Annotated in this window: 45 protein-coding genes (2 of these 45 only partly in view); 25 read left to right on the top strand and 20 right to left on the bottom strand. The window is 46.7% G+C overall.

The window, feature by feature from the left end; genetic code table 11:
• Positions 1-726 carry the final stretch of an Ig-like domain-containing protein gene (locus tag MARGE09_RS07705; RefSeq protein ID WP_236986755.1) on the top strand. The gene continues 1,047 nt to the left of window position 1, outside the view, so only the last 726 of its 1,773 coding nucleotides appear in the window; its start codon lies beyond the left edge, outside the window; the stop codon is at positions 724-726.
• Positions 727-794: 68 nt separating this feature from the next.
• Here MARGE09_RS07705 and MARGE09_RS07700 read toward each other — a convergent pair whose 3' ends face one another.
• The gene (locus MARGE09_RS07700) at positions 795-1,712 is read right to left on the bottom strand and encodes a metal ABC transporter solute-binding protein, Zn/Mn family (RefSeq protein WP_236986754.1); all 918 of its coding nucleotides are present in this window, start codon (positions 1,710-1,712) and stop codon (positions 795-797) included.
• A gap of 92 nt (positions 1,713-1,804) precedes the next feature.
• On the opposite strand from MARGE09_RS07700, the gene znuC reads away from it, so the two are divergent.
• From znuC to MARGE09_RS07685, 3 genes are all read left to right on the top strand, one after another.
• The gene (znuC, locus tag MARGE09_RS07695) at positions 1,805-2,614 is read left to right on the top strand and encodes a zinc ABC transporter ATP-binding protein ZnuC (RefSeq protein WP_236986753.1); all 810 of its coding nucleotides are present in this window, start codon (positions 1,805-1,807) and stop codon (positions 2,612-2,614) included.
• A 9-nt stretch (positions 2,615-2,623) separates the two neighbouring features.
• Entirely contained in the window at positions 2,624-3,403 is a 780-nt protein-coding gene (locus tag MARGE09_RS07690) for an iron chelate uptake ABC transporter family permease subunit (protein ID WP_236986752.1), read from the top strand.
• A gap of 262 nt (positions 3,404-3,665) precedes the next feature.
• Entirely contained in the window at positions 3,666-4,529 is an 864-nt protein-coding gene (locus MARGE09_RS07685; protein ID WP_236986751.1) for a hypothetical protein, read from the top strand.
• 17 nt (positions 4,530-4,546) lie between these two features.
• On the opposite strand, the gene MARGE09_RS07680 is transcribed toward MARGE09_RS07685, so the two are convergent.
• Together MARGE09_RS07680 and MARGE09_RS07675 are read right to left on the bottom strand one after the other, a co-directional pair.
• Positions 4,547-5,425 carry an aldo/keto reductase gene (locus tag MARGE09_RS07680; protein WP_236986750.1) on the bottom strand — a complete coding sequence of 293 codons (879 nt, stop codon included), beginning with the start codon at positions 5,423-5,425 and terminating at the stop codon, positions 4,547-4,549.
• A 79-nt stretch (positions 5,426-5,504) separates the two neighbouring features.
• Positions 5,505-6,674, bottom strand: a complete 1,170-nt coding sequence (locus MARGE09_RS07675) for a c-type cytochrome (RefSeq protein ID WP_236986749.1) — start codon at positions 6,672-6,674, stop codon at positions 5,505-5,507.
• A gap of 287 nt (positions 6,675-6,961) precedes the next feature.
• Here MARGE09_RS07675 and MARGE09_RS07670 point away from each other — a divergent pair, with 287 nt between their 5' ends.
• Positions 6,962-7,627, top strand: a complete 666-nt coding sequence (locus MARGE09_RS07670) for a hypothetical protein (protein ID WP_236986748.1) — start codon at positions 6,962-6,964, stop codon at positions 7,625-7,627.
• A gap of 86 nt (positions 7,628-7,713) precedes the next feature.
• Here MARGE09_RS07670 and phoU read toward each other — a convergent pair whose 3' ends face one another.
• The 5 genes from phoU to MARGE09_RS07645 form a co-directional block, all read right to left on the bottom strand.
• Entirely contained in the window at positions 7,714-8,451 is a 738-nt protein-coding gene (gene phoU / locus MARGE09_RS07665; RefSeq protein WP_236986747.1) for a phosphate signaling complex protein PhoU, read from the bottom strand.
• A gap of 131 nt (positions 8,452-8,582) precedes the next feature.
• Positions 8,583-9,410, bottom strand: coding sequence for a phosphate ABC transporter ATP-binding protein PstB (gene pstB / locus MARGE09_RS07660; protein WP_236987339.1), 828 nt, complete (start codon positions 9,408-9,410; stop codon positions 8,583-8,585).
• Positions 9,411-9,610: 200 nt separating this feature from the next.
• The gene (gene pstA, locus MARGE09_RS07655; RefSeq protein ID WP_236986746.1) at positions 9,611-10,894 is read right to left on the bottom strand and encodes a phosphate ABC transporter permease PstA; all 1,284 of its coding nucleotides are present in this window, start codon (positions 10,892-10,894) and stop codon (positions 9,611-9,613) included.
• Positions 10,887-12,287, bottom strand: a complete 1,401-nt coding sequence (gene pstC, locus MARGE09_RS07650) for a phosphate ABC transporter permease subunit PstC (protein ID WP_236986745.1) — start codon at positions 12,285-12,287, stop codon at positions 10,887-10,889. The genes pstA and pstC overlap by 8 nt, the downstream gene beginning before the upstream one ends.
• A 157-nt stretch (positions 12,288-12,444) precedes the next feature.
• On the bottom strand, positions 12,445-13,485 hold the full coding sequence (locus tag MARGE09_RS07645; protein ID WP_420828089.1) for a substrate-binding domain-containing protein: 1,041 nt from the start codon (positions 13,483-13,485) through the stop codon (positions 12,445-12,447).
• Positions 13,486-13,668: 183 nt separating this feature from the next.
• On the opposite strand from MARGE09_RS07645, the gene MARGE09_RS07640 reads away from it, so the two are divergent.
• The 3 genes from MARGE09_RS07640 to MARGE09_RS07630 all read left to right on the top strand — a co-directional run bounded on the left by MARGE09_RS07640 (position 13,669) and on the right by MARGE09_RS07630 (position 16,063).
• Positions 13,669-14,235 carry a TRAP transporter small permease subunit gene (locus MARGE09_RS07640; RefSeq protein WP_236986744.1) on the top strand — a complete coding sequence of 189 codons (567 nt, stop codon included), beginning with the start codon at positions 13,669-13,671 and terminating at the stop codon, positions 14,233-14,235.
• Positions 14,228-15,598: a TRAP transporter large permease gene (locus MARGE09_RS07635; RefSeq protein WP_236986743.1), complete on the top strand. Its 1,371-nt coding sequence runs from the start codon at positions 14,228-14,230 to the stop codon at positions 15,596-15,598. The genes MARGE09_RS07640 and MARGE09_RS07635 overlap by 8 nt, the downstream gene beginning before the upstream one ends.
• 63 nt (positions 15,599-15,661) lie before the next feature.
• On the top strand, positions 15,662-16,063 hold the full coding sequence (locus MARGE09_RS07630; RefSeq protein ID WP_236986742.1) for an acyl-CoA thioesterase: 402 nt from the start codon (positions 15,662-15,664) through the stop codon (positions 16,061-16,063).
• A gap of 209 nt (positions 16,064-16,272) precedes the next feature.
• Here MARGE09_RS07630 and MARGE09_RS07625 read toward each other — a convergent pair whose 3' ends face one another.
• Positions 16,273-17,214 (bottom strand): LysR family transcriptional regulator, encoded by a 942-nt coding sequence (locus tag MARGE09_RS07625; RefSeq protein WP_236986741.1) that lies wholly within the window; start codon positions 17,212-17,214, stop codon positions 16,273-16,275.
• Positions 17,215-18,710: 1,496 nt separating this feature from the next.
• Positions 18,711-20,741, bottom strand: a complete 2,031-nt coding sequence (locus tag MARGE09_RS07620; RefSeq protein ID WP_236986740.1) for a bifunctional 2',3'-cyclic-nucleotide 2'-phosphodiesterase/3'-nucleotidase — start codon at positions 20,739-20,741, stop codon at positions 18,711-18,713.
• 150 nt (positions 20,742-20,891) lie between these two features.
• Here MARGE09_RS07620 and MARGE09_RS07615 point away from each other — a divergent pair, with 150 nt between their 5' ends.
• The 4 genes from MARGE09_RS07615 (at position 20,892) to MARGE09_RS07600 (ending at position 28,784) form a co-directional block, all read left to right on the top strand.
• The gene (locus MARGE09_RS07615; RefSeq protein WP_236986739.1) at positions 20,892-23,318 is read left to right on the top strand and encodes a DNA polymerase II; all 2,427 of its coding nucleotides are present in this window, start codon (positions 20,892-20,894) and stop codon (positions 23,316-23,318) included.
• 653 nt (positions 23,319-23,971) lie between these two features.
• Entirely contained in the window at positions 23,972-25,702 is a 1,731-nt protein-coding gene (locus tag MARGE09_RS07610; protein ID WP_236986738.1) for a GAF domain-containing serine/threonine-protein kinase, read from the top strand.
• A gap of 57 nt (positions 25,703-25,759) precedes the next feature.
• Positions 25,760-27,535, top strand: a complete 1,776-nt coding sequence (locus MARGE09_RS07605) for a flavin monoamine oxidase family protein (RefSeq protein ID WP_236986737.1) — start codon at positions 25,760-25,762, stop codon at positions 27,533-27,535.
• A gap of 289 nt (positions 27,536-27,824) precedes the next feature.
• On the top strand, positions 27,825-28,784 hold the full coding sequence (locus MARGE09_RS07600; RefSeq protein WP_236986736.1) for an FHA domain-containing protein: 960 nt from the start codon (positions 27,825-27,827) through the stop codon (positions 28,782-28,784).
• Between the two features lie 334 nt (positions 28,785-29,118).
• Here MARGE09_RS07600 and MARGE09_RS07595 read toward each other — a convergent pair whose 3' ends face one another.
• The 4 genes from MARGE09_RS07595 to MARGE09_RS07580 form a co-directional block, all read right to left on the bottom strand.
• Positions 29,119-29,547 carry a hypothetical protein gene (locus MARGE09_RS07595; RefSeq protein WP_236986735.1) on the bottom strand — a complete coding sequence of 143 codons (429 nt, stop codon included), beginning with the start codon at positions 29,545-29,547 and terminating at the stop codon, positions 29,119-29,121.
• A 6-nt stretch (positions 29,548-29,553) separates the two neighbouring features.
• Positions 29,554-30,393 carry a M90 family metallopeptidase gene (locus MARGE09_RS07590; protein WP_236986734.1) on the bottom strand — a complete coding sequence of 280 codons (840 nt, stop codon included), beginning with the start codon at positions 30,391-30,393 and terminating at the stop codon, positions 29,554-29,556.
• Positions 30,394-30,552: 159 nt separating this feature from the next.
• Positions 30,553-31,689: an endo-1,4-beta-xylanase gene (locus tag MARGE09_RS07585; RefSeq protein ID WP_236986733.1), complete on the bottom strand. Its 1,137-nt coding sequence runs from the start codon at positions 31,687-31,689 to the stop codon at positions 30,553-30,555.
• A gap of 378 nt (positions 31,690-32,067) precedes the next feature.
• Positions 32,068-34,713 (bottom strand): trypsin-like serine protease, encoded by a 2,646-nt coding sequence (locus MARGE09_RS07580; RefSeq protein ID WP_236986732.1) that lies wholly within the window; start codon positions 34,711-34,713, stop codon positions 32,068-32,070.
• Between the two features lie 319 nt (positions 34,714-35,032).
• On the opposite strand from MARGE09_RS07580, the gene MARGE09_RS07575 reads away from it, so the two are divergent.
• From MARGE09_RS07575 to MARGE09_RS07555, 5 genes are all read left to right on the top strand, one after another.
• Positions 35,033-38,902 carry a hybrid sensor histidine kinase/response regulator gene (locus tag MARGE09_RS07575; protein ID WP_236986731.1) on the top strand — a complete coding sequence of 1,290 codons (3,870 nt, stop codon included), beginning with the start codon at positions 35,033-35,035 and terminating at the stop codon, positions 38,900-38,902.
• A gap of 110 nt (positions 38,903-39,012) precedes the next feature.
• A complete protein-coding gene (locus MARGE09_RS07570) occupies positions 39,013-39,549 on the top strand; it encodes a GbsR/MarR family transcriptional regulator (RefSeq protein WP_236986730.1) in 537 nt (178 codons plus the stop codon).
• A 44-nt stretch (positions 39,550-39,593) separates the two neighbouring features.
• Complete coding sequence (locus tag MARGE09_RS07565; RefSeq protein ID WP_236986729.1) at positions 39,594-40,970, top strand: cytochrome ubiquinol oxidase subunit I; 1,377 nt, start codon at positions 39,594-39,596, stop codon at positions 40,968-40,970.
• Complete coding sequence (locus tag MARGE09_RS07560; RefSeq protein ID WP_236986728.1) at positions 40,970-41,965, top strand: cytochrome d ubiquinol oxidase subunit II; 996 nt, start codon at positions 40,970-40,972, stop codon at positions 41,963-41,965. The genes MARGE09_RS07565 and MARGE09_RS07560 overlap by 1 nt, the downstream gene beginning before the upstream one ends.
• Before the next feature lie 96 nt (positions 41,966-42,061).
• Positions 42,062-42,736, top strand: a complete 675-nt coding sequence (locus tag MARGE09_RS07555; protein WP_236986727.1) for an OmpW/AlkL family protein — start codon at positions 42,062-42,064, stop codon at positions 42,734-42,736.
• 227 nt (positions 42,737-42,963) lie between these two features.
• Here MARGE09_RS07555 and MARGE09_RS07550 read toward each other — a convergent pair whose 3' ends face one another.
• Positions 42,964-43,896 carry an MBL fold metallo-hydrolase gene (locus MARGE09_RS07550; RefSeq protein WP_236986726.1) on the bottom strand — a complete coding sequence of 311 codons (933 nt, stop codon included), beginning with the start codon at positions 43,894-43,896 and terminating at the stop codon, positions 42,964-42,966.
• A 324-nt stretch (positions 43,897-44,220) separates the two neighbouring features.
• Between MARGE09_RS07550 and MARGE09_RS07545 the strand changes: the two genes are divergently transcribed.
• Positions 44,221-45,591, top strand: coding sequence for a phospholipase effector Tle1 domain-containing protein (locus MARGE09_RS07545; protein ID WP_236987337.1), 1,371 nt, complete (start codon positions 44,221-44,223; stop codon positions 45,589-45,591).
• A gap of 50 nt (positions 45,592-45,641) precedes the next feature.
• On the opposite strand, the gene gloA2 is transcribed toward MARGE09_RS07545, so the two are convergent.
• Positions 45,642-46,025: an SMU1112c/YaeR family gloxylase I-like metalloprotein gene (gene gloA2, locus MARGE09_RS07540; RefSeq protein ID WP_236986725.1), complete on the bottom strand. Its 384-nt coding sequence runs from the start codon at positions 46,023-46,025 to the stop codon at positions 45,642-45,644.
• 319 nt (positions 46,026-46,344) lie between these two features.
• Between gloA2 and MARGE09_RS07535 the strand changes: the two genes are divergently transcribed.
• Positions 46,345-47,505 (top strand): hypothetical protein, encoded by a 1,161-nt coding sequence (locus MARGE09_RS07535; RefSeq protein WP_236986724.1) that lies wholly within the window; start codon positions 46,345-46,347, stop codon positions 47,503-47,505.
• A 22-nt stretch (positions 47,506-47,527) separates the two neighbouring features.
• Here the strand turns inward: MARGE09_RS07535 and MARGE09_RS07530 are convergent, their stop codons facing one another.
• Positions 47,528-48,118, bottom strand: coding sequence for an NUDIX hydrolase (locus MARGE09_RS07530; protein ID WP_236986723.1), 591 nt, complete (start codon positions 48,116-48,118; stop codon positions 47,528-47,530).
• 320 nt (positions 48,119-48,438) lie between these two features.
• On the opposite strand from MARGE09_RS07530, the gene MARGE09_RS07525 reads away from it, so the two are divergent.
• Positions 48,439-48,858 carry a DUF3135 domain-containing protein gene (locus MARGE09_RS07525; protein ID WP_236986722.1) on the top strand — a complete coding sequence of 140 codons (420 nt, stop codon included), beginning with the start codon at positions 48,439-48,441 and terminating at the stop codon, positions 48,856-48,858.
• 3 nt (positions 48,859-48,861) lie between these two features.
• Here MARGE09_RS07525 and MARGE09_RS07520 read toward each other — a convergent pair whose 3' ends face one another.
• A complete protein-coding gene (locus tag MARGE09_RS07520; RefSeq protein WP_236986721.1) occupies positions 48,862-49,176 on the bottom strand; it encodes a YqfO family protein in 315 nt (104 codons plus the stop codon).
• A gap of 96 nt (positions 49,177-49,272) precedes the next feature.
• Between MARGE09_RS07520 and MARGE09_RS07515 the strand changes: the two genes are divergently transcribed.
• From MARGE09_RS07515 to MARGE09_RS07495, 5 genes are all read left to right on the top strand, one after another.
• Positions 49,273-50,136 carry a 6-pyruvoyl trahydropterin synthase family protein gene (locus MARGE09_RS07515; RefSeq protein WP_236986720.1) on the top strand — a complete coding sequence of 288 codons (864 nt, stop codon included), beginning with the start codon at positions 49,273-49,275 and terminating at the stop codon, positions 50,134-50,136.
• A gap of 147 nt (positions 50,137-50,283) precedes the next feature.
• Positions 50,284-51,144, top strand: coding sequence for a hypothetical protein (locus MARGE09_RS07510; protein ID WP_236986719.1), 861 nt, complete (start codon positions 50,284-50,286; stop codon positions 51,142-51,144).
• 914 nt (positions 51,145-52,058) lie between these two features.
• A complete protein-coding gene (locus tag MARGE09_RS07505; RefSeq protein ID WP_236986718.1) occupies positions 52,059-52,577 on the top strand; it encodes a DUF1697 domain-containing protein in 519 nt (172 codons plus the stop codon).
• Positions 52,578-52,965: 388 nt separating this feature from the next.
• A complete protein-coding gene (locus MARGE09_RS07500; RefSeq protein ID WP_236986717.1) occupies positions 52,966-53,373 on the top strand; it encodes a UPF0158 family protein in 408 nt (135 codons plus the stop codon).
• A gap of 553 nt (positions 53,374-53,926) precedes the next feature.
• The gene (locus MARGE09_RS07495) at positions 53,927-54,451 is read left to right on the top strand and encodes a flavodoxin family protein (RefSeq protein ID WP_236986716.1); all 525 of its coding nucleotides are present in this window, start codon (positions 53,927-53,929) and stop codon (positions 54,449-54,451) included.
• Positions 54,452-54,579: 128 nt separating this feature from the next.
• Here the strand turns inward: MARGE09_RS07495 and MARGE09_RS07490 are convergent, their stop codons facing one another.
• Complete coding sequence (locus MARGE09_RS07490) at positions 54,580-56,409, bottom strand: SadB/YajI family lipoprotein (RefSeq protein WP_236986715.1); 1,830 nt, start codon at positions 56,407-56,409, stop codon at positions 54,580-54,582.
• A gap of 370 nt (positions 56,410-56,779) precedes the next feature.
• Positions 56,780-57,671, bottom strand: partial view of a PEP/pyruvate-binding domain-containing protein gene (locus MARGE09_RS07485; protein ID WP_236986714.1) — the final stretch only. It continues 2,117 nt past the right edge of the window; 892 of the gene's 3,009 nt are visible here — the last part of the coding sequence; its start codon lies off the right edge, out of view; its stop codon occupies positions 56,780-56,782.

Here is a 57,671-nt window from a genome sequence, read left to right as displayed (position 1 = left end):
AGTGGCTCGTGCTTTGTAACCTTTAGCCCCAACGGCTTACAACCGGCTAACGGCAAGATCCAAATTTTTGCCGCCATTAAGGGCGGTGAGGGGTTTATCGACAATAACGGCAACAAAATTTTTGACGACGGTGATACTTTTACGCCCGAGATTCACGAGATGGGCGAGCCCTACTCCGACAATAACAATAACGGGCAGTACGACCTAGGCGAACACTTTGCCGATACCAATAACGACGGTTCAAGAACCGAGGGTAACAACCTGTGGAGCGGACCAAACTGCAAACACAGCACCCTGTGCGATAGCAGCGACGACTTCATCGACCTTGGCGTACAAATGATGCTAATTCTCAGTGATGGTCGCTCCCCCACACTGTGCAACCCCGGTGACTTTGCAGCAGCAAGCTTTAACGTAACGTCGGAAGGAAACCTTAGCCTGGGCGGGCTATACCTATCGGATGGGAATGCCAATGCCAGCAGCGATTCCATCGCCTGCCCGCTCGGTAACCCTTTGCCGGTAGGCACAGCCATAACGTTTAAGGCCGGCAACGGCAAAATTATTGGTAACGCCAGCTGGACGATTGTAGATACTTACCTTCCAACAGGCCCTTATAATGTCACTTATAAAGCCCCCGAGGCGACCGGCCTTGATGTGCTCACACTAGAAATAACACCACCCTTATCACCCACTTATTTTTATCAATGGGACATCAACGTTGTGCTCTAACGCGGAGTTATTGGCGATTCACCTAGAACCGTAATTAAGCGTCAATAAGATGCTTAGACTTTGATGCTTCAACTGCGGTTTCTAGGGTTAAAGCAATGCTTAAAGCCAGTGGTTAATGATTGCAGCAATGTGGTAATAGAGGTGATCTCAGGAGCACGGCCTAAGGGGTCTACCTCTACGGCCGGCACGCCTAGTACCTTCGCAAGCTTAACACCGGAATGATCACCAGGCTCCACCACTAAACAGCTCGCCTCCGCTAAAGACTTTTGTAGCTCGTACATGCGGCGGGCAGATAGCTGCTCTTCGGGTAAACGCGTCGCTGCCGCCAACTGATTCAGGCCAAAAGCGCCTACAAAATGTGCGTAGCCATCATGGCTTACGGCAAAGGGGACGTTTTTAAAAGCGTCAAGCTCGCGCTGAATCGCTTGTTCTCGCTGGGCCAATTCGCGTAATGCGCTGGCTAGCCGTTGATCCAATACATTTCTATTTAAAGGCTCGATTAGGGTTAACTCAACGGTAATGGCCTTAAGCGCCTGAGCAATGTTGTGTGGGTCAAGCCATAGGTGTAAGTCGGCCGGTGATTTCGCTGGCCAATTTAACCCCTCTAACGAACCAAGCTCTAACTGGGCACCGCGCCGCTGCTGCATTGGCTTTGCTAAGAAGCGTTCAAAGCCGGCACCTAGCCAAAGCACTAGGCTGGCATCGTCTAAGCGCTGCCTATCGGCAATAGTCATCGCTAGGGCATGGGGGTTGGCATTCGGTGGCAATAGCGTTACCACCGTGAAATCTTCACCGGCAATGCTTTGCGCCAATAGCGCTAAAGGCTTAATGGTGGCCACTACCGTTGGCTTTGGCGCAAACGGGTTAAGCGCCTTATCACTTCCAGCATTAGCCAAGCCCGCTACAGCCATTAACAAACCCAGCAAAGCTGCACTAGCGCGCAGCTGGCGTCTGGCCCAACAAATTCTAATGGTTATACAACCCATTTTTACTTTCACCTATTACTGCGCCGGCAAGGCGCGCATATCAAAATGTTGTAGTGTATCATTTGGCGCTTTCAAATTTAGCTGATTGCACCATGCTTGCGACAAATCACCCTCTTTCACACAGTGCACAAAGCCCGTTAATACAGCTTAATAATATTAATTTGAGCTTTAACGGCAACCCAATTTTGCAGGGTATCAACCTGAACCTGAACAAAGGCGAAATTGTGACTGTGATTGGCCCCAATGGCGCAGGCAAAAGCTCACTTGTCAGTATTATTGTTGGCCTGCAAACCCCCACCAGTGGCGACATCCAGCGCAAGGCTAAACTGCGCATTGGCTACATGCCGCAAAAACTGACTATAGACCCGCAGCTACCGCTCACAACCCAGCGCTTTTTATCCCTTTGCGGCAAAAGTGCCGCATTAAAAACCGCCGTGCAGCGGCTAGATATTGAATGCCTCCTAGAAACACCGGTGCAAAAATTGTCTGGCGGCGAAATGCAGCGCGTACTGCTTGCCCGCGCATTAATGAGCAAACCCGAACTGCTGGTACTAGACGAGCCAGCACAAGGCGTTGACGTAGCCGGCCAAGCCGAGCTTTATCACCTATTGGGCCAGCTGCGCGACGAACTAGGCTGTTGTGTTCTGATGGTTTCTCACGACTTGCACATTGTTATGGCGCAAACTGACCAAGTTTTGTGCTTAAACAAACATGTTTGCTGCCATGGCGCCCCCGAAAGCGTTAGCCAGCACCCCGAATACCTGCAGCTTTTTGGTAAAAAAGCGGCAGAAGATATCGCAATTTATACCCACAATCACGATCACCAACACGATATTCACGGCGATGTAGTCGAGCCAGGCCAGCACAACTGCCAACACGACCACTCCATTCACAAACACTAGCTCACACCTATGCCAGATTTCTTAATTAATGCACTGCTCGCTGCATTTGCGATTGCCGCCGTTGCAGGCCCGCTAGGCTCCTTTGTTGTTTGGCAAAGGTTGGCTTACTTTGGCGACACGCTAGCCCACGGCGCATTGCTTGGTGTGGCTTTAGGTTTATTTGCCAGCATCAACGTCACCCTCGCTATAGTTTTGTGCTGCATGACACTGGCCGGTTTACTTTTTTTACTGCAACAAAAACCCAGCCTTGGCGACGATGCCCTGCTAGGGCTACTGTCCCACTCGGCCTTGGCCGCCGGTTTAGTGAGCGTTAGCTTAATGGGAAGCTCGGTCGATTTATTTGCGTATTTGTTTGGTGATTTACTCACAACCAGCCGCAACGACGCCTACTTGATTATCGCCGTTTGCGGTGCCGTACTAGGTCTAATTACGGTCTTTTGGCGCAAGCTATTGCTGATGGTCATTGACGCAGATATCGCCAAAGTCGAGGGAATTCCCGTTAATCTTATGCGCATACTTTTGCTTATGGCCATTGCTATAGTGGTGGCGTTTGCTATGCGTGTAGTTGGGGTACTACTGATAACAGCCATGCTTATCGTACCAGCTGCCGCAAGCCGGCGCCTTACAACATCGCCCGAAGCCATGGCCGCAGGCGCGGCCATAATTGGCGCGGGTGCTGTTGCGGCAGGCATGTGGGCTTCGTTCTATTACAACACCCCCGCCGGGCCAAGCATTGTACTGGCCGCTAGTGGCTTATTTTTGCTCACACTGTTAAAACGGCGACAATAATAGGCTTCCCAGTAATTGTTAGCTATGGGGTAGTTGTGAGCTGGCACCTACCCCACAAAAACAAACGACAAACCGGTCACAAAATAACAGCTCAACTGCGACTAGCACTCACATTGGCAGCCTATTCGTCATACACTCAAAGAACAAACTAAGGGACTAGACCTACCCACGCGCGACATCGCCAGAAGCCCGGGTTGTAGCAGGTAAAAATAATAACAATTGGTATTTGAAAAAATGCCGAATACTCGTCTTTGATGTACCTATGTTTGTATCCAAATTATTAGTTACCGCTTTGGCCTGCCTTATGTTTGCAGGGTGTACCCAGCTCGTTCACGTCCCCCACTCTAAAGTGGCTAACGGCAACGTTGTAAACGCTGGCATTAACACTCAAGTATTAATTCAACCACCGGTAGTACCCCATCAACAGCAGTATGAAGAAACGGGGCTTTTTGTGGTGGGCTTACTCAATAGCTGGCAAGTAGACTTCAATAAAACTCTGCCGGACGCCGTGCAAAACGTAATATCGCAAACCTATCGTAGCGCTGTTGTAGGCAATAGCTGCGACCAATGCGGCTTAATTGTGCGACCTAAAATCACCCAAATCGATATTGAAAAGCTCTCGATGCAAGCCAGCGTAGAAGTACAGCTGGACATCCTAGATGCCAACGGCCACAAAATTACAACACTGCAAAGCGGCGGGCGATCTTCATTTTTAAGTGCTTCACGCTTGGGTACTGGTGTGGCCGGTTACTTTATTCCCCTACTCGGTACCGCCGTTGGCTCGCACGTGGTGCAAGAAACCGTAAAGGAAGCCTTGGACGAGGCGCTTGCCGATATGTCGGAGCAGGTGGAATACCAAGCCAATAGCGGGCTGCTAGCACGCACATGGCTACCGAAGAATTATCACCGCAATAAACAACACGGCAATCACGAATACACCGCCGAGCAAGTGGCTAAAGCTGCTGGCTGCAACATGACGAGCGATGCCATCATGTTAGAGCAGCAAAAATACTTCCAAGAAATTTACACCGCCCACTGCTGGGGCAAGCCCACATTCACTATTGCTTGCGAATATGGGCGCTGTGAATTAGCCGAAGATGGCAAACTAGCACAAGGGCACAACTAACCGTTAACAGCAAACAACTAAGGCACAGATGCGCCGTTGCTTGCCTCCCAAATGCGGTACCACTGCTCACGTGTTAGCTTAATGTCTAACGCTTTAACAGCATCGGCCACGCGCGCGATTTTGCTGGTACCTAGTATTGGGTAAGGGTTGCAAGGCAAGGCTAACAACCAGGCATACACGACAGCCTCTATAGAATCAGCGCCAAGCTCTTGAGCTACCCCTTGCAGCGCCGCAACAACGGCTTTATCGCGCTCGCTTTCTGGCGAGAATAAACGCCCACCGGCTAAGCACGACCACAACATTGGCCGCATACCTAAACGCTGAGCCTGATCAAACGTGCCATCGCTCAAGGCTGCCATATTCAGCGGGGAAAACTCCACTTGATTGGTCACTAAAGCATCAGGCAATGCTGACTGCAACGCTTCGACCTGAGCGGGGGTAAAGTTAGACACGCCAAAGTGCAGCACCTTGCCATCCGCGTTTAATTGCGCAAAAGTCTCGGCAACTTCGCTGATATCCATTAAAAAGTCGGGACGGTGCAACAATAACAAATCGATGCGATCAGTCTGCAAGTCACGCAGCGAAGCCTCAACCGATTGCATCGTGTAAGCCTTGCTGAAGTCATAGTGATTAACCCCTTGCGCGCCAAGCTCGCCAAAACCCATAGGCCGTATACCGCACTTGGTAATAATTTGAATTTGATCACGAACGCTGGGTTTTAACGCCATCGCCTCACCAAAAGGCGCTTCGCTGCGGTACACCATTGCATGATCCATGCTGGTAACGCCTAACTCGACAGCCTGTTCAACAAAAGCGAGGATTTGCTGTGGGCTATACCCCCAATGCTTTAAGCGCCAAAAACCCAATACCAGTGGTGAAAGAGATAAGCTCGACATAGTGAATCCTATAAAATGAAAAAAGGCAGCGAATGCTGCCTTTAATTACAAGGAAGGTAAAGGTATTAACGATTTGGGTTTATGGTGAAGTGCCGCCGTCATTGGTTAGCGTATAACCTAGGAAGCTCACCCAGATGTAATCAGTTAACTGCATGGCGCAATCCCCAGCGGGCGTGCACGCTGGCATAGCCGTACCCGAAACCCCATCTCGAATAATAGCCATCATATCGTCATAGCTACCGGTAAAATCCGTAAGCGATCGCGGTGAAATACCCACCGCTGTACCATCTGCACCATGGCAAGCCGAGCAAATATTGTCACTTGCGCCATCATAAAGCGCTTTACCGGCCGCAACTCGAGCGTCAATCTCATCTTGAGTAGGCCCCGAAGGTGCAGAAGAGGAACTCGCAGAAGAAGAACTAGCAGCACTACTCGAAGTATTAGGTAACACAAAATCACCGGTTTCAGCTGTCCAGCTACGCATATAGGCCGCTACATCTTCTGCACACTGGCTTTCGCAAGTTGTTGAAGCACCAAGTGGCATCTCGTCGTGGGTAATATCAAAAAGGGTATCGTAGCGAATATTATCGTAGACATAATATTCTAAGTTATTGTGGATTGGCGTGTTGGCCAAGTTATAAGGCGGTGACAACTCGCCGTTATAGCCCCCATACTCCCCATGACAATCAGCGCACGTCTTCTCGGTATATAAGTCCATGCCGCGGCTTACACTCTGCGCATCTAACTCACCATCAAGCGACGCTGTGTAATTGCGTACATTGCGGTCGGCAGGAGCAATAGTTTCGCTGCTGCTACTTGTACCACTACTTGAACTCGCACCGGTAGAGCTAGAGCTTGCAGCAAACTGCTCTGTCCACATCTTGTAAAAGTGGTGCTGGATGTTTTCTTGGCAGGAAAAGTTACACGCTGTTTTATCCTGCGGTGGCATTTCGTTTACAGAACGGTTCGCAAGCTTGTCGTTGTCGATTGCGGCGGGCGTTGCATAAACGCGGTGCAATATAGCCGTAGAACCGGCCACACCGGTTGTTAGTCCATCTTCGCCGTGGCAGGCAACGCAATTGGCTTGATACTCGGCAGCCCCAGCCTCGGCTTTTTGCGCATCAAAAGGAATATTCTCTAAAGGTGGTGTCGGCGCGCTCGCGGTTACAGCGATATCTTCCCCGCAGCCAGAGACAAATATTGCCGAAGCTAACAACGCACTAGCGGTCATTAAACGTTTTAAAACCATATTCACTCCGGGAGTCTGAATTCTGTCATTTTCTACCCGTGTCGAAGGGTAAACATTAAGTAAGTATAGCGATCTATTCTAGCCAGATCTAACGAACAATGGGGCAACAACATCACAAATGCATGGTTTCTCGTGATCAGTAGCAGTATGTCGCCGCCCTACTCATCAGAACCGAAAGCAATGCATTCGTTGCACCGGCATCACATTAAATAAGGCGATAGCCGGTATAATCCATAAATGATGGATTTGTTTGCCACATTCTTTGCGCTTGAGCTATGTTTAAAAGCATGACCACAACTAATACACTTCATATCCGGCAACTGATTGCCGAGGCCTCTCAGCAAGACGCAAAAGACAATTGCCTTGTACGGTTCGCTGCTGCTCAGCTACCGCACCTTCACCACACCATAAAAATACCGGGCGATGCGCCAGAAGCTGCATTAGCCCAGTTCATCACACAGTACATTGAGCACGTCCCCGATTTTTTAGAAGCGCTTACCGCATTAATGCAAGAGGCCGAAATTTACGAGCAAGGCCAAGCGTTCATGACCATTGCCGAAGATTTTTTTATTTCGCCGCCGGAGCTTGTCAACGGACATACGGGCCTAGTCGCCTTATTGGATGAGGCCTATCTATCACATCGCATGATTGAGGAAGTGAACGACCGCATTCAACTGGCCTGCGGCACGCCCTTATCGCCCATGGATATGAGCCTATCCAACATTGTTGTACACGCCCTGCTGGGTGAGGAATTTGCCAATCAACTCGACTTAGCCGTTCACTACGCAATCGAGGCATTGTTCTATCAAGGCGGCGCACTTAGCTCGCCAAATTGCTCTCGTTACTTAAATGAACACAAGGACAACCGGTGGGCTGATGTTTTGCAAAAATGGCCCTGCTTGGCGGGAGATGCCAGCATATCGCTGGATGTAGAAGGTTGGTTTGGCGGCTAGAGGCTAGCAATCAAAGGCAAAACGCTAACAAGCGGCATAAAAAAAGGCTTCACAAGGAAGCCTTTTTTTATGCCGTGTAATTACCACTACGAAGGCTTATGGCCATGTTCTTCAAGCTGGGCCTCGATTTCACCCACACTCGTGTGGCGCACATCCATAGCGTGCACCAAGTATATGACGTGCTCGGCGATATTGCGCGCGTGGTCACCAATGCGCTCTAACGAGCGCAAAGCCCAAATGATATTCATCACCCGCGTAATCGAGCGCGGATCTTCCATCATGTAGGTCATTAGTTCACGCATGGCCGAGCCGTAATCACGATCGACCAAGGTGTCTCCTTTAACCACTTTCATGGCCGTTTGAACGTCGTAGCGAGCAAAAGCATCTAACGCTTGATTCACTAAGGCTTGTACGCTGTTGGCGATGTGGCGCAACTCAACGAATCCGCGCGGTGAAATGGCGCCACCAGCATCGTTTAATGCAATGGCCATGCGGGCAATTTTATCGGCCTCGTCACCCATGCGCTCTAGATCGCGGTTGGCTTTTGTCACCATTAATACTAAGCGTAAATCAGAGGCCGCAGGCTGGCGGCGCGCCAGTACTAGGGTGCACTCTTCATCTAGCGAGACCTCAAGGCTGTCGATATCTTCCTCAGTGCGCAGTACTTTTTCAGCAAGCCCACTATCGGCTGTTTCAATAGCGCGAACAGCATCAGCTACCTGCTCTTCAACCAAGCCACCCATTTCCAATAAATGCTCGCGCAGGTGCTCTAAATCAGCATTGAACTGACGGGAGATGTGCTGATCGATTTGAAGGTTTTCCATGCTTGTACTACCTGAATAACGTGATGAAATGTGTGATTTTAGTAAATGTTACGACTAGCCCACCAGCATCGCATGCGCGCCAACTATTTTTCAATAGCAAGGATGCATGCGACGAATATTTTGGCAGCACATTAACCAAAACGGCCGGTAATATACGATTCCGTAAGTTCGTGGTCAGGGTTGGTGAAAACCTTTTCGGTTTCGTTAACCTCGATTAAGCGCCCTAAGTGAAAGTAAGCGGTACGATTTGATACTCGGGCAGCCTGCTGCATCGAGTGGGTAACAATCGCAATGGTAAAGTTTTGGCTTAGCTCAGCAATAAGCTCTTCAATTTTTGCCGTAGCGATAGGGTCAAGTGCCGAACAAGGCTCGTCCATCAAGATAACTTCTGGGCTAACGGCAATGGTGCGCGCGATACACAAGCGCTGCTGCTGCCCGCCCGATAACCCAGTGCCTGGCGAGGCCAAACGATCTTTAACCTCCTCCCATAAGCCCGCGCGGCGCAAGCTGGATTCTACAATTTCGTCCAGATCGGTGCGGCGGTTAACCAAGCCGTGAATACGAGGGCCATAAGCGACGTTATCGTAAATTGATTTAGGAAACGGATTAGGCTTCTGGAATACCATGCCCACACGTGCGCGCAGCGGTACTACATCTAACTTGCTATCGTAAATATCCATACCATCAAGCTGAATGCTGCCACTAACACGGCAGATATCGATGGTATCGTTCATGCGATTCATGCAACGCAAAAACGTTGATTTACCGCAACCTGAAGGGCCAATCAACGCCACCACTTGGTTTTCGGCAATATCCAAGTTTACATCGTAAACCGCTTGTTTTTGATCGTAATGCACACAAACGTCACGCATGGAAAGCTTTGCATTATCGGCCAGCGGCTTACCGACTGTTTTGGTCACGCTTTCGGCAATTTCAGAGGGCGATCTATTGGATTTCATTGCACTAGTATCTTTAGAAGTTGTTGGTTTAATCGTTTGCTGCGAGCGAGCAGAAGCCTCTTGCGCGGCATTTGCTTGAGGTTTAATACGTGTTGGCTCGATAACGGTTTCTTGCATCTTATTACACCTTTATGACAAGAAGCACCCCTATCGACCAAAAGAGTTATTGGCCGATGGGTGCCGGTTAATTAAGCGCGCTCTTACCAGCGACGCTCTAAGCGTTTACGCAGCAATACCGCAAGGGCATTCATAAACATAAGGAACATGAGTAGCACCATAATCGCCGCCGATGTCTTTTCAACAAAGGCACGCTCTGGGCTATCGGACCACAAAAATATTTGCACCGGCATTACGGTAGCTGGGTCTGTGACGGAGCCTGGTATATCCATAATAAACGCCACCATACCAATCATTAACAGCGGCGCCGTCTCGCCCAACGCCTGCGCCATACCAATAATGGCGCCGGTCAGCATGCCTGGCATCGCCAAAGGCAATACGTGGTGCAAAATCATCTGCATTTTTGACGCGCCAATACCTAAGGCTGCTTCGCGGATGCTCGGTGGCACAGCCTTAATGGCCGCGCGGCTCGAAATGATAATGGTTGGCAGTGTCATTAAGGTTAATACCATGCCGCCTACCAAGGGGATAGAGCGCGGCATTTCAAACACATTAATGAATATTGCCAAACCCAGCAGGCCAAAAATAATCGAAGGCACGGCCGCCAGGTTATTAATATTCACTTCAACAAAGTCAGTTAAACGGTTGCTGGGGGCGTATTCTTCTAGATAAATCGCGGCCGCCACTCCCACAGGGAATGACAATGCTAAAGTCACCAGCAGTGTTAATAAACTGCCCAATACCGCCCCGCGAATACCGGCCATTTCTGGCTCGCTGGAATCACCGTCGGTAAAAAAGCGCGTATTGAAAACGGTTTTAATATCGCCGCTATCCACAAAGCTTTGAACCCACTTAAGCTGTTGCTCTGTCATGCGCTCGGCATAAGGCTCGCCAGATAAGCTCTTGTAGTAGGTATCGATATCATCATCGGCCAATACCCATAAGCGCTGTGTGCTATTAAGTAAGTCTGGGTCGGTCGCGAGTAAATCCCGCAACTGATAATTAGCCCCCACGCTCACCATACTGTAAAGCGCACGCTTTTCACGTCGATTCGTCACATCAGGAAAACGCTTTTTTAGCGCAGCTTTAATAAGACCAGAGTAATTACCCGCTAATATTTCATCAGGGTTTGTGGCGTCGTAAACTTCGAGCGTATCGGCATCGAACTCGATTTCCAACGCCATTTCTGTTTGCCGAAAGCCGCCCATGCCGCCGCCGAATATTTCGACAAACAACACCAGTAACGCGCCCAAGCCAAATGAAATAGAAGCAATACCAAAAGCTTTAAATCGCTTTTCTGCCGCATAACGCTTGGCTAAGCTCTTTTGGACTAATTCTGCTTGTTTTGTAGATGATGGCTTAGTCATATTGCTCTCGATACTTCCTAACAATGTGCAGGGCAAGGTAATTTAAGCTGAGGGTGACCACAAATAGCATCAAACCCAAAGCAAAAGCCGCGAGTGTTTTCGGGCTATCAAATTCTTGGTCGCCAACTAATAGCGTCACAATTTGCACGGTAACAGTGGTTACAGAATCTAGCGGGTTAAGCGTGAGGTTAGCAGCCAAACCTGCAGCCATTACCACAATCATGGTTTCACCAATAGCGCGCGAAGCCGCTAACAATACGCCACCGACAATACCCGGTAACGCGGCGGGAATAACAACTTGTTTAATGACCTCGGACTTGGTCGACCCTAAGCCCAAAGCGCCATCGCGCAAAGATTGCGGTACAGCATTAATCACGTCATCCGATAGCGACGAGACAAAAGGAATAATCATCACGCCCATCACAAGGCCAGCGGCCAGCGCACTTTCAGAGCTAATAATTAACCATTGATCCAAGCCCAAATCGAAGCCTAAATCGCGAATGAACGGGGCCACGGTTAACGCCGCAAAAAAACCATAAACCACGGTAGGGATACCCGCCAAAACCTCAAGCATAGGCTTGATAATATCGCGGGTGCGCGCACCGGCGTATTCGGATAAGAAGATGGCCGACATCAAACCGCAAGGTACGGCAATAATCATGGCAATGGCTGCAATCAATAGCGTGCCGGTGAATAGCGGAATAGCACCAAAGCTACCCGAGCTACCCTGCTGGTCGTCGCGAATAGCCATTTGCGGGCTCCACTCCAATCCGAACAAGAACTCTGTAATAGGTACTTGGGTAAAAAAGCGGATAGACTCAAACAGCACAGAAGCCACAATGCCGACAGTAGTTAAAATCGCCAAGCTTGAACACAAAAAGAGGAAGTTTCTAAAGACCTTCTCTACCTTAAAGCGCGCCTTAAGCTGAGGCTGGATTTGGCTCCATACAAAAATAGATCCCACCAAGGCACACACGAGAATAACCCCCGTCATGGCCCACCGGCTGGTAGCCTGTAAAGACTGTAAACGCTCTGCCGCAACGAACATGTAGTCTGGGGCATCGTCAGCACCCGCGGACAACGCAGCAATATTTTGAATTTGGTTAAGCAGTAAGCCTACGTTATCGCCGGCTTGCGCTATCGCCTCTTCCGGCAAAGATGAAAGCACCGCATTGCGAATGATAAGATCATCAAAGATCATCCACACGCCCAGCACCGCAAAGCACGGGATCGCGCACCAAAGGGCCGTAAGCGTGCCGTAATAAAACGGCAATGAGTTTAAAAAACGTATGCCGCCAACATTTTGTGATATTGCGACAGAGCGCGAGCGCCCAGCCAGAAAGGCTAAAGAGCCCAACACAAAAATAGCAATAACAAGTACTGATGGTTCCACGATAGCTACCTAACTCAGATACAAAAAAATAGCCCACAAGGCTTATGGGCTATTTTCAATGGTTTTCATGTCGTCTTGATGACAGTGACACTGGCTAATCACACGCTGTTAATTGGTGCTGCCAATTTGGGGCGCAAGATTAGCACAACACGGCATCTTAAAGCGAAAGTGATTCCAACTTCTTAACACTGGCGCCCACTTTAGCGCGCTCTTTGGCTGATAGCGGAATCAAGCCTTTATCGGTTAAGTAACCTTCGTCACCCCAAGCGCGATCGTTAGTGAACTCAGCTAAGAATTCCTGGATGCCAGGGATAACGCCTACGTGCGCTGCCTTTACGTAAAAGTACAATGGACGCGAAACGATGTAGCTGCCATCAGAAATACTTTCGAACGTAGGTGCATGACCGCCCACTTTAGCTGCATGTACTTTGTCTGCGTTTTGATCAAGGAAGCTAAAGCCAAAAATACCGAGCGCCTTTGGGCTTTCGCTGAGCTTACGCACAATCAAGTTGTCGTTTTCGCCCGCTTCAACATAGGCGCCATCTTCACGAATACCATGACACAAAGCTTTGTATTTGCTTTTGTCGGTGCCTTTCATGGCTTTAATCCATGGGAAGGTTTTACAACCGCCTTCCATCGCTAGCTCAACAAAGGCATCGCGGGTACCAGAAGTAGGCGGTGGGCCTAACACTTCAATTTTTGTAGCTGGCAACGCAGGATTTACGTCTTTCCATGTTACATAGGGGTTATCAACTAAGGTTTCTGTGCCCTTGGGGTCTGGAACCTTCTTCGCTAGCGCTAGGAATATATCCTTAAGCTCTAGAGTCATAGGCTTGGCCTTAACTGAGTTGGCAATGACGATGCCGTCATAACCAATCAAGACTTCAACGATGTCTTTCACACCATTTTTTTGGCAGTCTTCAAACTCACTCGACTTAATGCGACGAGAAGCATTGGAAACATCAGGAGTGCTTATGCCCACACCTTTACAAAACTCTTTAAAGCCGCCGCCAGTACCGGTAGGCTCGATTTTAGGCGCTTTGAAATTTGTTTTACGACCGAAACGCTCAGCAACAACTTTTGAAAATGGAAAAACTGTCGATGAACCCACAACCATGATGTGGTCACGGTTTGCGAACGCTTGTGGCGCCAATGAAAAGCTTGCAACGCACGCCGCTGCCATCAGTAATTTTTTCACAATAAACCCTCGTTAATGTTGAATGAACCGCACTTGCGGCCGCACACTTGTTTAAGATGGCGCCATCCTAATCGCGAATTATTACAGTTTTGTTTCAATTTTATGGAAACTTGCTTAAGTGTGATCTCTGGGCAATTAAAGTTATAAGGCTATAATGCTCACCCCTAACTTGGGTATAAGGCAATGATGCTTCTTTTCGAGCGCTACCAAACGCTAGCTGCTATTGGCACCAGCATTAATCAATCTATCGGCCGCTCTGTCGCTTGGCTCACCTTAGCTATGGTGGTACTTATGGCAGGTATCGTCATAATACGCGGCCTACTAAACGCCAATTCTGTTGCCGCTCAAGAACTTGTGACTTACTTGCACGCAACAGTGATTATGCTTGCCAGCGCATATACGTTGGCAGAACAAGGGCATGTGCGGGTTGATATTTTTTATCGCCGCTGCAGCCGAAAATACCAAGCCTGGGTCGACCTTGTAGGCAATATCGCGTTTTTACTACCTTTTGCGCTTGTGACCGCACTTGTAAGTTGGGGTTTCGTAACCAGCGCATGGGCCATTCAAGAAACCTCCGCTGACGCAGGCGGCTTGCCCGCCGTTTTTTTGTTGAAATCGCTTTTAGTGGTTAACGGCGCCTTACTCGCCTTACAGGCCATCGCCGACTCATTCAGGCAATTGGCCACCCTTGGCCAGCTTGAGCTAGAAGGCGCAGTGACAGACAGCCCAGAGGCGCAGCAACATGATTGAGTGGATCCCCTTCTTATTGTTTTTGTGTGTATGTGCCGCCTTAATGCTGGGCTACCCGGTGGCCTTTACCCTAGCAGGCGTAAGCCTGTGGTTTGCAGGCATCGGCATTATTAGCGGCCACTTCAACCCACAAGATTTATTGTACATTTCAGAGCGCCTATTTGGCGTTTACAGCAAAAATACCCTTGTTGCCGTACCCCTATTCATTTTTATGGGCGTTATGCTAGAGCGCACAAAACTTGCCGAAGAATTGCTCGAAAATATGGCGCAAGCCTGTGGCCGACTGCCGGCAGGGCTAGGCATTTCGGTAGTTTTGGTGGGCACACTGCTAGCAGCAAGTACCGGTATTGTGGGCGCTACGGTTGTCACTATGGGACTGATGTCGCTGCCAACTATGCTTAAGCAAGGTTACTGCCCAAAACTTGCCACCGGCACCATTTGCGCAACCGGCACTTTGGGCCAAATTATCCCGCCCTCTATCGCATTAGTCTTACTAGGCGATATTTTATCCAACGCTTACCAGCAAGCCCAGCTACAGCAAGGCATATTCAATGCAGCCCCTGTTTCTGTTGGCGACCTGTTTATGGGCGCGGTTGTACCTGGCTTTATTTTGGTGCTGCTCTACCTCATTTACTTACTGGCCACCGGCGTTTTTAAAGGTGCAACAGCGCCTAGAGTAGAATGCGAAAGCAAAGCAAAAAGCCAGCTTTGGCTCAGCATTTTGCCACCAGTCATGCTTATTGTGTTGGTTCTTGGCTCAATCATCAGCGGCCTTGCAACCCCAACAGAGGCCGCGGCCGTAGGTGCCCTTGCGGCCACACTACTGGCACTGGCTAAAAAGCAGTTATCGCTAGGTATCCTTAAAGGCGTTATGCAAACCACCACTAAAATTACCTGTATGGTCTTTACCATCTTGCTTGGGGCGTCTATTTTTTCGCTGGTATTTATTGGTTACGGCGGCAAAGAGCTTATAGAGCAGTTTTTCGCTACCCTGCCTGGCGGCGTTTTTAGCGCGATGCTAATCGTCATGGTCGTAATTTTTTTACTTGGCTTTATTCTAGATTTCATCGAAATCACCTTTGTCGTGGTACCGCTAGTAGGCCCCGCACTATTGATGATGGGCGTAGACCCGATATGGCTTGGCATAATGATTGCGCTTAACTTGCAAACATCCTTTTTAACACCACCATTTGGCTTTGCCCTGTTTTACTTGCGAGGAGTAGCTCCTAAAAGCGTTAAAACCAGCGATATTTACCGTGGCGTTGCACCGTTTATTGGCATTCAAGTTTTACTAATGACTATATTGGCGCTAAAACCAGAGCTAGTGACTTGGCTACCCGATGCCATAAGCGCAGCTCGATAAAAACAAACCACAGTAATATTCAATCAACAGAAATATCAGGCATTTATTTCTAAGGATTACATAATGATAGATAGCGACGAAGATCCAACTCCATCAGGAGAACTTGCACTACAAACCCTCACCCGCCCCCAAGATACCAACTCCAACGGCGATATTTTTGGCGGCTGGTTAATGGGACAGATGGATCTTGCCGGTGCAATTACCGCTCGCGAGTTAGCCCGCGGGCCAGTAACTACCGTTGCTGTTGGCGCGATGGTTTTTTTAAGCCCAATTAAAGTCGGCGCTATTGTTAGCTGCTATTGTGAAGTAGCTGAAGTTGGCCGCTCGTCCATTCGCATTAATATCGAGGTATGGACAAAACATTACACCGACAACGCGCCACAAAAAGTAACCGATGCCGAATTTGTATTTGTCGCCATCGATAAAGATGGCCGCACGAGAACAGTGCCAAGCCCCGCCAGCTAATACCCCCCCCAAGCTCGCATTTTTCAAAGAACAGCAGCATTACGCCAACAGCTCACAACGCAATCAAAAATACCACCGCTTTCAAGCGATGGTATTTTTGATTGCGCGTCCAAATAAATTGCCCTACACACATGGGCTAACTCGAGTTTAAGGATGCTTTGGCAACTCGAACAGTAATTACTACTAATAGATATCTACCTTAAGCTGCCTTATCCCGCACTAGCAACAGCAGGAACGCCTCTTGGTAAGAAAACAGGATATAACTCGGAGGAAGACCAAAGGCGATTTGCCTCTGACAAGGCCACTAAATAATCAACAAACTTCCTAATGTATTCGGGCATATAACGATCTTGCATAAATACGAGATTAACTGAAGTGCGATCGCTGGCCTCAACCTGTAATAACTGCAAACTTCCCTGCCCTAGCTCCTCGGAACACAAGTGCAGCGGCAATCTTGCGACACCCAGGCCAGCCAGAATTGAGTTCTTGGCTAGCATTACATCACTGACAGAAATTGCACCGCACTTATCTTGCATGCGACCAATCTTGCGATCGAACTCTCCGCCTATAGCAATTAAAGATGGTTTAACGAACGCTGGGCTCGGGCCGCTAATGTAACGTTTCTCAATATAGTCCGCTGAAGCAATATAACCGTACTCAATAGTACCAATATTTCGCGACACCAAACGGCAATCGTCCATATCACCTAAACGAAAAAGTAAATCATAACCATCGTCAACGGAAAATTGGTTTTTGTCTGAGACGGTGACCTCGACGCTAACATCAGGGTGTTTATCCATAAATTGCTTGATGACTCGACTAGTCGCCGTTGAGTTAAGCTCTGGTGGTATGCACAACTTAATAGTGCCATGCGAATCCGTTTTGTATTGCTGTACTTGCGTATTAGCCGTATCTATAAGGTTGATTATCTGAGACGCTAATTGAAAGTACTCTTCTCCTGCAGGCGTCAATTGAAAACACCGAGTGTTTCTAACAATTAGAGTAACTTCTAACGCCTCTTCTAGCTCTGCCAACTTTCGACTAAACGTTGGTTTACTACTATTTAATTGCCGACTTGCCGCTGTAATACTTTTTAACTTGGCAACCCAATAGAAAATATAAATTCCATTAAGATTAATACTGCAGCCCATTTTCTCCCCCTGACCTACTTTGCGCACCAAGCTAACAACGCTTGACCCGATCCCATTTAAATAAAAAATCCATCAGCGCATGCATAATGGCTTCCAGCCCGTCATCGGTTGACGCTATCAATTCACCAACTTGCACTTGCTTTCCTTTACCTCAGCCACACAATACCGACTACCGTTCAAGAGCAGGCATTAAAAAATTACCGCGCCCAATTATTTAACATGACAACTATGACACCCTTCACCACAACAAGACATCAAATATTACAAAGTTCTAGTCTCAAAATAATATTGGAGACAAAAAATTAACTCGTTAATCACTAAAGCCTTATCGGACGCAAATACTTTAGGCGTTTCTTTATGAATCAGCATTTAATGTTGTTCAAGTATTAAGCAAGCCTATTATATCTTCGCTTAAGCTTCTGCATAAGCAATGAATAAAGGCCATAGACGGCCGGTATTATTACCCAAATTACTCGCCATTGAAATTACACCTCATTACATCTTCAACGGTGAATTTAGCGTGGAACTAGAACATTTTTCAGCTAGATTATCGCGCAAATATTTAACAGAATTTCGGGTAATATTACCCATTTCTCTAGTTTCTTCAGCACTACAAACTCACCTAAAATGGCGCGTCGAAACAGAAGACCCATGTAAAGATGCTTACCTTCAGAGGGACTGAATTAGGAGCGCACTAATTTTGGGCACGAACCCCTATAGGTACTTAACACATAAATAATAGTTTATTGAGCGTATTGAGCTTGCTCGCCGCACTAAGCGCGAGCACACGTTTTGCTGGCGCCCACCGCGATACGTAATATTCGCAAAAAAGTAAACGGCGAAGCAGTAACAAGCTGAAACCAACGCATGGTTGAGCCTGTTAAAGCCTAGCTATCGTAGGGCCGCTAAGCTTTAGTCTTAGTGGCGTTTGTGGCGAAGAGCACGCAAGCCCAATTACCGCAGATACCGGCTGCGCGCCTCTAGTTTAGTCCCGGGCGGGCTTTAAACGCTGTGGTTATTTTTGATCAGGTGAACCCTCCACCTTCGCAAGGCGCGGGTGGCTTTTAGCGTTTGGTGGAGCGTCAGCCAATGTTTTTTTGCAGATCGATGCGCGCGCATTAACGGTACACGCGACATGTGATTTTGCCTACAGGCATAGTCAGAAACGAGCAATATCAACCGCTCTATTTTACATTTGGTATTACACCCAGAGAGCCATGTTTGTTCACACTGTAGCGAAACAAACGCTTGGGCCGCTTTATTACATCTCCTGCAATGTCTAATAAAGAGCATCCATGCCCCATGCGTGATCTGCATTTCCCTTGTCCATGGGGGTTACTACACATTTTTGCTACACGCCATGCACACCAAAGGAATACGCATCTTTTTGACTCTCAACTGCGGTTTCTAGAATAAAAAAAGCCCGCCTTAGCTATCAGGGCGGGCTTTTTATTGTTCAGCTTTCCATCACTAAAACTGCGTGAGCCTGCTGCCGATTAGTCATCAAAATTGATGCGATAAACACCAAAGCCTTCATCATTTTGACTAACGTATTCTATAGCCGCATTACTTGCGGCAAAGCTTCTAGCGGCATCACCAGCACTCCCCCAAAATAACGCACTGGTACCTGGCAAGGCAACAAAGCGCCAATTTTTATCTGCTGAAGGGTCAAATCCACTTTCGGGGTTTTGCTGAGTTTTTACAACTAAATAGTCGGCAACAGCTTGTCGGTTTTCATCAGGAGCATCGATTACGATTTTATCCGCAGTAATACCCGGGAAATTACCGCCACCTGATGCACGATAATTATTAGACGCAACCAAAAACATTTGTTCATCAGCAACGGGTTGCCCTTGGTAATGTAAATTTTTAATACGCTGACTATCGGCATTGGCAAGCTCACCCGCCACGCTGTACTTTGGTGGCACAGACAAATCTAACTGGTAAGTTACGCCATCGATCACATCAAAATTATAACTCGGGAAATCTTCGTTAATTAATGGCTGATCCACACCGCCAATAGTCAGTGCATTAAACTGCCCAGCAGACATTTCTAGCCACTCTTTAACTTGGGCTCCGCTTAGCATTAGTACCTTTAGTGTATTAGGGTAAATATAAAGGTCAGCAACATTACCGTAAGCAACGTCACCTGCCGCCAAATTAGTGTAATCATCCGGGCCGCCTCGGCCAGCTCGAAAAGGTGCCCCTACAGATAAAATCGGCAGACCATCGTAATCTGTGCCCTTAACAATATTCTCGACATACCATTTCTGCGCATCCGTTACGATTTGAATCGAAGGGTCATCTTGCACAAGTGCAAAAAAACTATTAATGGGCGCCGTTATTTTTGCAAAAGGCTGACTTACCCAATCGGCAACAATTGTATGATCATCAGCAACTGCTTCAACAATTCCAGGGTGCGAATCCACTAGAGATGTTATCGAACGGTCTTCATTTGTTGATGATATGGGTAGCAATACAGATTGGCTATCTTTAACGCGCCACCCTGTTGGAGCTGCATATTCTAAACTCAGGTCAATATAACCGAGGTATTTACCCCAATAGCCCGGCATTACAGCAGCTACACCTCGAATAGTCCCTTTAATATTATCGACGGCCTCAAGCCCTTCATATCCGGCATCGCCAGGAAAGTTGCGATGAGCATGCCCAAACATAATGGCATCGATACCATCAACTCCCGCGAGATAATAACTTGCGTTTTCGTCTAAGCCTTTTGCAGTTGCCGTCACTAAGCCCGAATGCGCTATCGCAATAATAATATCAGCGCCTTGCGCTTGAAGCTCTGGCACGTAACGCTGCGCCATTGCTACCATATCTTTAGCAATAACCTTTCCGGTTAAGTTCGCCTGATCCCACTGCATAATTTGTGGCGGTACAAACCCCAAATAACCAATGCGTAAGGTATGCGAAGCCCCTGCTTGATCTATAACGGTTTTTTCTTGAAGCAAATAGGGTAAAAAATAGGGCTCGTCGTTATCCGCATTATTATCACCGTCATCAATAAACACATTACTCGATATATACGGGAAGTTAGCGTCATCAATGGCCTCGTCTAAAAAGCTCAAGCCGTAGTTGAATTCGTGATTACCAATATTCGCCACATCGTAATCTAGTTGGTTCATCGCTTTAAAAATAGGGTGAATTACACCGGTAGATAAACCACTTACCTTAGCAAAATAATCCCCAAGCGGGCTGCCTTGAATTAAATCACCATTATCAACCAATACACTGTTGTCTACAGCATCATGCGCCTGCTGAATTAAGGTTGCAGTCTTGACCAACCCCACAGAGTCATCCGGCCTATTCTGGTAGTAGTTATAATTCATAACATTGGCATGTAAATCGGAGGTTTCCATCACCCGTAGCGTCAGCTGTACCGGCGCAGCCACAGAAGAACTTTCCGCCGAACTTGCCGCTCTATTATTATCAGAATCGTTACAAGCAACCAGAAAAACCGTAGAACTTAACAACACGGCACCAAAACCGTAATTTTTAACCATCGACATAGATATTCCTTTTCAATAACGGTAGTAGAGAAAAACGGCTAGAAGCTATCGCCAAACTGTGACAAAACTATGGCTGTTTAAGGTACTTTTTATTGCAAAAGACTATTGATAGCGCCGGGTAGCTAATAACCGGTTCGATCTGGTGGTAACATGCGGCCACCTCAACCAGAGCACAAACCCTTGATCGACGCTTTTCTCCTAACCAAGCAATGGCATGAAACCGCTAACGGCATTACGCTCGAATTTTGGTGTTCGAGTGATAACGGCCCAATTTGCATAGAAATAGAGCATCAAGAAGCCGTGATTTTTGTACGGCAAGAAGATCTTCCTGCAATCGCCCTGCAACTTAATCCACGCCAATACCGCATTGGCACAAAGCTTTTTAAAAACTACCGCAATGAACTGACCTGTCCGCTGTACTTTTTAAGCTATCACACAGCCCGCGACGCCGAAGCCCGCTTGAATCAAAGTAACATTGCAGTATGGGAAGCCGATATTCGGCCGCCAGAACGGTATTTAATGGAACGCTTTATAACCGGCGGGCTGAGTATTTCTGGCCAGACAATTGCAAGAAAAGGCCATGCGCTCGTTAAAAACCCTCGCTTAAGCCCTAGCCGTTATCGGCCGCAGCTACGCAGCATTTCCATTGATATAGAAACCACAATGGATGCCAATACGCTGTACTCGATAGCGGCATACAATCCAGAAGTTAGTTTTATCTTTATTGTGCACAATGAACAATGGTCGATACAAACGCAGCGCGAATTGATGGAAGCAGCCCCCTCGCAAACTGCCACGGTGATTAACTGCACGACACAAAAGGAATGCCTACAGCGTTTTTTCCAATGGTTACAAGAGTATGACCCCGATATTTTGATGGGGTGGAATGTTATTCAGTTCGATTTAAAAGTACTCGATAACTTATGTCAAAAACACAAGATACCGCTCGCTATAACGCGCGGAAAAACTCCCTTAAAATGGCGAGAGGATAAAGATAATCGCCGCTTTTACCTTAGCCTTCCTGGTCGGGTCGCGCTCGATGGTATTGATGTTTTAAAATCAGCAACCTATAACTTCCCAAGTTTTAAGCTTAATGACGTTGCCAAAATTGTGGTTAATGACAATAAGTTAATTCAAGCCCAGCATCGTGGTGATGAAATTACCCACCTATATATCAATAACCCCAAAGCGTTAAGTGCTTACAATTTGCACGACTGCAAATTGGTATGGTCTATCTTTGGTGAAACAAAATTATTGGAATTTTCAATTGCCCGCAGCCAGCTTACAGGGCTAGCCATGGACAGAATGGGAGGCTCGGTTGCCTCGTTTGAATTTGCTTATTTACCTCAGCTTCATCGTAAGGGCTATATTGCGCCTAACTTAGGCGAGCTTCAATCGAGCATTATTAGCCCAGGCGGTTATGTGCTTAACTCTAAGCCGGGTATATACCAAAACATTTTGGTATTAGATTTTAAAAGCCTATATCCTAGTATTATTCGCACCTTTTGCATCGACCCTTACAGTTACTGGTACGCCCAGCATACCGACCCGGCCCAAGACGAGTTAATCCCTGGCTTTAATAAAGCCATTTTTTCTAAAACAGAACATTTACTCCCCAAGATTATTGAAGATTTATGGCAAGCGCGGGACGAAGCCAAAAAGCACAAAAATCAGCCGCTATCGCAAGCCATTAAAATTATAATGAATTCGTTTTATGGCGTGCTGGGCTCTACTGGCTGCCGCTTTTTCGACCCAAGGGTTTGCAGCTCAATCACTTTACGTGGCCACCAAATTATTCAGCAAACAAAAGATTGGATAGAATCGCTAGGCCATCAAGTTATTTATGGCGACACAGACTCTGTTTTTGTTTGGATCGGCAACCAAAAAAGTGAGGATGAATCCTTAAGTATCGGCCATAATCTTGCTGACCACCTAAATAAGAACTGGCAGCAAAAGCTACGTAATGATTACGAAATAAGCTGTGCACTTGAAGTTGAATTTGAAACACATTATTTAAAATTTTTAATGCCGACTATTCGTAATTCTACACTTGGCAGCAAAAAGCGCTATGCAGGTATTATTCGTAAAAATGATGAAGAACAATTGGTCTTTAAGGGGTTGGAAAGCGTAAGAACAGACTGGACACCGCTGGCCAAAAAGTTTCAAGAAAAGCTTTACCAACTGGTTTTTGAAGATACCCGCGTAGAAGGGTTTATTCAGGAAACAACCCAAGCTGTGCTCGCGGGTAAATGCAACCGCGATCTCATATATCGCAAGCGCCTTCGTCGCAACATTGACGATTACCACAAAAACATTCCACCGCACGTACAAGCCGCTAAGCGCTTGCAGGGCCAAGGCATACACAAAAGGCGGGGCGATTGGATCAGCTATATATTGACCACTACAGGCCCAGAACCGGTAGATGAAGAGGCAGCAGAACTTAACTTACAAGGCACCATTGCGTACAACGAATATGTAGAGCGCCAGCTTAAACCTGTTGCCGACAGCGTCTTACAATTTATCGGCTTAAACTTTGACCACATTACCGCTGCACAACTTCCTCTATTCAAAGATTAATAAATAAGAGGATTAATGCAACAACTGGTCTTGCGCACCACATTGGTGACGCAGCCAAAATATAACGAATGCATTAGGCGGCATTATTAGGTGTAATGATGTGTAATGGAATTACAGCAAAGACACCGTAGAATGTTTACTCAGCAAGGATCTCTTATCAACTGAATAATTTTTAAACAAGCATGTTTTATCAGTTGCATTGAGCCCCTCAATAAGGATATTGACGTCAAACAAATTTAACGCCTCCACACGTGAGCATTAAATTTGCGAGCTACAAGGCTTAAACTTACGCCTACCTTATTGATGCCATTTATGACACTGGTTATAGTACCGGCCAAACTTTTTGTTAACGCATTTTTCGCATTCATTTAGCGCATTAAATTAAACGTGCGTTTGAAATGCCCTAACAAATATCGGCGCTACCATTCTATGATGGCCAGCTAACAGATTTACAATCACAATAAATGACCTGTTTGATAGCGACCTCTTGGTTTTAAAGGAATTAACATATCACTCTCGCGGCGAGCATATGTGCTCTACACAACACAAGGATGATAGATAAACTTTGCACGCGTACAGCAGAGTTTTCGTACAAGGCGTCGACTTTATAAGCGGGTTCGTGGCTAAACGGTATAGCCTTAATAGGAGCTCTCGTGGCTGGTAATTATTCTTTTTCAGATTCGCTTTTTTCATCACACGAATTTGCCGCAAAGTACAAAATAAATTCATTATTGGGGCAAGGTGGGTTTGGCTCTGTCTATAAGGCCACTCAGCTGAGTACCGGCCAAGATGTCGCGATTAAAGTGATGAAACCTGGCAACGAAGCCGATAACCAAAGCATTGTCGAACGCTTCCGCCGTGAAATGCGACTATGCGCAAAGTTTAGCCACCCCAATATTGTACGTTTAATAGACTCGGGGCACGAACAAGACGAAGGCATGTTCACCGTCTTTGAATTTGTCCCAGGCCATACGCTACACAAGTTACCCTGCGAAAATGGTCAACTTAGTCCCGCCCAAGCCAAAGATTTAATGCTGCAAGTCTTGGATGCTTTGGCCTGCGCACATGACCACGGCGTTTTACACCGCGATTTAAAGCCCGACAATATCATGATTTCGCAAACCCGCCGCGGCTTTCATGTGAAGCTTTTGGACTTTGGTATATCCACATTATTCGGCGAGGCGGCAAACGACCTTAGCCGCATTACGGCCACCAAGAGCTTTGTGGGCACCTATGCCTATACCTCGCCAGAACACTTGCACGGCAAAGCACTAACGCCGGCCTCCGATTTATACTCTTGGGGTTTAATTTTTTTAGAGTGCTTGCAAGGGCGGCGTGTAATGGCAGGAGAAACTATTGCTAAATTGTTCTTTGAACAAATGTCCGATCAACCCGTTCCCATGCCCGCATGGTTGCAAGCCCACCCGCTAGGCGATTTACTCAGCCAAGTCCTAGAAAAAAACCCGCAAACTCGACTGGGCAATGCCGCTAACATTGCCGATTTACTATCGAGTATTGACGTTAATGATTTAACTGCGCCGCCAAATACAGAAGCGAATAACCCAACGGTTGTATCAGGCACGCCGCCATCACAATATAGCCACTCATCAACACCCCATTACGAACCGCAGCCATCGGCATCGCGCTCGCAAGCTTCGCAATGCTCACAACAAACTGCGCCCTCATCGAGTAGCGCACACACAGCGCATTCTCACCGATCACAAAGCCACACAAGTTCGGGCAACAATACCAGTGGGCAATACTCACGCCCAGAAGACTGGAGCAATCTTGCCAGCGTACAGGCCGACCTTGCACGCCTACGCCAGCAACAGTCGCTACAAAGTCGCCGCCGCGATGCGATGAACGCCTTGGTCTTGCGCTTACGTAAAAACCGCGGGGGCCAACTGACCGATTCACTGCGCGACATCACATGTTCGGCCGCCGAGATATTAGACTCTGCTCGCGTAAGTATTTGGACACTCGCCGAAGATAGGCAAAGTATTCGTTGCTTAGATTTATTCGAACGCCAATACAACACTCATTCCAGTGGTGGCATTTTAGAAGCCCAGCATTACCCCTCGTATTTCGAAGCCCTTAACGCCGAACTTGCCATTGCCGCCGACGATGTTTTTTTCCATAGCTCAACGCGTGAACTATTGGATTACTGCTCATCGTTAGGCATATCTAGCATGTTAGATGCGCCAATTTGGGTTGGCGGTCGAATGTACGGGGTTTTATGCCACGAGCATATCGGCACCATGCGCAAATGGACGGAAGATGAATTCTCTTTAGCGGCGTCGCTTGCCGATACCGCTTCACTGGCTTTGGCATCGCACCAGCGCAGCCAGTTAGAAAACGCCCTGACCGGCATAAAGTTCGATTAAAACAAAAACTGTGCGGGCTATCACTGCGCACCTGCAATTAACACAATAGGAAAACCCATGGCACGCAGCCCTTTTTTTTCTCAGCTAAAGCAAATGCTACATCACCACCAACGCGACCAAGCCCTTAGCGCTAAGCTAGATCCAATATATGCCCGCCGCCGTGAACTATTGCGTTTATCGGCGATTGCCAGCGCCGCAACACTCGCCGGTTGTAATGCCGCCACACCGACATTATCAGCAGAGCGATCCAGCTATAACCCAAGTAGCGAGTTAGAAGTTATTGTTGTTGGAGCCGGCCTTGCTGGTGTGCACTGTAGCTATCGTTTAAAAGAGTCTGGCGTTAACGTCGCGCTGTATGAAGCCTCTAAGCGCACCGGCGGTAGAACATTTTCGACAGAAAAAGGCTACTTTGAAGGCGATCAAGTTGCCGAACTTGGCGGCGAGCTAATAGACACCGATCATGTAGTTATGCAGCACTTTGCAAAAGAGTTTGACCTTCAACTAGACAACCTGCCCAACTCACTGCCTAAAAATATTGCCTACGGCTACCAATATAATATCGGCGGCAAGTTTTTAACCCAAAAGCAAATTATTGAAGCATTCAAACCTATTGACCAAGCCATACGCAAAATAAACCTAGAGCTAGCCGAACTTGAAAACAACGGTTCCGATTGCGATGTGAATACACGCAGAAAAGAAATAGATAGCCAAACAACACTTATCCAATTTTTACAAAATAACGGCGCCAGCGATACCCTAATGAAGGTGCTTCACTTTGCCTTTGTAGGTGAATTCGGTTTAGAGATGGAACAGCTTTCGGTCTTTAACTTGCTGGACCTTTACCCATGCGGGCGTAATGGCGCATGTGTTTCTTACATTGAGGGCAAAGGCGACAAGCAAGAATTCAAACCCTTTGGCGACTCCGACGAAATTATGCGCTTTCACGATGGCAATGAAGGCCCCGCTCGAGAAATGACCAAACGCTTGGGTGAAAGCATACACACCGAACACGAGCTGGTGGCGCTGGCGCGAAAAGACGACCACTATATTGCGTCCTTCAAAACAGCCCACGGCAATACGCTTAAAGTAAAAGCGCCGCACATTGTATTAGCATTGCCCTTTTCGACACTGCGCAAAGTAAAAATTGCAGCCGGCACTTTACGCCAAAGCAATATCGATATTATTAACACCATTACTTACGGCACCAACGCCAAACTGATGGGGCAGTTTAAATCGCGTAAGCCTTGGCGCTCTAAAGGCCACGATGGTTCACTGGTTATTGATCAAAAAACAACACTTGAGCGCGATATTCACAACCTGTGGGACACCTCGCGTGGGCAAGAAGGTACGCAGGGTTTGTGGACAAACTTTGTCGGCGGCAATGCCGGCTTTAGCGTTGGCGAAGGCACCGCAGAAGAACAATGGCATAGCTTATTAACGCCGCTAGATGCCGTGTACCCTGGTGTTAAAGAAGGCTATTTGGGTAATTCTGCACGCATGCTATGGCCGATTCATAAATGGTCGCTAGGTAGTTACATGGCGATAAAAGCTGGCGATGTTGATCTCGCTGCCAATATGCCATACGAAGATAATGACGGCAGCCTACAGTTTTGCGGCGAACACACATCAGAAGCCTTTCAAGGCTTTATGGAAGGCGCCGCGGAAACAGGCGCGCGCGCCGCATCGGCAATACTTGCTCGGTTAAACGCGCCGCAATCAGAAAATTTAGGTAAAATTCAGCAGCTGCGTGTGGCACAAGCGTTACGCAAGCCGCAGTTGCGGCGCACACTTTTAGAATTTGCCAAGCAAAAATCACTACCCATGCTAAGCTAACGGGCAGCACCGCAACCAAAACTATAAGACTGCCAGTAATATGCGGCACATTATGTGTTGCTTTGCGCTTTAGCGAATACCTGCGACACAATTGCGGGCCATTCGCTAAAGCGTAAAGCACATTTTACACGCTAGGTGCACGCCCCCTTTGAAGGCGCGCGTTACGCATAGCCTGCCAATATTGTATTATCGTCCTTCGCTTTGCTTTCGACGCACAGCGAACCGTTGAGGGAAGCGCCCCATTTACTATTGCCATGGTGGGCATTAACCAAAACAATAGCGAAAAATCATGGCTAGTCTCATCAATTTAAAAAACCAACAAAAAATATCACTGCAGGCACACCATATTTTTGGCCGCCAGCCCGATACCAGTACCACTCAAATTCTTAGCCCTGACGTCTCTCGCACCCACGCCACTATTATGTGGGAAGGCGAGCAATGGAAAATTAAAGATACCAGTAGTAACGGTACCTTCATTGGCCCCAAACGTATTACCGCAGGGGAATATATACCGCTAAGTATTGGCGATGAAATTCGCTTTGGCAGTGCCGACGCCGATATTTGGCAGGTTAACGACCTCACCGAGCCGCGCTGCTTTTTGGCCCCTATGATGGCTCACCTGCCGCGTATCGAGCTGGTTGACATCTGTGCACTTCCCTCAGAAAACGAACCTGATTTTGTTATTTTTAAATCAAGCGAACAGTGGGTGCTAGAGCTAGACGGCACGCATCAAGTACTAAACACCGGCGATATCGTGGGCTCTGGCAATCATCAGTGGCGCTATATTGATGCCCGCCCCACCTTAAGCACTCGCAATGTTACTTGCTCCGCGCAGCCTACTCAGTTAAACGATCTTTCGTTTCTTTTTTACGTTAGCCAAAACGAAGAGCATGTATCACTCACACTAAAAAGCCGCACCAAAGATTTTGACCTTGGCGAGCGCTGCCACCATTACCTTTTGCTCCTGTTAGCCAGACAACGCTTAGAAGATAAAGAAAAAGGCGTGATCGAAAGCGAGCAAGGCTGGATAAAAAAAGAGCTATTAGTCAGAATGCTGGGCATGCAAGAAAGCCATATCAATATTCAAATATTCCGCTTTCGAAAACAAGTTGTAAACGTGCTGCCTGACATTACCGCACTGCATCATGTAGTAGAACGGCGAACCGGCGCACTGCGCTTAGCCCACGACTTATTTGATATTCGCGGCGGCGCAAAAGCCCCCAAGCCCGTGCCGACGCTCGCCGAGTAAAAGCCGCATCTTAATTCGACAATACAATACTGCATAGCGCCAAGCACCCCAGAACAACAATAAGCCCGTATACGCTCCTGCGCTGGCGAAGTAACAGCCATTTAAATGCCGTTAACTGCCGTTTTATACACCAAAAGCGCGCTTTCTGAACGCCTGTAATATCTATAGGGTTTTCCACCGCATTCCCCTTATCAACCCAAAACCACTGTTGAAGCCCCTGTAATCAGTGGCTGGGGCAGTATAGGCGAAGAGAGAGGTCGTGCCGATTACACCCTATTACACCATGTAAACTAGCGCACATTTATAGACGCCCACAAAGAGAAGGAAGGCAGGACTAATCTTGTTCTTTCAAAATTTTGGTGAACTTTTTAGCGACTAAAACCATGATAAGCACCGTCACTCTTTCCAGCACCGGTTGCTGCTGCGAAGTTGATTCACTAGGAAGCTGAGCCTCGATCAGTTCTTGCAGGATTTGAAAGCGATTGCCAGCGCTATCCAATTGCGGAATTGCTTTGATGGCGGCGGCCATTACCTGGTCATAATCAGTTTGGCCGAGTAAGGCCAACAATTTCTTAGTATGGCGCTCCAGCTCTTTGATTTTCATCGTCTTAATCTGCGCCGTAACGTGCTTTTCGTCGGCCAATAGTATTTCACGGGTTTTCATGCGCTTAACATCACCAAAAAGCGTGATATTAACATGAGTGCCGCCTTTAGCCCTCTTTAGCACGCCACAACTCACTAGCAGCTGATCACCAGCTGCCATATAGGGCTATTTATCTTGCGACATACAGCAACGTTTATATTTTTTACCGCTGCCACAAGGGCAAGGTGCATTTTTATAAGTGCGAGTATCATTCGCTATGGCAGCACTATCTTGCTGGTAAAGCTGCGATAGCGCACTGTAAAGCTGCGGGTGTTTACGCTGCAGTAACTTAGGCCGCTCAAAGAAGTACTCGGATGCCACAGCAAAAAACTCTGCACGGTTAGTTGCACCGTAATCTCGAATATTACTGTCACCGGCGATAATTTCATCGACCTTGCGCTTCACCAATTCAAACCAAGGGATTGAAAAAGAAAACGCCTTTAAGCGCTCTGGATAACCATCACACTCACCATCGGCCATATCGATTAAATGCACAAATTCGTGAATGCCAACATTGTGTTTATCCCGGCCATTACGAAAGCCTGCGTACAAGTCTGGCCGGCTTAAAACGAGCTTACCGGCTAACTTACCGGTGCCCACCATGCCCGTTATACAAGAATCGGGCATGCCAAATTCAAGGTTTTCGTTAAAGGCTTGCGGCAATAAGAATACAGCCGATAAATTAAAATAATGCCAGCGTGGAAATGCCCACACAGGAATAATAGCGCTAGCGGCTACCAATAAGCGGTCTTCATCCGACACCACAAACTGGCCGGCTTCTACCCGCGTAGACTGTAAAAATAAAATAATGCGACGATGAAAAACAGCTTTGTCATCAGCCGATAAGGCGCGGTAGAAGTCGACTTCACGCGCGAGAAAATGGCTCCATTCAGGCAACCACACAACGGGCTTGGGGGGCGCCCCCTTTAAAATTTTAACGATATAACTTAACCAACGCTTCAGCAATTTAACCTCGCCTAACTCTTCAAATGTAAAAAAACCGCTAAAGCATAAACAGCCATAGCGGTCTTGATTGGTCAGTATAAAGCGTTTTTACTACACCATATGGGCCGCAGTTAATGTTTATCGGTACTATTTATTAGCTTCTCGTTACTTAGCTTCTCGTTACTTAGCTTCTCGGCCGAGCTTTAGCAATACATCTACTGCAGGTTTTGCCTGATTATTGCGGTCAAACAGTAGAGGGTAATTCGTACGCCCTTTAACCGGCCAGCCATTTAACCAAGAATCGCCATCATTCACACCCCAGAAGGTTACCCGATCTATATTATCAGCATGCTTTAAAAACAAGCCAAAAATGGCTTTGTATCTCTGCGCTAGCGCTTCGTCAGCAGACGGGGGAAATTGACCATCGGGATAAGGATTATTTTCTGGCGTCGCTACGAGCTTTTCCATATCGACATCTGCACTAAAAAAATGCTCTCGGCCTAAATAATCGAGATCTAGCTCAGTAATATGCATAGGAACACCCGTACCAGCATAAGCTGTTAAAGCATTATCAATTGCCTGCAAACTTGGCTGATCCATCGACCAATGTCCTTGCAAGCCAACGCCGTCAATTTTTATACCTCGGCGTTTAAAGTCATTCAGTATGGCGACTACTGTTTTCTGTCGGCCAAGGCGATCCATACCGTAATCGTTATACAACAGTTTACAATCGGCAGGAAATTCCTCTGCGGCGATGCGAAACGCTTGCTCGATAAAATCGGGGCCAATAATTTTATGGTATTTCGATTCTCGCAGGGTGCCGTCATCATTAACGGCTTCGTTTACAACATCCCAAATTTTAATAGTATCGCCATAACGTGCAGCTAATAATTTAGCCCTTTCACGCATGCGTTTTAATAATGCTTCACGGGTAAGTAGGTTGCCATTATCATCCTCAAAAACCCAGTCAGGCGTTTGGCTATGCCAATACAATACGTGGCCCACTAGTTGAATATTATTTTTTTCCCCAAATTCAACAAAGCGATCAACAATATCAAGTTTAAACTCGTCAGGCGTGGGGTTCATCACCTCCCACTTTAATGCGTTGTCAGTAGTAATAGCTGAAAAGTGTTGTTTAACCACGTCTAAGGAAGGGTCACGTTTTGCTTCTAGCATCGCGTTATTCACCGTAGCCCCAATGGCGAATTTATCGTTGTATACACTTTTAAGTGTATCGTCTGAAGAGTTGGTCGTTGCACAACCCTGAAAAAGGGGTGCCGCTAAAACAGCTACTAATGCAATATTAGAAATTTTCATATCAGGCTTCTTTATATTATAAGAACAAAACAAGCGCTTGCCGCGCCACTTATTATCAATTCGTTGGACGGCAAATATACCATCTATTTTTAAAATATGCGGGCTTAGGCGCCAGTAACCAGATGAATCACGCGCCCACTATAAAAGCACTCAAAAAATGAGGATTTACAGGCTAAAAAACACAAAGGCCACCACATTGTTACTCTGACCATAAGATCAATAAAACATCAAATATTGCATACTTAAATATCCCACAGTAATGTCCACAAAAAAGACCTGTGTTTTAATGGCGAGAAAAATGAACGCCTGAAATAAAAAAGGCAGCGGTAGAAACCGCTGCCTTTTAAGGTTCATCTTAGTTGTTTAGAGAATGGACTTCTACCCTGCAGGAAAAGATGCTGGATTCCTGGGATGTGTACCGGCTAGTTTTTCTTCTACATCTGAAAAACCATCATTATCATCATCGCGGTCACACGCATTACCCAAACCATCTTGGTCAGTATCCTTTTGATTGGCATTGGGTTTATCAACACAATTATCCCAACTATTAGGAATGCCATCACTATCTGAATCATCAATTATTGTTATAGGAGTAGATTGTGGGTTTTTAGGTTTGGAACCTGCATTATTTTCTTCCGCATCCGAAAAACCATCATTGTCATCGTCGCTGTCGCATGCATCCCCTAATCCATCACGGTCAAAGTCCTTTTGGTTAGCGTTAGCTTTTTCCATGCAATTATCCTCCCAATCAACAATACCATCATTATCAAAATCAATGATCACTGTCATTGGTGTCGAATTTGGATTACGCGGTAACGATCCAGCATTATTTTCTTGAGCGTCGGTGAAGCCATCATTATCATCATCACTATCACAAGCGTCGCCCATGCCGTCAAGGTCAAAGTCTTTCTGATTAGCGTTAGCTTTATTTGGGCAATTATCGTTTTCATCCAGCAAACCGTCGCTATCCCAATCGGTTAAAATGCTAATTGGGGTAGAATTTGGGTTTCTTGGATTGGAGCCCACTTGGTTCTCTTCGGCATCGCTAAAGCCATCATTATCGTCATCACTATCACAACGGTTTCCGATACCATCAGCGTCAGTATCTTTTTGGTTGGCATTAGCTTTATTCGGGCAGTTATCTTCAAAATCAAACCAACCATCGCCGTCGGTATCAATAAATACAACCGGCGGGGCAAAACATTCTGATGGAATGTCTAGGTAAGAAAATGGCGCGCTTACATCCATACACGTCACAGGATTATTTACCAACAAAATCGTTTGTAAATTAACGAGATTTTCCAAGGCAGATATATCACTGACGTTGTTATTTTCTAAGTCTAGAACCACCAAAGACGTCATATTCGAAAGCGCCGATATATCACTGACTTGGTTATTCCATAGTACCAATAAAAAAAGTGACGTTAACTCTTCTAAAGCGCTGATATCCGAAATATTGTTACCCTCCAACACCAACAGCTCTAATCGCTGCATACTCGCCAAAGGAGAAACGTCTTGAATTTGATTTTGGTCTGCAAAAATGTAGAACAAATGATTAAGCTGCTCGATACCACTTAGTGAATGAATATCATGTGCAAAACAAGAAAGGCCTTCGACCTCCTCCACCAATAGCCAATCATTAAACTCTGCCATGCCTGTAATACAACGCTGAAGGCCTGGGTCCTCAACCACAATATCGGCTACAAAATTAAAGCAAGCATTTGCAATATCGTCATAAGTAAAAACACCAGAATTAACATCTAAGCAATCAACACCTTCAATATCAAACAACATCACAAAACTAAGCTGCGTTAGGCGAGCCAATGGATTTAGGCTATCAACAAGAGTTCCAGATAAGTTCAGAAACTGTAATTGTGTTAACTTTTCGAGAGGTGTGATATCACTAATGGGGTTATCCCCTAAGCTCAGCTCAAAAATATTTTCGTAGCTCTCTATGCCTTGCAGGTTAGTAATGCCCATGGCATCGCATTGCAAACTGATTACCTCTGTAATATCAGTCCAGCCAGCCGCTTGGGCGGCGTTATCAATACATGCTTGCAAGTTAATATCTTGCACAGGGTGATCTATAATTTTTGTTGATAAATTACGTGCAATCCACGCTTCAAAATGAGGGACTTTGGCGTAAACGCCAAAAAAGCCCGGATCGGCGCATGAACCATTGCCGAAACTAACAACACCCACTTGATGAGGCTCACCATCTACCTCGACAACAAGCGGGCCACCGCTATCACCGTGGCACGAATCTTTACCGCCAACAAAAGTGCCTGCACAAATCATCGTCTCGTTAATTGTGTCTGGACCAAAAATAGGCTCGTAGGCTTCATTGCAAATTTCTGGGTCAATGTGTTGCACATCGACTTCTTGCAAAAAATCTGGAAACTCAGGAAAGTTAGGATCCATATTGCCCCAACCTGCCACTTTAAAAGCGTCTCCGACATTGACCGACATCATCTGCTCGCTCGATAAAGTCGGCAGCGTTGGAAGGTTGGTGGCTCGCTCTAAGAAGATAAGAGCAATATCATTCGATAAAGCAGCGAGGCTAAAATCTTCGTGCATTTTTATCTTTTTAACACCAATAATTTCTCCGGTTGCACCTGGGTCCGACAAAATATTAGAGCCCACATACACATCGAACGAATTAACACCCGCACCATCTACACAATGTGATGCGGTTAAAACAACATCTGGACGAATTAAGCTACCGCCACAAAAGTGACCATCCAGAGGATTAGCCCCCTTTTGCACCAGCGATACAATGTACGGCCAGTCGGCCGGATCCGCCGACCCACCACCAACAATACGTGGCGCAGGACTAAATACTCTAGAATGCCGATCGGCCCAAGATGTAGGCCTTGCAGCTACTGGAGCAGGCTGCACCTCTACCTTACTGGCTAAGTATTCTGCTACCTCGTGTTTATAAACAGTCCCTGCGAAGGCGGTATTGGCCATCGCAATAACACTAAGACCTGCACTTAAGCGCAGAAGGTTTTTGATTAATTTCATGCAAATTCCCTATTTTTTTTACGGTAAAAATGCCCACTGGACAGGACACAGCTTGGGCGTCTTGAATACACACCAGCAAGAAAGTCGACAATTTACCCGCCTAACATCCTTGATAGTGGCTCGACACAGACACTTAACATGCGAGACGTTCATAATATATTAATGCGTACCTTATTTTTTAAGGAAAACCTGTTTCTCGCCCACTCGGTGGCATAAACCGCCACAAAATGTCACCCAAGATGCAGCCCGTCCTAAACTGCCACGTTGGGTGGAATGCTGGTCTAGACTAAGTACACACACCACTGACATGGTTAATTGGATGGCCGGCGCACAGGCTAGGTATACTCGGGCTTCACACGCACTTCTGCGCGTTAATAGCTGGCTACGCCCCTGCTTAAGCCATATCGGTATAAAAGCGCGACTCTTACTCCTTTTGGCGTTAACTCAGTTGCTGATGCCAATCTTCGCTATCCAAGCGCAGGCATCGCCTGCCAATTTAAAGAAAGAGCACTTTTCTTTTACGCATGTTCTGCCGAATGAAGTTGAGGCACTTGGTTATATCAACGCCATCGAAATGGACCAAGAAGGCTTTATTTGGTTTGCCAGCAATAATGGCTTAGCTCGTTTTGATGGCCATCAATTATTAACCTTTAAACATGTCGCTAATACCGCTAATAGCCTTGCCTCTAATTTAGTTAACGATTTGCTCGTCAATAGCCAAGGGCAGTTGTGGGTCGCAACAGAGGCCGGGCTTAATCGTTTTAACCCCGAAAGCAATAGTTTTAGCCTGTACACCGTGCCAGAAAAATACCGCGTTAACGCCGATTTCAACGCTTTGCGTACACTGCATGAAGATGCGACCCAACAACTATGGTTAGGCAGTAGCGCGGGGCTATTAAGGTTTGATCACGAAAAACAAAAGCTAATACCATTGATGCTATCGCTGCCTAATGACCATACCGCAAGCCAGTTGGCTATTTCAGATATCAGTACCGACAACAAAAACAATTTGTGGTTAGCCACCCTTGCGCACGGGCTTGTGAAGGTGTCGCATTACACCATGGAAGCACAATTCAACCTCGCGCAATCCGCATTATTATCCAGCCATAAACACAGTGATGTACGCTCAGTGTTTATTGACAACCGCAATGTTATTTGGGCCGGCACCTACCACGGAGACCTACTGGCCATTAACCAGCAAGGCAAAGTACTACACCAATATGCGCAACCCGAAGGTGAAAGGCGCGATGTTATTTGGTCGATAACCCAAGACCGTTTTGGTCGCATGTGGGTCGGCGATGGCGGCGGCATTAATCGGCTGTCGCAAGATGGCCCATGGCTGGTGCGTTATGCTTACAATGAATCCGATAACAGCTCGCCAGGCAATTATGCCGTGCGCACTATTTTTGAAGATGACGTAGGCGATTTGTGGCTTGGTTTTTTTCCTTCAGGAGTAGACCGCTTAGATAAACAAGCCTCTGCCTTTCAAAATTTTCGGCACCATTCACAAGACGATAATTCACTCACCGATGGTGGTGTGCTATCGGTAACAGAAGACGACCAAGGCAACCTATGGATCGGCACAGGATTTGGCCTTTCTCATTTTAACCGCAGCAACCAAAACATTACGCGGTTTTTTCACGATGCTAACAATAGCAATACCTTGTCTGGCAATACCTCTCTTAGTTTAGCCATCGATGCCCAACATCATTTATGGGTGGGCAGCTGGTCGCAGGGTTTGAATAAGATTAATTTACGAGATAAAACATTCGAACATTTTACATACCAACCTTCAGACCCACACTCTTTATTAGGCGTAGAACCGTGGCGATTATTAATCGATAGCCAGAAAAATTTATGGGTTGCAACAGAACTGGGACTGAATCGCTTCAATTCCGAAAACTCAACTTTTTCTCACTTTCAACCTATTGATAAGAATACAGGCAAGCCCAATAATTTATATAGCCGCGACATCTATGAAGATAAACGCAATAATTTTTGGATAGCCTCCGATAGAGGTTTATTTCTATTTGATAGAAACACACATACCTTTCGCCAGTTTCAACACAATGCCAAGCAACCGCATTCGCTTAGCGCCAATTTTGTTAAAGCTATATTTGAAGACAACGACAACAATTTGTGGATAGGCACCCACGGTGGCGGCCTGAACTTGATGGACCGCGATACCGAAAGCTTTAAACAAATCGGTGAAAATCAAGGTTTAGACAAACTCGCCATTTCAGGCATCACCCAAGATAAGCAAGGTTTATTGTGGTTAAATACATTGCAAGGTTTGTATACATTCCACCCAACGACCGGCCAGTTTACGCAATTAACCAAGCGTCACGGCTTACTCAGCAACATATACAACCGCAACGCCATTATCACGCTTAAAAATGGTGATATCTTTGCCGGTAGCACCGGCGGCTTTAGTTTAATAACCCCGGCTAAAATTGAAAAAAACCCAACACCACCAAAAACTGTGATTACAGGGTTTAGTATTTTTAACAAGGTAATTAATTTACACGACGATCAATCTCCACTGACAAAAACGATCAACCACACCAAACGCATTACCCTTGATCATGATCAATCGGTTTTTTCGTTTGAATTTGCATCGCTTAGTTACCAGCTAACCGACCAAAACACTTATATGTACATTCTAGAAGGCTTCGACAAAGACTGGCACGCAGTAGGCCACCGCCGCACAGCTACCTATACCAACCTAGATGCCGGCACTTACATTTTTAAAGTGAAATCAGCCAACCACGATGGTGTATGGTCCAACGACCCAGCTAGTGTTGAAGTCATTATTCTTTCGCCACCTTGGTTAAGCTGGTGGGCCTATGCCCTATATTGCTTGAGTGCTGCGCTATTTATTTTTTTTATATTCCATATTCAAGCGCGCAAAGTACAGCTGCAACACGAAAAAACGCTTAACAATAAATTACTTAAGTTGGATAAATTCAAGGATGCCTTTTTAGCGTGTACCTCACACGAATTGCGCACCCCGTTAAATGGCATTATAGGCATTGCCGAAAACCTAATGGACGCCAAGCAAGAACAGCTCGACAAAGACACCCTAGACAAACTCACAATGATCACCAATAGCGGCAAACGCTTAGCTAGCTTGGTCAACGACATACTAGATTACTCTAAGCTGAGCGAACAAAGCCTAAATATACACCGCCAAGTGGTCGTTACCCACCAACTTGTATCCCAGGTCGATGCCCTACTCAGGCCTTTAGCCGACGCCAAAAGCTTGCAGTTAATAAATGATATTAATGAAAACGTTCCCGCCGTAATGGCTGATGAAAACCGCTTACAGCAAATACTCATCAACCTTATCGGCAACGCGATTAAATACACAACTGAAGGCAGCGTACAGCTCAGCTGTAAACGCGACGGCAACGAGCTATGCTTTATTATTCGCGATAGCGGTATTGGTATAGCCGAAGACCAGCTAGGCCATATCTTTGAGGTTTTTCACCAAGTAGAACACGGCGATAACCAAAGCTACTCTGGCACAGGCCTAGGTTTAGCCATCGCTAAACAGCTTATCGAACTACAAGGCGGTCGTATTCATGTCACTTCAACGGTGAACAAAGGATCAATCTTTTCATTTACGCTTCCTTTAGCGAACACCCAGAGCCAGCGCGCCACGCCACAACAACCACCCGCTGTGCAGCCAAACACTGCAGGCACCACAAAACATAAAATCGCCACAGCCCAACCCAGCGCACAGGCACAGCAAAACAGCCCGCCACCAAAGTCCCTACCTTGCTTGCACAGCAACCCGCAAAGCAAAATTATTCTGATTGTTGATGACGACACCATCAACCGTATTGTTTTAACCGGCATATTGCAGCTTCATCACTACAAGGTAGAAGAAGCTATAAACGGGCAAGCCGCGTTAGACTACTTTGCCCAAGGCCGCCACGCCGATATGGTTATAATGGACGTAATGATGCCCGGCATGAACGGCTACGAGCTATGCCAAAGGCTGCGCGCGCAATACCCAGTGACTCAGCTACCCATTATCTTTCTATCAGCCAACCTCACCGACGAAGATCTCAACAAAGCATACCAAGTCGGCGCCAACAACTTTTTAACCAAACCCATTTCCAAATATGCGCTGCTCCCCCAAGTTGCCAACCAGCTAAAGCTAACCGAAAAACCACCCGCCTAAGCCGCCCCTATTTATACAAAAAGCCTTGACGAATATCAAATAAGGTTTAGAATTTTCAGTAATTTCTGAAAATTCAGTATAACCACAATCCCAGTACAGGTAGCGCAAGCATGAAACTGCCACACGACAGCCAAACCTTTATTATGCACTGCGGTGAAATGGGCAGCCGCTGGGGCTTTAACCGTACAGTAGGCCAAATTTGCGCGCTTCTTGTGATCACCGAAGAGCCACTCAATGCCGACCATATCGCCGAAGCTCTAAGCATTAGCCGTGGCAATGTAAGCATGGGGCTAAAGGAGCTGCAATCGTGGCGCTTGATTCAATTAAGCCACAAGCCAGGCGACCGCAAAGAATACTTCACCGCCAGCGGCAGTATTTGGGATATGGGACAAACTATTTTTGAAGAACGCCGCAAACGCGAAATAGACCCAACGCTATCGCTTTTGCGTTCGCAATTACTGGCGCACGAAGGCGAAAGCAATTACCGCATAAAACGCCAACAAGAAATCCACGACCTGCTAGAGCTGCTCACCAACTGGGCCACCGCTTTAGGCAGCATGAAACCAGAAAGCCTTAAATCGTTAATGAAACTAGGCTCTGGTGTAACAAAAGTTTTGGAATTAAAGAGTAAGTTAAAAAGCAAATAAACCACCTACAAAACATAGGCCGGTAGCGGCTTAGGGAGTTAGGCATGTTAGACGTACTAATGTTATCGCGCATTCAATTTGCGGCCAATATTAGTTTCCATATTTTATTTCCCACCATCACCATCGCGCTATGCTGGTACTTACTGTATTTCAAAATCCGCCAGCACGTCACGCCACACCCAGTATGGCAGCGCGCTTATCGCTTTTGGGTAAAAATATTTGCCTTAACCTTTGCGCTAGGCGTAGTCAGCGGCATTACCATGTCGTTTCAATTTGGTACTAACTGGCCGGGGTTTATGGAAAAGGTCGGCAATATTGCAGGGCCGCTGTTAGGGTACGAAGTCTTAACGGCGTTTTTTCTTGAGGCGACTTTTTTAGGCATTATGCTTTTCGGCCAAAGCCGCGTACCACCGTGGCTGCACACCCTTGCCACAGCTATCGTTGCGCTAGGTACCATGCTATCGGCATTTTGGATTTTAGCGCTAAACTCGTGGATGCACACCCCCGCAGGGTTCGAGCTACGCGACGGTATAGCCTTCCCAACCAGCTGGTGGGCTATTATTTTTAACCCGTCTTTCCCATATCGCTTTGGCCATATGCTCTTAGCCTCTTTACTGACAGCCAGCTTTTTAATAGCAGGCTTAAGTGCCTACCGGCTATTAAAAGGTGACACAAAATCCACCCCAAAAAACACCCTAAAGCATGCGCTCATTGTTATTGCTATAGCTGCGCCACTGCAATTATTTATGGGCGATATGCACGGGCTAAATACCTTTGAGCACCAACCACAAAAAGTCGCTGCAATGGAGGGCGTATGGGAAACCACCCAAGGCGCTCCCCTGCTATTGTTTGCACTACCTGACGAAAACCAACGTACTAACCACTTTGAGCTTGGCATACCTAAAATCGCGAGCTTTATTTTGACTCACGATTTAAATGGCGAAATTAAAGGGCTTAATAGTTTTGAGCATCACCCACCGGTCGCTCCGATATTTTTCAGCTTTCGCATTATGGTCGCACTCGGCATGCTTATGATTTTAACCGGTGCGGTGGCAAGTTACTTTTTAATGCGCAAAATACCATGGCCAAAGTGGTACCTGCGCTTTTTAACAGGCATGACTTTTTCCGGTTGGGTGGCCACACTTGCAGGCTGGTACGTGACAGAAATTGGTCGTCAACCGTATTTAGTCACCGGCGTATTAACCGTCCAAGAGGCTGCTACGACACAGCCCGCAGCCAACGTTGGAATTTCGTTAGCCATTTATTTAGCGTTGTATGCAGTGCTATTAGTGTCCTATATACACACACTAATGCGCATGGCCAAAAAGGCCGTCGATGTACCAGAATACGAAAGCGCAGAGATTCCCCATGCACCATTTCACAATGAAAAAACGCAACCTGTAAAAGCGGAGGCCTTGTAATGACACATGCTGAACTTGCAATAATTTTTGCAGGCTTAATGGGCCTAGCAGTATTTATTTATGCAATTGCCGATGGTTATGATTTAGGCGTAGGCATGCTATTACCGCAGGCCTCATCAAGCCAGGCAGAATCCATGCGCGACACCATGATAGCCTCTATCGGCCCGTTTTGGGATGCCAACGAAACTTGGCTCGTACTTGCTGTGGGGATTTTACTCATAGCCTTCCCAACAGCGCATTCAATTGTACTTTACCAATTGTATTTACCGGCAACCTTTATGTTGGTGGGGTTAATCTTGCGCGGTGTTGCGTTTGATTTTCGCGCTAAGACTAGCGTGGCTCAAAAAGCTTATTGGGATAAAGCTTTTTTTGCAGGCTCGCTGCTTACCAGTTTATGCCAAGGCTATATGCTAGGTCGTTTTGTGCTCGGGTTTGAGCACAGCTTAATAGCCTACATATTCGCAATATTGGCAGCGCTTGGTGTGAGTATTGCCTACTGCCTAATTGGCGCTGCTTGGCTTGTGTATAAAACAGAAGGTAGCGTACAAAAACGCGCCCAAGCAAAATTATCACTTTTTACGGTAATTACCGGCGTAGGTATTATCCTAGTTAGCCTTGCCAATTTATGGGCCAACCCCGATGTACTTAACCGCTGGTTTAACAGCCAACTCGGGGTTTGGCTAATCGCTATCCCATTATTGGGGCTTGCAGGCTTCGCCGCCTTAACGGCGTATATTCGCAAAAGACATCGCTCTGATTTATGGCCACTACTGTGTGTGATTATAATTTTTGCAAGTAGCTTTTTTGGCTTAGCCGCTAGTTTCTTGCCCGACATAGTACCCGGCCAGCTCACAATTTTTGAGGCCGCAAGCGCGGCAGAATCACTGCAATTTATTTTAGTAGGAGCCGCAATTGTTGTGCCTTGCATATGTGCATATACGGCATTTTCTTATTGGGTATTTCGCGGTAAATCGCAGGCACTTAAATACGAATAGGCCCGCGTTGATGCATATCAAAACCCGAAGCTAGCTTTCACTTATCCTTAACACAATTAATTAATTTCGAAATAAAACATTGTGTTGAGGATACCTATGAAAAAAATCTTATTAATCGCCTGCATCGCTGCCACTGCCAACACTACGCCAGCTCTAGCCTATGAGGCAGGTGACTGGGTAGCTAGGGGCGGACTAACGCTGGTAAGCCCTAAAAGCGACGGCAGCGATAATATTCAAGTGCCAGCACTCGGTGGTGACACAGGCATGCAAGTAGAGGTCGATGACAATATTCAACTCGGCTTAAACTTGGTGTACTTTTACAACCCAAACTGGGCAGTAGAGTTACTGGCAGCAACGCCTTTCAGCCACACCATCGATCTGAAAAATAGCGCACTAGGCTTGGGGGATGGCGAACTAGCAGAAACAAAACACCTCCCTCCCACCGTTAGCGCCCTTTACTATTTTTCGAGCGACAGTACCTTTAAGCCCTATCTTGGTCTTGGAATAAACTACACTACATTCTTTAGTGAAGAATTTACCAATGCTCGCCAAGAGCAAGGGTTTAATAGTTTAAGCCTTGAAGACTCTTGGGGAATTGGCCTGCAGGCAGGTTTTGATGTCGCACTGAATGGCAGCTGGCATATCAATGCCTCTGCACGCTACATTACTATTGATACCACTGCAGAATTTAAAGTTGGAGATGCTGAGGGCAGCGTGGATGTAGCAATTGACCCTTGGGTATTAAGCTTAACCGCAGGTTACACTTTTTAATTTGATTAAGTGTAACTATTCAGCCAGCTGTGAAATTGAGTGCTAATCGATCATTTTCTAGGCCGCTTAAGCCATCTGAGGCTTTGTGCTCCTCAACTTTGTGCAAAGTCTACCCCCACGCATCCTTGCTGGGGCTGGGCACTATGCACGCGCTCCCAGCGGGTGAATAGTTACGATTAAGTTACGCGGGGCACGGCGAAAAGGCTTACCCTTTTCGCCGTGCGGCATTAATGCTTGTGCTCGGCTTTGCCTGCAGGCTTCCCTGTTAAGTCGGCATAAATAGTTCGCGTCATTTTTTCAGTTGTAGTAATTCCCCAGTTCCACTTGTCGTGGTATTTTTTAAGCGGATTTTTGGCAACAACTTCGTCTTCGCTTAAGCCTTTTTTCACCCACTTTTTTACCCGCTTAATGGAATCTTCAAGCATGTTTATCGAAGCGCTTAAATCTGCTTTTGTCGCCAACGGGCCATGGCCTGGAATAATTTTAGTTTTTTCATCCGCCATACCTAGAATAGTTTTTTGTGCCGCTAGGTAGCCTGCCACAGTGCCACCACTGCCTAAATCAATATAAGGAAATAAGCCATTAAATAGAACATCGCCAGTGTGAATAATATTTTCTTTGGCAAAATATACAGCGGTATCACCATTGGTATGAGCATGCGCAAGATGCAATAGCTGAGCATTAGCACCATTTAAATGAAACGCCATTTTATCGGAAAAAGTAATTACCGGTAATGCAGCCGCAGGTGCAGGGCCTGCACTGCCGGGCACCCCATTAGTCACCATTTGATGGCGCATATTTTCGTGTGCAACAATGCGGGTACTACCTGCGCCATAACTCGCATTGTTGCCGGTATGGTCGCCATGAATATGAGTATTAATAAGGTAATCGATATTTTTATCGGTTAATTTCTTTACGCTGTCTTGCAATAGACCTAAAAAAGGCGGTAGACCATCATCAATCATCACAACACCGTCAGCCCCTACCGATAACAATATGTTTCCACCGGTAAAGCCCCCCACCCCTTGAATCATATAAATACCCGGCGCTAGCTCGGTTGTCTTGAGCGATATCTCATCTGCAACAACGCTATGGCTGAATGCCATCGGCGCTATAGCCATAACAGTTGATAAACACATTTTTCTTAACGCTGCTTTCATAACGACTCCTAGTTTTAATGGGCTAAAAAATTGTGGCTTTATACGCACTCTCGCCTGCGCAAGATCAGCCATAGCGCATGCATAATCACATATGGGCATCGCTAAAAATAGTACTTTTTTGTGAAAGCAAGGACAGAAGTGGCTTCTGGCAACTTTCTGCATTTCTTCCATCGCGGGAAAAGCGCATTTTGAGAGGCAGCCATATTCTAATGTTTCAATTTAGACTCTTCGGTCAAACAAACATATTAATTATCTTCCGCAATCACTTTTCACTAAAGGTACACTGTGCATAAATAATAGAAATAATAAGGTTAACTCGTGAAAATGATCAACTGTGCGCATTTGCGTAGCTTTCTCAGCCTTTTAGCTATCACCAGCATTGTTGCTGGCTGCTCAAGTTTTGAGCGCCGTAGTTATAAAGATAGCCTTGGTATTTACCCCGAAAAAGCTCCTAATAATCAGCAGCCTGCCGTATGCGGCACGCAACAAGCCGGCCTTCCCGCGTGGCAGACGGTGGCCGGAGATTTAACCAGCACTACGCGTAACTGGCGCGAATTTGAGCAATATCACCGCGAAGCCCCCAGCCGAAATATTGCGATTTTTATTGATGGCACCGGCAATGTCGCGGCAACCAGTACCAATATCTGGAAGCTATATGCACTTGCCACTGCACAAGCATGCACAAGTGCAACCATCCCCTTTTACCATCAAGGTGTAGGTACCCGAAGATTCCAACGCATATCCGGCAGCATTATGGGTAAAGGCGTTGATGATTTAGTCAAAGAAAGCTATCTTTTTTTAAGCCAAACTTACCAACCAGGCGACAAGGTGTTTATTTTTGGCTTTAGCCGCGGTGCCTACGCCGCACGCGCACTAAACGGCATGATCGAATTTGCAGGCCTGCTCAACCTAAAGGCACTTAACAATGCGGCACCAACAGACAACAAAGCCTTAGTGGAAGCTGTTTCTAATATTTATAAAACCTACCACCAACATAATGATGGCAAACCCAACTATGAAAACCGCTTACGGGAAAATATTACACAACGCTTAAGCCAATACCCGATGTACAGCGGCGCAAATAAAGTAATTGTTGATGCCATCGGCGTTTTCGATACCGTGCCTGCACTAGGGCTAACGCAAGATGAAAACCCAGACCTATACCGCACGAACCTTTACGCTAAAGCCGGTTACCACGCGCTAGCCATAGACGAGCAGCGCAATAGCTTTAGGCCGCTGCGTTTTGACGACCGCATCGACAACCATCAAATACTCAAACAAATGTGGTTCCCTGGCGCCCACGCCGATGTTGGTGGCGGCTATCAGGATCACGATGGGCTAGAGAACCTCAGCCGGCACTGGATGCTACAACAGTTTAAGCGCTTTAATTTATTCCCCGCTAGCGCCCAGCACATTCAATGCCCCACTGACCAGGCCAGCTGCGAGTACGGGCAACTGCACGACGAATTCCTAGACAACAAATTATTTAACGGGGCCGGCTTACATATTCGCCGGCCACTAAAGGGAGAAACATTACACAACAGTGTTTTATGCCGCTATAACAATACACAGCTGCCCCAGCCCCACCACGGGCGCGAACCCACAAAACAATACCGCCCTGAAAACCTGTACTTACCCCTTAAAAAATATTACCGTTTTAATCCTTATAGCTGTGCCACACCAAATACACATTAAGTACCCCCAAGCTAAAGAATGCGAGCTCACAAGGACGTGAACAGCACGGTTTAGGCCTCGTAGAGTTCTAGCGGCAAGCCGTCTGGATCACTAAAAAAGGTATATTGCTTGCAGGTGTATTCATCCACACGAATAGCCTCTGTCGCAATGCCATGGCCACGTAATTGCGCTACAACACTCGCTATATTTTCTACTGCAAAAGCTAAGTGTCTTAAACCTTGCGCCTCTGGGTAGCTAGGCCTAGGTGGCCGATTAGGAAAAGAAAACAATTCTATTTGCGAGCCGTCGGGCAAGGCTAAATCCAATTTAAAGGAATCGCGCTCTTCTCGGTAATTTTCAGCAATAATACGCAAACCCAGCATATCGTCATAAAAGGTTTTGGAGCGCGCGTAGTCTGCGCAAATAATGGCTACATGATGTACACCTTTAAGCATTAAATCCCCACTCATCACACCAACGCATGCATTGCAATAAAAAGCCTTTTCCCACTTGCATTTTATCCACTTTAACGTTCATTCTATAAGTCACAATAACAGCCCTACTAGCTTAAGGACACCTCTAAAAATAGTAGTTTTTGTGTAGGAGCAAGAACAGAAGTTGCTCCAGGCAACTGCTGCATTACCTCCATCCGTGTCAATGTGGGTCAAGTACCGCCCGGACGACTAAATGGATTCAGGAGGTAGAGCGACGCACCGGAAAAACTGCATTTTTAAAGACGCCCTTAACCAATTAATCGATAAAAGATAAATAATAATGCCTACACTCTCAAGCCACATCCAAAAAGCCGCACAATGGCACGCTGCCTCACACGGCAAAGCCAACGATGCACAAGCGACAAGAACAGAAATTATTCTTCGTGCGTATCACATAAAAACGGGCACAGCGGTAGAAGAACGTACAGAGCTGCTGCAAGAGTTGCTTGCCATTGCAAAAGACTACATAGAAAAACATACATTTTCTGCAGCCTATTACACCCAATTTATCGAGCTGGGTATGCAGGTGCAAAAACAGCTTATCGCGATGGAAAAAGCAAAAAAAGCCTGGGGCTCAGCCAAAAAGATTTTTGCACCAAGCGGCAGCCAATTTGGCAAAACCAATCCGTTACAAAACTACAGCGCTAAAGCAGCCAGCCCCACAAGTGCACGCAATTATTGGCTAGAAGGCCTAGACCCAAACCACCGATCTTGGGGGCATATGCCCAAAGCACACTTTGACAAGTGGCTAGCTGATGCAGGCACCACACTCGGTTTTTTCGAATGGCTAGAAGACAAAAATTTAGCCCGCGGCTTACCGCAAGTTGAATACCTTGCCCCGAACGAACGCTGGAAATATATGTGTGTTTTTGGCGACGATAAAATTATGTACCGCCACCAACAGGCTTTGGGCTCGCCGGGCACAGGCTCCATCCCACTGCAGCGCTTTACCACTTGGGGCTTACAAACAGCACACAGTGGCCGTAATTATGCGATTTGGGTGTGTGGCGCGAATGGTATTTTTTATACCAACTCACACGCTGTTAGCAAATTTCACCATTCAAGCTTTTTAGCTGGGCAACGGGTGCTCGCCGCGGGCGAATGGGTAATAACCGCTGGCAAGTTATTATTGATTAGCCACAAAACGGGCCACCACGCAGCATCGGTGAGCAACCTCTACAGCGCAATCCGCTTATTAGATAGCCGGCTGGATCTATCGAGAACCGTCGTTCAAATCACAGACTACGTCGCCAAGAAAAACCGCTTTATTACGGCAAAACAATTTTTAGCCAAAGGCGGTAATGCCGCCGCATGCGACGAGATTCTAACCAGCACCGGCGTGCCCATGAATATGAAATTAGAAGCTCAAAAACGTTGTGATATGCATAAAGACTGGGACTTTAAGCATGCAACCACCCCCAAACGCTTTACCACAGCCTAAGCCTACAGATAAGCGCGCGCCATTAACGCGCGCGGTAAATCACCTCTTCAGCACTGTGTGCCCTGCCTATATGGGCACCGTGAAAACGGTTTAAATAGTCCACCAGTAAACGGGCTGTAAAGCCCCAAATTTTATACCCACTAAAACGGTATACCGGCGCCCAGTACTCTTGCCCTTCGGCGATAAAAATATCGGTACGCTGGCGCTGGTCGGCGGCCAATATTGCTAACGGCAACCAAAAAAGGGATTCTAGCTCGTATTGGCAAGGCACTAACGGCAGGTTTTCGGGCACTTGCGCTATAAAAGGTGTCACCCGCGTACCTTGCCGGGTAGCCCGCACAGGCATAGCGGCAACAGGCGTTACCATGGCTGGCGGCAAGCCCACCTCTTCGTGTGCTTCTCTTAAGGCGGTGGCTTGCAGGCAAGCATCTTGCGGCTCCCACATACCGCCGGGCAAGGCTACCTCACCGCGATGGGAATTCATGCGTTTAGAGCGCCGCGTTAGCAATATCTGTTGTTGCTCACCTTCGCCAGCTAATGCAATTAATACAGCAGCATCGCCCTTTTGCGGCTTATCGTTCGCAGCGGCTAATCGGGTTTGACTTGAATACATAAAAAGCCCTCGCTAAGCAATCGCTTAACATTACCACAGCCTTGCGTACCGCTGGCGGGGAAAGTCGCGTTTTTGCCATTGCTATCGCGTCAAAATCACGTCACCGAACTGATTGTTTTTTATTCAACTTCGGATTTTACGTCTCACGCGCGAGAAAATTGTCACATTTTCCACTATTTCCCACTCCCGCAAACTGCCGCCAAGCACCGCCAGCCCTACTTATAGATATTCGATATATTGGCGCCCATACCCATAGCGCATCGAAATTGATAGCATATTTTTTAACCAGAAGGCGCCTTGCGCGCCAAAAGGCGCTTTTTATGGCCAAGCCGCCCTTAGCGCCATCACCCGCGAACACAACACAAACACCGTGCCGCGGCATTACATTAAACAGAGGTATGACCATGCAGTCCCAATGGCCAACAACCGATGAGCTGTTAAAGCTTGCGAAAGAAAACCCCGATGCGCTCGAATCTTTGCGCCAGCGCGAGATTGAATCATTAATTTCATCCGCCCCCCAAAGCATGCAGCGCCGGCTGCGCGGTTTACAGTTTCAAATAGACGCAAAACGCAGCCTCAGCAAAACCCCTATGGCCGCTTGCGTGGCTATTTCGCAAATGATGTTTGATTCGGTTTACGAACTAAACGACGTGTTGAATAACGACGGCCAAAAAGCCGAAAAGCCCACTACCAGCGAAGCGGCCGATGTATTGCGCTTCCCTGCGGCGCTGAATGTATAGCCGTTAATCAAACGATAACATTTGAAACACGCCATAAGCGGGCTCCTCGTATGGGTGGGCCTGCTTTAAAGCCGCAATAACCGGCTTAATAACATCTTCCGCTAGGACCATTTCAACCCGATACTCATCCACTAACTCCACCTGCCCTACATGGCCCACAGCGGGGGCTGCGCCATCTAGCGGCCGGAACTGTCCTGTGCCCAGCGTTTGCCATGCGCAACAGTCGTAATTGCCAATACGCCCAGCACCGGCCTCAAACAAGGCCTGCTTTACCGCCTCTACATCAGCGGCCGGCACATAAAAGCTTAGTCTTAACATTAATATTCCCCTACCTAAATATTGCCACTGCACGAAAAACAACGGCAGCCAAAACCATAGTGTAAAATGCCACGCTTAAACCAATCGAGATTCATTATGCGCTTATTTGTAGATAACCTAACCAACGTCGATTTTAGCTACCTGTGCCCCCAGCGCGGGCTATTGGGCGAAACTTGGCTAGCGCATATTGAACTGACCGGCACCTTAGACGAACAAGGCATGGTATGCGATTTTGGCATAGTGAAAAAACAGCTGCGCAACTGGCTAGACGAAGAACTAGACCACCGTTTATTAGTGCCTACCCAGTACTCGGGCTGCCAAATAGAAACCGATAATAGCTACCATCGCATACAATTTGCCCTACACCCAGAAAGCACACAGTACGGTTTTACCGATGGCTGCAGCATTACAACACGCTCCCCGCACCAGGCCATTACCGCCATTCCCACCGGCCGCATTACGCCCCAAAGCGTAGCCCTTTGGTGCGAGCAACAACTCAAAAATGCCTTTGGTCCCGATGTCGCCAAAGTGGCGCTGCACTTCACCCCAGAAGACATCAACACCCCGTTTTACCACTATAGCCACGGCCTTAAAAAACATGCCGGTAACTGCCAGCGCATTGCTCACGGCCACCGCTCCAAGCTTTTAATATGGAAAAACGATCAACTCGATAACGCGCTAATAACCCAGTGGGCCAATACATTTAACGATATTTACTTGGGTACAGAAGAAGACGCCACCGGTAACCACGATGGCCACTGGCATTTTAGCTACCAAGCCCAGCAAGGCGAATTCGAGCTTAGCCTACCCCAAAACCAGTGCTACATGATGGCAACCGATACCACGGTAGAATTTATTGCCCAGCACATTGCCACACAGCTTAAACAGCAAGACCCTAGTGCCAGCTACACCGTTAAAGCCTTTGAAGGCATAGGTAAAGGCGCTATCGCCAGTAGTTAACAGGGCTGCTGACGCCCTATAAACACAAAAGACACTCACATATTAAAAAACGGTCTTGATTTAGGCGCCACTAATAACCTTTTTCTATTGTTCTTGGTGTCCTATTCGCATTAGTATGCTCCTTACGTATAACTAAGCGCATGCACTATGTTTGTCTCACCTCACATTCAACTGTTCAATAGCCGCCGGAAATCGCTGCCTTCTGTGCTGTCGCTTATTGGAACAGGCTTTAACTTTACCGCGCAGGTACCGGCCCTTTGTGCACTAAAGGCTAATGCTTTTGAAGATATTATTCGCGTTAACATTACCTCTAGCAGCGTATTTGCCTATTTTATTATTCAAGCCCATTTAACCCGCAGCTTGCGCCACGAGCGCTTAATTGGCTTAGACTTACTTTGCCGCGAGCTACACGAAACAGGTCTTAGCACCTACCTTTCGCGCTGGTTTAGCGTGCATACCGGTAAAACCAGTTTTTTCGAAAACCAAAAACTTGGCGACACCTGCCAGCTGCTATTTCCCGAACCTTTTTTACAGCGCACCTTAAGCAGCCTGCCCGATAACCTATGCTTTTGGGCTTACTGCACCAAAAAAAATGCACTCACCAAAATTAGCGTAAGCGAAGGCTACGGCGATATGACCTTCGCCCAAGTTATACGCGCCTGCGCCACAATCCCCAAACTGCACGGCAGCTACCCGTATAAAAACCGCGCCTTTATCGACCCATTACACTCCCCCAAAGCCAAAGCCTTTTTACAGCAAATAAGCGCGATTGAAGGCAATCACCTGATTTTAAACACCAAAAAAACAGAAGATACCAACGCAGGCACTTTATATGTAAGCGTACAAGACGGCCCCGATCACAGCCGCCGCGATTACTACCGCTTTATGCTTAACGCCAACAACCCACAAACAGAAGACACCCAACAACAAGCGGTAACGGCCCTGCAACAATGGCCACTAGTTCGCCGCAATAAAACCCCCGTTCGCAAAGCCGCCACAACGGCCTAACATTCCGCCTACAAAGCCTGCGATAGTCACCTTACAGAGCGAGCACCATGATTATCAAATCAGCCGCTTGGTAATCGATATTTAGTTTGGTAAAAAAGCTGTGACTCAGGGGAGGCTGAATTGAATTGATCGATAACCAGAATGGCTATTATCCACCCTCTATCACTTGCTGCGATACAATATGGGTTATTCCGTGACGAGCTAGGCTTAGCTTTAATTAGTGCGTTAGTGTTTTCGTATTTGGCCAAGCCTTATCAATCCAACAAATAAATACAGAGCGCATAGGTATTTAGTATCATGCGCTCTGGACTGGGCTTCATGCTTTTTGATTTGGCTGATACAGCCGACCTTTATATTCGCCAAGCTTGTAACTCTTATCTTATTGGGTGTGTACTACGCGCACATAGGATTGGAGAATCATCAGCATGAATGATTAATTCATATCTCGGGGAAGAGCCGGCTTCGCTTCTAGCCATTTCTTCCCACACCACACGGCTCCGCAAGCCTGAAACGGATATTCGAGATTAGCCTTAGCACGAGCATAAAGCCGATGAAGGCTCCCTACTGATAATGAGTTTCGACCCAGTGACCGCGTAATGCAATTAACCCCTAATCGGTAAAAAAGTCGTTGCTCAGGATGATGCCGGCACCTTCGCTTTATCGTGTTTCACCAATAACTTTTGCTGATAACCTCGCCTGTGTTAATTGATATATCGACCTGTTGGTGCAAATGCCAATCAAGGGAAAGCTGAGCTACAAATTAAGAGACTTGGAGAGAGATTTGGATTTCCTCAAGGTATTAGAATCCAAACAAAGCTGGTAATCTTAGAGTCCAAAAATATCAAAAGTAGCCATAGTAACGGCTTTAAACTACTTTTGCTGTGCTGCAGGCGTTATCTCCGAGGGGGGGATTAGTGAATACATATATAATTTTGTTAAGAGGTGTGAATGTTGGCGGCAAAAACTTAGTACCGATGAAACAGCTAAAGAAAGACCTGAATGAGAATGGATTCTCAAATGTAAAAACGTATATCCAAAGCGGTAATATTCTAGTTTCTAGTGTCAATAATCCGGAGTCCGAAATTGGTGACTTAATCGAGTCAAATTTTGGATTTAAACCAGAAGTATTAGCGCTTTCAAATAATGAATTTGATCTCGCGGTTTCAAGAAATCCATTTAAAGGGCTGGAAGGTAAGTTCGTGCATTTTTACTTTTGCAAACAACCTCCCAAGCTTAATTTAACCAAAATTCAGAGCCTATCGTCGGCTACAGAAAATCATAAGCTTATTAATAGCGTTTTTTATCTACACGCTCCAGACGGTATAGGCCGCTCAAAGTTAGTGTCAAATATAGAAGCTTGTTTGGGCGCTTCGGCAACCGGGCGAAATTTAAACACAGTTAACAAAATCAAGGAAATGGCAAAAAATCTATAAATGAGTCAGCCGGCGGTTTCTAGCTCTCACGCCCCCTAAGCCCGAATAGGGACATTCCAGATTATACTTTGCAGAAGTATAAAGTAAGGGTGCCTTCGGTTTATCATGCTTCGGTAACAGCTTTTACCGATAACCTCCTCCTGCATTAATTGATCTATCAACCTGTTTGTGCAGTTGCCTTTCGTTAGTCGTTAGCGTTTAATAAACCATATTAAATGGTGATTCACCCTACAAGGGGCTTTGAAGCGCAGGAAGCACGAATGCGACGATGTATAGGATATACGAGAGTCGCGTCACCATTAGTTCACGCCCAGCTGGGCGTACCAAAACAAAGACAACAGACTGCTAGCACGGCTTTGTACGCTAAATGCTCTCGAGGAATTTGGAAGTGACTATCAATTATAAAGACCTAGAATTGACACTTGAGTTTGTATCTTCAGGGTACGAATTCGAAAGTTCTGCGTATTTAGATAAAGAAACAGGGGTTATTTATTACGATTCAGATGAATCAGAAGATGAGTTGCCTGAAGATCTATTCGAAAATGCAAAATATATAAGTATACCCTCAAAAGAGGACCTTGGACTTGGAAAACCATTAGCGATTGAATACGCTCAAAAAAACCTGCCCAACGAGCTGGAGTTAGTGAATTCATTTTTTAGGTCTAAAGGAGCATATTCTAATTTTAAGTCTTTATTGGGAAGTAAAGATCAACTTGAAAATTGGTACGCTTTCGAACGAGAATCAATGAAAAAAGCAATCTTAGAATGGTGTGCCGAAAATGAAATCAGCATTTGAATCGGGTAACCGGGAGTTTCCAACTCCCGCCCCCACTGCACTCAGCATATGCCCCCCTAAGCCTGAACAGGGGTTCGAGATTAGGCTTTTCAGGAGCATAAAACGAGCGTTCATCCCAACGCTCAGCAAACTCTTGTCCAGCGGTCGCGTAATCCAACTAACCCCAAATCGGCAAAGAAGTCGTTATTAAGCGCGATATAAATACCTTCGATTTTCGAGCGTTACCAATAACTTTTAGTGATAACCACTACTGCGTTAATTGATGTATCAACCTGTTCGTGCAGTTGCCTTTCGTTAGTCGTTAGCGTTTAATAAACAGCATTAATGATCCCCTACCCATGGAGGGAATTTAATAATTAAACGCACCAACACTGAAATGTATAGGGCATACGAACGTCGCCATACCATTGGCTCACTTCTATGCTGAGCGAACTAGGGCTGGTTACGGCGAGCAACTTTCCCGTCACTTGAATTTACGGCGAAAAGATTAGCACAGTTCAATCAACTACAAAGCTGCCGCCCTCTGGTGGCGCTATGAACAAGGAGTTAACATATGAGTAATTCGATTATGATTTTCGGTAGTTCGAGGCGGGACGGCAATACACGTAAATTTTCGGATTGGATTTCTGAGGAGCTAGAATGTGAGATCGTAGATCTCGCAGAGTTGAATATTAGCCCGTACGACTACGATCATAAAAATAGAAGCGATGATTTTCTAGAACTTATCGATAAAATTCTACAATTCCAAAATATCATTATTTCTAGCCCTGTTTACTGGTACTCCGTTAGCGCTCAAATGAAGGTATTTATTGATAGGTTTTCAGATCTTTTAGATATAGACGAGCTTAAAGGTGTAGGCCGTATACTTAGGGGTAAGAATGTGTACTCGGTATGCACTTCCATTAGTAATAAGGTAGCGCCATCATTTGAAGAAATGCTTAGAAATACATTTGAGTACCTTGGAATGAATTACAAAGGGTGTGTTCATGCAAATTGCGAACAAGGGTATATCGCCAGCAATTACAAGAATGATATAGAACATTTTGTTAAGTTAGTTAAGTCCTGCGAACAAGGATAATTTACGCGATACATGGCGTGACCGAGGGTTCCAGAACGAACCTGTAATGGCACACTGTTCTGGTCACGAATTTATTAGTGTATAGGATCTCTGGGAGATAGTGGCAAAGGAGCGGCCCCTATTTTGGCTTAGAAGCAGGTGGTTTTGGGCGGGCTGAAATCCGCCTCAAGGGAGTAATCTGCTGAAGGATTATTTATGTCGATTGTGCCAGGAAGTACATTTATAGGCATAGCGTCTTCCTGCTGCCGAGGTTCCTCACCAATTTCACCGTAAATAGATGCGGAGCTTGACGATGAAGATCCTGTACTACTGCTACTCAGCTGAAAATTGAACAATGGAAGATTAGGACCTACATCCTGATTAAAGGCACCACCAACAAAAATGCTTGAACCATCACAGCTAAGCCGCCCTAGCTCAAACCGTTCCTCACATTGCGCAGCAGCATCTGCACAAACAAAACCGACAAGACCGTACGTTCTTTCGTCATCTTTACACATGGACAAATCCAGATCATTGGCAAATAGATTGCCAGCAAATTGGTTTTCCCCAGAGGGCGGATTCTCGCTGCAAATAGTTGGGGGATGCGATACCCACTTAACCGCATCTACCTGTACGTTATCACTCACAGTAACAATCGCCCCTCTAATCGGTCCGTCCGCGAGCTTGCCAATCTCGATATACGCTCGCTGAGCCTCATCCAATAATGGAATTTCCAAGACATGCGCGTAAGTGCAAGGCTCGTAACACACCGGCTGCACCGCAGCGATGCCATTGCCTGCTGCGAATTTTGCCATCAGATATACATCGGCTTGTTCCTGATTCCCCCCACCATCAAACGGAATAAACGCTTGGCCTGCCGTTAGCGTTAAAGGGGTTGTGACTGACGGCAGATCCTCACTGTTGCTCGTTACCCATTGCATCGCTAAGCCCAGCTCGTCATAACGGCCCAGCGCGTAAATACCGCTTACGGTGGATAACACTTGGCTCGTACTAAAGCGACCCAATTCAAGCCATTGGCGCACACCGGTATTAGCGCTCGGCGCTAGGTCATCGCGAACCATTAAGCCAAAGGTATCGCCCCAAAATACGCCACCGCCATGCACGGTTGGCGTGAAATGATCAAAGCCATAAACACTGACTTCGTAGTAAGTTTCGGTTTCACCATCTAGTCCAGAACTCAACACATTATTGCCACCGGTAATCAGCCACTCGCCATCGGGCGAAATCATCAAACCGGTATCGCGCAGGCTATCAACTACTTGGTGATCACCCAGAGGGAAAATGGCGTCTTCGCGCAATAGGTAAGGGCGAATGGTGAATAGACGCTGGCCTTCATTGTTCATCGTCCAAATTAAGCCCGCACCAGCAGTCATTTGCAGAGCAGGTTGCTCTTCATGCGCCGGTAAGGCCGTGCTAGCCATCACTTCAAGAAAGTTTGGTTCGAGCGCACTTATCTGCCACTTATTCGCGCTGGTACGCTGACCAATAATCAAATGGCTGCGCGCAAAACCTTCTCTCGCAGGCAAATAAGTTATCGCGACGATTGGAGAGTCGATCTCAATGCTAGTCAGCACGGTGCCGCTCATTGAATCGACAACCGTCAGCGAGGTTGCCGTGCTGATGTATAAACGCTTGCCTTCGGCATCAAAAAATAACTGATCCACACCGGCGTCCAACGTGAGCTGCCAAAGGTGCTGGCGCGTCGCAAGACGAAGAGCGCTCACTTTAGTGCCACTGGCGCTACCCACAAACGCGATATCCGCCTGCGCATCCACGGCAGAGCGCACGTCGTTATAGGCGCTTTGAATAGGCAGAGCCGTTGTTTTAGTCGTGAGCGTTTGAGGTGCCTGAGTAAATTTAGCGCTAGCTTGCGACTTTGGCAGCTGGCTGTCGCCGTCACACCCAGCAAGCAGTGCGGCGCTTACCATAATCAAAGAGTGACCTAAAAGCTTCATCATCACTGTTCCTTAAGTTCCATTAATATTTAGGCTAGTGATCAACATTGTGCCGGCTGCACTGATACAACACAAGGCGGTCCCAAACACTAGGATACACACCCTAGCATTCAGTCAAAACTCTTGTTGAAACATACCTTTCTTGAAAAGACTGCGAGCGCTGATTCGGCGTTTTCGGTATGGGCTTAAGAACCGGCACGCGTTCGCGGGCACGAACATTCACGCTCGATTGGCCTAGAAACTCAAGCCCCACGCGGCAACTCGAGTTTATGTTTACAGCGATTATAAGGCCTTATGAAGATTGTAGGTTATAGGGGCATATATACTTTAAGGCAGCTTTCACAGCAATTTGCTAAAGCTTGAGCACTAGACCCTAAATACCCCTGCAATCATTAGCAATATTCACATCGCCTATCGGGTAGGGACGCGCCTGTTTAATTAACAGTGTGCGCTGCGCACCTAAAAACTTAAATTCAGATTCCATCGTAAACCATGGGTCGTCGCCCTCTGCGTTTAGCAAACCTTCAAAATGGTTTTGTACCGCATTCATAGCGCAGGCCAGCGCCCGTATCTCTTGCGGTGTTGTAACCGCGCCTTGCACAATACTGCTATGACTGTGGTAAGTAAGCCTTGGCGTGCGGGGCGGAAATTGATAAACCAATTGTTCGGTAATTACGCCAGGGGCGGGGTTCGTTACGCTGGCTTCGCCACCTTGTGAATTAAAATAATATTGATCCGAGCGCGTTGGGTTAAGTATATTCCTAGCAATGGCAACACCGTTAGCGCGCTCATTGCGAAATGCTTGGTGCACCAATATACCCATGGCCACTTGCGACTGATCAACCCGCGCATAATTGCGTTCTTCATACGCGCGAACATTCCATAGGCTGGCCCATACCGCACGCATAGCATCTTCTACTTTTCTATCGTCGTCGCCAATTTCTGCACTTTGGGATGTATACAGTCCTGCGCCGTTAAAATTAGATAAATCTTCGGTATTACTGCTGCTGCGAAATCGAACACGATCAGAACCGAATTTCTGCGCTACTGCCGCTTCGACTTCGGCAAGTAAAAGTGCATCAACCGGATGCTGCAGTATCATTTGCTGCGCTGTGTGTAGCACCGTACGCCGATAAGAAACATCAGTTTTAAATAGTTCTTGAGCCATTTCCGCCATTAAATACGCTTGCGCGCCGCTGGCAGAGAAGTGATCAAGATAATGGCGCATCGGAATGGCAAAAGCTTTTTCTGGTACAGCAAAACTT

Origin of the sequence: Marinagarivorans cellulosilyticus (assembly GCF_021655555.1) — a bacterium.
Classification (GTDB): Bacteria; Pseudomonadota; Gammaproteobacteria; order Pseudomonadales; family Cellvibrionaceae; genus Marinagarivorans; species Marinagarivorans cellulosilyticus.
Note: the sequence above shows the minus strand (reverse complement) of the source record. Positions and strands in the feature narration are given on the sequence as shown.

Coding starts and splice junctions, on each gene's coding strand:
- MARGE09_RS07570 (WP_236986730.1), top strand. CDS start 39,013: ATGAAACTGCCACACGACAGCCAAACCTTTATTATGCACTGCGGTGAA.
- MARGE09_RS07550 (WP_236986726.1), bottom strand. CDS start 43,896: ATGAAAGCAGCGTTAAGAAAAATGTGTTTATCAACTGTTATGGCTATA.
- MARGE09_RS07515 (WP_236986720.1), top strand. CDS start 49,273: ATGCGCTTATTTGTAGATAACCTAACCAACGTCGATTTTAGCTACCTG.
- MARGE09_RS07495 (WP_236986716.1), top strand. CDS start 53,927: ATGAGTAATTCGATTATGATTTTCGGTAGTTCGAGGCGGGACGGCAAT.
- MARGE09_RS07600 (WP_236986736.1), top strand. CDS start 27,825: ATGGCTAGTCTCATCAATTTAAAAAACCAACAAAAAATATCACTGCAG.
- MARGE09_RS07555 (WP_236986727.1), top strand. CDS start 42,062: ATGAAAAAAATCTTATTAATCGCCTGCATCGCTGCCACTGCCAACACT.
- pstA (WP_236986746.1), bottom strand. CDS start 10,894: ATGACTAAGCCATCATCTACAAAACAAGCAGAATTAGTCCAAAAGAGC.
- MARGE09_RS07620 (WP_236986740.1), bottom strand. CDS start 20,741: ATGTCGATGGTTAAAAATTACGGTTTTGGTGCCGTGTTGTTAAGTTCT.
- MARGE09_RS07535 (WP_236986724.1), top strand. CDS start 46,345: ATGCCTACACTCTCAAGCCACATCCAAAAAGCCGCACAATGGCACGCT.
- MARGE09_RS07690 (WP_236986752.1), top strand. CDS start 2,624: ATGCCAGATTTCTTAATTAATGCACTGCTCGCTGCATTTGCGATTGCC.
- MARGE09_RS07520 (WP_236986721.1), bottom strand. CDS start 49,176: ATGTTAAGACTAAGCTTTTATGTGCCGGCCGCTGATGTAGAGGCGGTA.
- MARGE09_RS07625 (WP_236986741.1), bottom strand. CDS start 17,214: ATGGGCTGCAGTATTAATCTTAATGGAATTTATATTTTCTATTGGGTT.
- MARGE09_RS07685 (WP_236986751.1), top strand. CDS start 3,666: ATGTTTGTATCCAAATTATTAGTTACCGCTTTGGCCTGCCTTATGTTT.
- pstB (WP_236987339.1), bottom strand. CDS start 9,410: ATGAAATCCAATAGATCGCCCTCTGAAATTGCCGAAAGCGTGACCAAA.
- gloA2 (WP_236986725.1), bottom strand. CDS start 46,025: ATGCTTAAAGGTGTACATCATGTAGCCATTATTTGCGCAGACTACGCG.
- MARGE09_RS07575 (WP_236986731.1), top strand. CDS start 35,033: ATGGCCGGCGCACAGGCTAGGTATACTCGGGCTTCACACGCACTTCTG.
- znuC (WP_236986753.1), top strand. CDS start 1,805: ATGCTTGCGACAAATCACCCTCTTTCACACAGTGCACAAAGCCCGTTA.
- MARGE09_RS07635 (WP_236986743.1), top strand. CDS start 14,228: ATGATTGAGTGGATCCCCTTCTTATTGTTTTTGTGTGTATGTGCCGCC.
- MARGE09_RS07680 (WP_236986750.1), bottom strand. CDS start 5,425: ATGTCGAGCTTATCTCTTTCACCACTGGTATTGGGTTTTTGGCGCTTA.
- MARGE09_RS07525 (WP_236986722.1), top strand. CDS start 48,439: ATGGCCAAGCCGCCCTTAGCGCCATCACCCGCGAACACAACACAAACA.
- MARGE09_RS07580 (WP_236986732.1), bottom strand. CDS start 34,713: ATGAAATTAATCAAAAACCTTCTGCGCTTAAGTGCAGGTCTTAGTGTT.
- MARGE09_RS07530 (WP_236986723.1), bottom strand. CDS start 48,118: ATGTATTCAAGTCAAACCCGATTAGCCGCTGCGAACGATAAGCCGCAA.
- MARGE09_RS07675 (WP_236986749.1), bottom strand. CDS start 6,674: ATGGTTTTAAAACGTTTAATGACCGCTAGTGCGTTGTTAGCTTCGGCA.
- MARGE09_RS07565 (WP_236986729.1), top strand. CDS start 39,594: ATGTTAGACGTACTAATGTTATCGCGCATTCAATTTGCGGCCAATATT.
- MARGE09_RS07510 (WP_236986719.1), top strand. CDS start 50,284: ATGTTTGTCTCACCTCACATTCAACTGTTCAATAGCCGCCGGAAATCG.
- MARGE09_RS07490 (WP_236986715.1), bottom strand. CDS start 56,409: ATGATGAAGCTTTTAGGTCACTCTTTGATTATGGTAAGCGCCGCACTG.
- phoU (WP_236986747.1), bottom strand. CDS start 8,451: ATGGAAAACCTTCAAATCGATCAGCACATCTCCCGTCAGTTCAATGCT.
- MARGE09_RS07615 (WP_236986739.1), top strand. CDS start 20,892: ATGCGGCCACCTCAACCAGAGCACAAACCCTTGATCGACGCTTTTCTC.
- MARGE09_RS07605 (WP_236986737.1), top strand. CDS start 25,760: ATGGCACGCAGCCCTTTTTTTTCTCAGCTAAAGCAAATGCTACATCAC.
- MARGE09_RS07585 (WP_236986733.1), bottom strand. CDS start 31,689: ATGAAAATTTCTAATATTGCATTAGTAGCTGTTTTAGCGGCACCCCTT.
- MARGE09_RS07595 (WP_236986735.1), bottom strand. CDS start 29,547: ATGGCAGCTGGTGATCAGCTGCTAGTGAGTTGTGGCGTGCTAAAGAGG.
- MARGE09_RS07545 (WP_236987337.1), top strand. CDS start 44,221: ATGATCAACTGTGCGCATTTGCGTAGCTTTCTCAGCCTTTTAGCTATC.
- MARGE09_RS07560 (WP_236986728.1), top strand. CDS start 40,970: ATGACACATGCTGAACTTGCAATAATTTTTGCAGGCTTAATGGGCCTA.
- MARGE09_RS07700 (WP_236986754.1), bottom strand. CDS start 1,712: ATGGGTTGTATAACCATTAGAATTTGTTGGGCCAGACGCCAGCTGCGC.
- MARGE09_RS07670 (WP_236986748.1), top strand. CDS start 6,962: ATGACCACAACTAATACACTTCATATCCGGCAACTGATTGCCGAGGCC.
- MARGE09_RS07630 (WP_236986742.1), top strand. CDS start 15,662: ATGATAGATAGCGACGAAGATCCAACTCCATCAGGAGAACTTGCACTA.
- MARGE09_RS07640 (WP_236986744.1), top strand. CDS start 13,669: ATGATGCTTCTTTTCGAGCGCTACCAAACGCTAGCTGCTATTGGCACC.